Here is a 57,671-nt window from a genome sequence, read left to right on the forward strand (position 1 = left end):
GCTTTATCTCAACAGGGATTTGTACCCGGAGAGTTAAATACAAATGCAATAGTAACATTAGATATGGCAAAAGGAGGCATCGACCGCATAGATCTTGAACTTCAGGCCAGCCAAATCGATGGCATCTCGGAAGAAGCCTTTAAAAAGGAAGCCTTTCTTGCTAAAGAAAATTGTATTATCTCAAAAGCACTTGCAGGTATTCAGATCGAATTAACGGTAAGTTATCTATAAACCCAATATTTGAGTAGCGTATTTTAGCGGTGGCAATGTAATTGTCGCCGCTTTTTTATGGGATCTGTATCGAACCTTTTTTGGATTCTATCAACAACTATTAACAGATTTTAATAGCAAGACAGTTATTTTATTTTTAAATGGGAGGTTAAAATGATACTCCTCCCGAAGTATCATTTTAGAAATGTTTAAAGACTTACCGAAGTAGCTTTAATGGTTTTAAATAGCTTGAATGCAGTTAACAGGAAGTAAAACGCACCGAAAAGAGCATAACCTGCCAAACTTGTAATACCCTGATTAGGGCCATGTGCCATCGCAATAAATACCCCTCCAGCCAGCATGGATTGCCCGCCACTAATTATCATTGACCATTGGCCCCCAAATTGCTTACGTCTGCGCAAACCTAAAACCAGCTGAATAAGCCCTGTTAATATCGCCCAGGCGCCAAAAACAATAATTGTTTGCGGAATCCCGTTTTGCAAAGCCAGCACCACACCAAACGTAGTGAGTACACTAATTACCGCATTTACATACTGAGGTGTTTTATTTACGGTAGCGGGATTTGCCCGGATATCGAAATAAGTTGCCACGACATCCCAGGCAGGATAAATAATAAAAAGAACCGTTGCAAAAGCTGTATTGTTTTTCGCTAAAGCTATTACAAGAACAGCCCAGATAATGGAAAATGCAGCACGTAAAAAGTATAATTTCTGTAATGACCTGGCAGTTTCAGCCGCCTGACCGGAATTGAATTGATTTGTTGATATCATAACCTGATGTTTTTTTATATCCAAAGATCATTGATATTCTGGTTACGGTTTTTAACTTAAGTTAAAACCGGATAGAAAAGATCATATCGTGTAAAAAACAGTAGTAAAGAGATAAAAATTGCCGTAAATCACCATTCATAAACAGCAACCATTCAATAAATATTTGATTGATTCTGCTGTGCAGATAGTTCCAACAGTTAAATTTAACATACTCAGATCATTAAACGCCTGGATTGTTCTCGAGAGGAAAATGGGAGATTACCCTCTTTTTCTTTGGCTGTTTGTTCCTGCCCGTGGGTGCAGTAACATTTACCACACTAACATATTTTGTGGGATCGCCCAACGATTCATGAATAACTACCTCGGCATATTGAGGGTCCCTAAGCACCTCAGGATTGTTTTTGAGCACATCGAAGTTGCGGCTACGAAGCTGGCTTGCCAGCTGATCCCTGTCGGTAACGTAGGGGATAAGCAGGGCTGGTTTACGCGGCTCCATCCAACGATCGTTCAATTCCGAATAAGGGATTTTAACCTGACCTGTGCCAACAACCACAAGTGTACCGCCAACGATCACCGCAAATTCGCCCAGCCAGATGATCCATAACAGGATACCTGAAATATTGTCGCTGCCCTGAATGCGGAATGTACCGATTTCGTTCAGCGAAGCAATCTCTTTGAAAAGTATTCCCGGATGAATAAACAGGAATGCCATATCCGCGGTAAGTTGCTTTATATCAGCCGAATTCAGGTTAAATGTAAAACCTCGCCTGCTGTACATCACTGCATCAAAAAACACCCATTGTACATAGAATGCAAGCAGACCACAAACCGCGGCAATGATTAATGCAGCGTTAAGATTCCGGATCCTGCCTATCCTGACTCCCGTATTGATCATCAATCCAAGTAGCATCCCCAGTAAAAAGGCAAGAATGGCAATAAACCAGATGTTAGGGATGAGCTGGCAGAGGATAATGTAAAATAATGGGAAAATAAGTGAGGCCGCTATGCCGATGGCCAGGGTAGTTAAAATGCTTGATGCTGATGCATGGCCTGCAGGGATGTATTTTTCGTTCATTTGAGTAGGTAATCAGATTTCCTATCAAACAGCGGAAAGAGAAATTTGTTTGAGGGAGTGGTTCTGTATTTTTTTTGCGATGGAACCAGACTTTGCCGGGTGAGAAATCAAGATTTATTTTATTGTTTTTGGTGTGTAATTAAAGGCCCGTCTCTTCTATTGTATCTTTTGTTCTAAAAAGGATGTCGGTGCAAGCGTGATCGTAACTTCTTTTATAATTTATTGAAAACCATCCGCCAGGGATGCCGGTTATTAATTGATCGGAACACATACAGGAAAATAAAATGTCGGAAAAAAATAAATCAACATTACTCCAGGGTAATGCAGCTATAAGTGCCGGTAATCATGAGGGATTTCTCGAACTATGTACAGACGATACCAATTGGGAATTTGTTGGCGACCAAACCATAACTGGTAAACAGTCTGTTCGCCAGTATTTGGCTAAAACCTATATTGAGCCGCCAAAATTTAATGTAAAAGATTTGATCGCTGAAGGTGAATTTGTTATTGCCGTGGGGGAGATTGAGTTAAAAGAAAAGAATGGGGTATGGGTAAAAATATGACTATTGTGATGTTTGGCGGTTCGAGAATAATAAAATGGCTGCATTGCGTGGCTTTGTTATCCCGAAAAGAGAGCCATTTACGGTGTAAATATTTTACATAAGCTTTTCGCACAAATATAATTCAGATATATTTGTGGTATGTTCAATAGCGGCATCTTTATGCCTATTATCATTATTTCAGGTATGGCCTACAGCATTCTGGCAAAAAAGCTGACCATTATGGCCGCTTCCACCGGTGGGATACTGGCGTTGGTTATTTTTATTGCTGCTGGTTATTTGGGCCTTTTGATGATGACTACATTTTTTATCCTGGGTTCTGCTTCAACTTCCTGGCAGCGGCATAAAAAACAGGCTTTTGCTGTAAGGGAAGAAGCGAAAAAAGGCCGTAACGCTATTCAGGTGCTGGCCAATGCTGGGGCTCCGGCAATGGCAGGTATAATAATCATTATTTATCCGCAATTTGATTATCTGATGTTGCCAGCCATGGCGGCAGCTTTTGCCTCAGCCACAGCAGATACCCTGTCTTCGGAACTGGGCATGGTTTATGGAAGACGATTTTTCAATATAATAACCTTCAGGTCTGACCGATGTGGAATGGACGGAGTAATCAGCTTGGAAGGCACAGTGATTGGGATTGCTGGTAGCTGCGTTATTGCTGGTCTTTATGTGCTAGGCCAGGGATGGAACATCATCTTTTACTTTATCGTACTTGCAGGTACCTTGGGTAACCTAACTGATTCTGTATTGGGAGCGGTGCTGGAGCGCAAAGGGATAATCGGGAATGATGTGGTCAATTTTTTAAATACTTTAACGGCAGCGGCGGTGATGGTTGTACTTGAGGTTTATTTTCTTTAGATAAAGAAATTCAAATACATGCCATTGTAAGGTCTTTCACATCGATGTTTTTTTTACGATCTGATGGATAAAGCTGCAATTGATCTTATAATTTTTACACAAGCCCTTTGCAACTTTATTTGACTTATACCGGCACCTCTATTTTTCTAAATACCGGCATTATTTGCCTGATTCTTCCCTGCAATAATCCAAAAGCAACACACATCCTTTGTATAAGACCATCAAGTTATTAGAGTGACTACGAGAAGTATCAGGCAGAAAATTTTCTGCTGCTATTTATCTCGTCACCTTTCCACCGCCAATAGAAAAACTGTAGCCAAGTTGTAACTGGTAAAAAGCATCATTATTACTCTTTGTAATATCATTAAAGGTTTTCAGTCTTAAAAAAATACTTTGTTGTTTTGTTGTCCCCGGATAATAATAAATTTCTGCTTCATTTTTAAAAACCCAGAAATTACCTGCATTCAAAACCCCGGATAGGGTATTAAAACCATTTACATTATACCTTGTAAACTGAGAGGAATAAATAAATCCAAAATTATTGTAACGTTTAAATTCCAGGTTTATTCCACCACCGAAGCCCATTGTTTTATAATTTTGTCCGATACTATCAGTTTTCATTACATCTGTGATCTGATATTGTGTAGCACCGTAAAAATTTATCTCAAAAGGGAATTCTTTCTTGAACTTAAATGAAAACAAACTTAAGTTGAAACCCATTTGAAGATATGATTTCTGTAAAATATCCAAAGGCGTTTTAAAAGTGAAAGAAGATGGCGTCGATTCCTGCAGGGCTATGTTCCTGGTTTTTTGATCAAGTTTTGAAAAATTGACATATGGAGTTACTTTTTTAAACAGGTAAATGGATGTATTTGGAATATTAAATGGGGAGATATAGAAATCAGCTTTGCCCTCTAATTGAACGATTCCATTTGGTGTATCCCCAAAAAGCCCTAAAAAATCGGTGTAAGTTCTCAATTCTACTACGTTTTGAAGGGCATTGTTTTGTTCTATTTTATATTTTACTGCGTTATTTAGATTTAAAGGTTTACCGCCGGAATCGGTTGGAAAATTCAACACAAGATCCTCAGGAACATAATTTTCACCCGGATTGGGAATATAATTGATAACATCTGCAAGATTAATATTGTGATCTTGAAAATAGTTATTTATTAATGGAATGTTCTTGTTTTTGGAAATTGCAGTTTTAAAGAATATATAATTTTTTGGAGCTATTGATGTATATTGTAGGATACTAATTGGGGTACGGTTTTCAAAAAGCATTTCGTTGTTGTCCTCGTCGAGCACCATTATTTTTAAATCATCAATTGCACCTTCCCGTAAATGTATTTTTATTTCCTTAAACTTAACTATCTCATCAGTTTCAGCATGGTTGTTACCATGATAAACTTTAATTTGCTGGTCTTTCTGCGGAATGATAAAATCACCCAGATAGGTTTTACTATCCCTTGAAAGGGTATTCATAAAAATTGAATTTACCGTTTTATTGTTAAAAATGGAATCATTTTCCTGTATCACCATTTTTTCACCGAAGTAGAAATAGGTCTTACTATCATTCTTTTTTAAGGTTAAGCCAACCTCGCTGTCAATCTCAATTTGGTGCGGGAAATATTTATTTAAACTATCTGTTTTTATCCCCTTGTTACCATAGAAAGCTTTATAGTTTTCTGCAATTTTATATACGGAGTCCAATCTTATTTTGGTAACCTTAGCGTTGTGAATTTGTTTTTGCAAATCATTAAAAGCTAAATCTGTTGTATTAATACCTAACTCATCTTTTTTTACTTTTAGGTCATTAAGTTGTTTGTCATAGTCTTTTTTAATGGGAATGAATTTATCCGAAAGGCCTTTTAGATCAGCTTTGGCAGCCGAATCTATTTTTTGAGCATAGCCCGAAACGGACAGAAGAATAATTGGCAGGATTAAATAGATTTTCATAGCGAGTCGTTTGTTAGATTATGAGAAAAAAAATGATTTATGTTTTTGCCGGCTGACCTTACCATTGAAATAATGGAATACACAAACTGCTATTTTAGTTGAGAGTGAGTTTTTTATATTTTATCCGGTATAAATAATATTCCTAAATTAGGTCTCTTTCGGTAATAAAAAATACCTACATATCGGTATTTTTTTATGATATTAAGTTATTTTTATTTCGCTAAAATTACTGTAGCTCAGTTTAATAGGAGGATGTCAGGTTTTCTGCTTTGCAGATTTTCAGTTACTCTCCAATAAGTAATAAAAACTTAAGGTAGCCTTGGTACAGCGGAATTAGTAACTGTATAATTTTCCGTTGCTTTTTCTTTAAAGAATGATATTCTGAACACGCAGCAGGGCAGACTGGCTTTAAATGCAAAAAGCCACACATTTCTGTGAGGCTTTTCGTGATCCCGCTGGGATTCGAACCCAGGACCACTACATTAAAAGTGTAATGCTCTACCAGCTGAGCTACGGAATCATTTCCTTTTGTTTAAGGAGGTGCAAATATAGGGATTTATCCTTTTCTTGCAAACATTTTTAAAAAATGTTTTTGATGTTTTTAGTGGTAATTAAAATTAGTGTTTCTAACTAACTGATTCTAAATTTTGTAGGACTAAAAATTATTTTAAAATAAATTTTAAATCGAATAGCCATTCCACAAAATGGTCTTTATTTACTTGTTTTCGGAATAAAATTTAAAAAAGATTGGAACTGTGCCTTATGTTTGTTTCTATCGAGTTTAAAATAGAAAGCGCCTCTTCTCGAGCTTGACTTATCCTTATCCGTTTGTTTAATCAGCAATCCGCTTGCGGTAATCTTACGGATAAAGTTCCGGTTATCAATTGGCGAATCGTACACCTGTTCGTACAGGGCCTGCAACTGTGGTATGGTAAATCTTTTTGGTAAAAGTTCGAATAAAACCGGGTGCAGGGCTGCCTGATAACGGATTTTATCCATTGCTGCGTTAACCATTGTATTATGGTCGAAAATTAACTTAGGTACTTCTTTTAGCTTAAACCACTCTGCATGGTATTGATCATTGATCTGTTTGCTGTATTTATTAATGTCAATTAAAGCAAAATACACAACAGAAACGGTACGCTCAATAGGGTCACGGTCAGGGCGCCCATAAGCGTGTAATTGCTCCAGGTAAACATCGTGCAGACCTGTTAGTTCCAATAAAATTCTTTTCGCTGCTTCGTCGAGGTCTTCTTGCTCTCCAATAAATCCGCCCATTAAACTCCAGGTATCCTGAACAGGCTCTATGGCCCTTTTAATCACTAAAAGTTTTAGCTGTTCGCCATCATAGCCAAAAATAATGCAGTCAACTGCAACAAGAACAGGTTTTTGATTTAAATATTTTCCCATGTTAAAATAGCGTATTTAGTTTGGTATCGTGATAATCTTTAATATAGCCCAAGATGTTCGGATACACTTCAAATTCTTCGATGGTGTGTGTGGTAGTGAGTACAATGCAAGGCATTCCAGCATTAAGCGCTGATTCTACACCTTTTGGCGCATCTTCAAAAACAATACAATTGGCAGTTGTAACGCTTAGTGCCGCTGCTGCCTTTAAAAAAGTTTCAGGATCTGGTTTGCTGGCCACCACGTCGTCAGCACTTACAATAGCATCCATATAATGGCGGATTTTAAGTCCGTCAACCACGAAATCGATATTAAAAGGTATGGCAGCAGATCCGATTGCCATTTTGATATTTGCTTTTTTCGAACGCGCTAAAAACAGATCTAATCCATCAATTAAAGCCAGATGAGGCATATAACCTTGCTGATAACGTTTTTCTTTGTCGATCGAAAGCCTTTCAATTTCTTCAGCCGTAAATCTATCTATGCCAAAAACACGGGTTAAAACCTCGTGATTTTTACCGTACATTTCCTGCTTTACAGTTTCATAATCGAGCTTAGCGCCTAAATCTTCCGTCATGATGGCGTACCAGGCCAAAGTATGGTATTCCATATCATCGATCATGGTGCCGTTTAAATCAAAAAGAAAGGCCTTTGGCCTGAAATTTAAATCGTACATACAGCTGCTAAATTATGTGATTTTTTTTACTGTTGAGAATCATCGTTAATATTACCTTAACAATAATTATAATCGTTAATATAACGTTAATTATTTTTACTACTTTAGCCTTAACCAAAAATAGATTAAACCAGAGCCAATACCGTTTTCGCCACTTTGTAAAACGTTGTTTTCTCTTCAAATTTTAACCAGATGAAAAAAATATTCTTTAACGTGTTGCCCATTGCCACATTGTGCTTTTCTATTGCTTTTAGTTCATGTAATACAGCATCAAAAAAAGCAGTAGCGGGACAAACCGATTCACTAAAGTATTCAGCAACCATTGATGGAAAAAGTGTTAAACTTTATACTTTAAAAAACAAACAAGGTGCTTCTGTTTCTATTACTAATTATGGTGGGAGGGTGGTTTCGCTTTTGGTGCCTGATAAAAATAATAAGTTAACCGATGTGGTTTTAGGTTACGATAGTGTGGGTGCTTATCGTAAAAAAGGTGAGCCATTTTTTGGAGCGTTAATTGGCAGATACGGAAACCGTATTGGTAAAGGTAAATTTACCCTCGAAGGGAAAGAATATACTTTACAACTTAACGATGGTGTTAATACCTTACATGGTGGTACAGACGGTTTTTTCTCTAAAGTTTGGGATGCTAAACAATTAGATGGACAAAAATTGGAGCTGAGTTATGTTTCAAGCGACGGCGAAGCAGGATATCCTGGTAAACTGGATGTTAAAGTAACTTACACTTTAACGGACGATAATGCCTTACAAATTGATTATTTAGCGACAACTGATAAAACTACTGTTGTGAATTTAACCAATCATGCTTATTTCAACTTAAATGGCGAGGGCAATGAAACGATTTTAGATCACGAATTGACGATTGACGCAAATGCCTACACACCGGTAGATTCTACGCTTATTCCAACGGGTAAATTGCAACCTGTAGCAGGAACAGCTTTCGATTTCAACAAAGCTAAAACAATCGGAAAATCGATCGCGGAAAATAATCAGCAATTAAAATTCGGTAAAGGTTACGACCATAATTTTGTTTTAACACACCACGATGGTAAAACACCGGTAGCAGTGGTTAAAAGTCCGGTTACCGGAATTAGCTTAGAGGTTTATACCACAGAACCAGGAATACAGTTTTACAGCGGTAATTTTTTAACAGGTGTAGATAAGGATGGTAAAGGTGGAAAATCATATCCTCACCGTTCAGCTTTTTGCTTAGAAACACAACATTTTCCTGATGCGCCAAATCATGCAAATTTTGCTTCTACAGTGCTTAAACCAGGCGAAACTTATAAAACAAGTACAACGTACAAGTTTTTGAAAACACCAGTAGTTAAGAAAATTGACTAAGGTCATTTATAAATTTGAAACAAAAAAAGCAAGACTCGAAGTCTTGCTTTTTTTGTTTATTCTACTTGCAAATCCTTCTTTAAGGGTTTAATAACCGATCAGGAAATTGTGTGATTTTCTCAATGGTTAATTGTTGCATAATCTGGTATAAATGAGTTTTAAACATATTGATGGTATGGTCGCCTCCTTCATTATCTAAAGCACCAACTCCATACATAAAAGGCCGGCCCATAAAGTTGAATTCAGATCCAACGGCATGTGCTCTTGCTAAATCAACGCCTGAACGAATGCCACCATCTAACATGATCTTCAATTTTGATTTGTATAGTGGATTGTTCGCCAATTTGATTAGTGAATTGATTGAAGATTCGCCTGCATCAATTTGTCTGCCACCATGATTGGAAACAATCACACCATCAGCGCCAATTTGGATAGCAGCCTGCATATCTTCATCAGTCGCGATTCCCTTCAGCACTAAAGGTCCTTTCCAAAGATCACGAATGGCAGAAACCTTTTCAATATCAACCTTACCGGTAAATGTTTTGTTCATGAATTGCCCCAGTTGCGACATGTCCATTCCTTTTTCCATATAGGGCTTTAAAGTAGCAAATGATGGAATTCCATGTTGCAGGGTTTTAATTCCCCATAGCGGACGGGCAAAAGCCTGCAAGATATTATTGATTGACATTTTTGGTGGAATAGATAAGCCACTCTTAATTTCTTTATATCGTAAGCCAAATGCAGGAACATCTACCAAAACCACTAATACCGGACATTCAACAGCTTTTAAGCGATTTAAGATATCATCTCTCAAGCTATTCTCAGTAGGGTGGTACAGTTGAAACCATGCTTTTCCTTCAGATACTTCTGCAATTCGTTCGATACTACTGGTGGATACAGTGCTTAACGTATAAGGAATATCAGCTTTAGCGGCAGCCTTAGCTAAAATTTCGGGTGCATTAGGCCACATCAAACCTTGCAATCCAATCGGAGATACCCCAAATGGAGCACTGTAACGACGACCAAATAATTCAACCGACATGTCAATATCTCCACCAACACGTAAGTAATTTGGTTTAAGGTAAATATTGTCGAAGTCGCTCTCGTTTCTCGATAAATTAAGTCCTTCATTACAACCACCCTCCAGGTAGTCAAAAGCAAATTTAGGAATCCTTGATTTTGCCTTTTTTCTCAAGTCGGCTACTGAAGGGAATTGAGGATTGTAAGGGAATGTAATCTTTTTACTCATATTTAAATATTGTATTGGTCAGATTCTATTTCAAAAAGCGAAAACTAATATTTTATATTATATTTTCCATCCTGCTCTATCTGCTGTTTTTAATTCTAGTTAAAGGATTTTTGCATAGGGTTTTGATGTGTCATTCTGAACGCAGTGAAGAATCCTTTTCAAATAAATCACCATCAAAAAGATTCTTCATTGCATCCGGGATGATAAATAGGTCAAAATTATGTTGTTAAACTCCGTAAAACGCTGTTGCATTATCAGTGAAAATTAATTTCCTTTCAGCTGCAGAAAATTGCTCGGTGTACTTATAAACTAAATTAAACCATTCTTCGTAAGGCCTGCTGAGGAGCATTACCGGCCAATCGCTGCCATACATCATTCTTTCAGCACCAAAATGTTTAAAAACGACATCAAAACAATTGAATAATTCCTTTTCAGTCCAGTTTTTCCAGTCTGCTTCTGCGAGTAAACCTGATACTTTACAGCTTACATTCGGGTTTGAAGCCAATGTTTTAATATTTGCAGACCACGCAGTTAAATCCTGATTTTTAACATCCGGTTTTCCGCAATGATCGAGCACAAATGGTTGATCGGGAATCTGATCAACCATTTTGATAATATCAGGCAATTGATTGTGGTAGCACAATAAATCGTAAGTATAATGGTGTTTTTTTAACAGCTTAATGCCCGTTATAAACTTGTCATTCAGGATAAAATTGGCATTTTCTGCTTGAAGGATGTGTCGCCAGCCTTTAATCTTTTTAAACTGGCTCCAATAGGTTAGTCGCTCGTTTAAGTTTGTATCAAGCAAATCTACCCAACCCACAATACCTTTAATCATTTCATTTTGATCGGCCAGATTTAAAAGGAAATGATTTTCTTCTTCCGACTGACTGGCTTGTACTGCAATACACCCCGTGATCTGAAGACCATCATACGTAGGTAACAGATCTTTCGGGTGAAAATCCTGCCTGATTATCTTCATATCTTCATTGATCCAGCTATCTCTAACCGGATCAAAATTCCAAAAATGTACGTGCGTATCAACCATAAAATGTATTTAAAGTTTAAAAATCTGGTCCATTAAAATCCATTTTTCACCTGGTTTCGAACCTGGCAGTGCCTGTTGGAATTTCCACATCAAAGTTTCCCATTCCTGTACTTTCGGATTGGCCAGATCAGATTTTCCCTTTTCTTCAAAAGAAAAGTTTTTATTCACCTCCATAATCATAAACAACCGGTTACCAAGTAGATATATTTCAAGGTTTTCAATTCCTGAAGAAGATATACTTTCTTTAATCTCCGGCCAAACCGATTGATGATACTGCTTATACTCTTCTATAAGCTTTTCATCATTTACAAGATCGAGTGTTAAACAGTATCTTCTCATCTTAATTTTCGCTGTATGCTTTAACGGTTTGTTTACTGGTTCCTAAACCATCAATCCCTAATTCTACCACATCGCCTGCTTTTAAATACCACGGTTCAGGTTTCTGGCCTAATCCAACACCCGCTGGCGTTCCTGTTGTAATTACATCGCCAGGTAAAAGCGTCATAAACTGACTGATGTAAGCAATCATAAACGGCACATTAAAAATCAGGTTCGATGTATTTCCATCCTGCATGGTTTTTCCGTTTACGGTTAACCAAAGGCGCAGGCTGTGTACATCTTCAATTTCATCCTGCGTAGCAATAAATGGCCCGATAGGCGCGAAGGTATCGCAGCTTTTTCCTTTTACCCATTGTCCGTTTCTTTCAATCTGGAATTCACGTTCGCTATAATCGTTATGCAAAACATAACCTGCAATATGGTCTAAAGCATTTTCTTCAGCAACATAACTTGCTTTTTTACCAATAACAATACCCAATTCTACTTCCCAATCGGTTTTTTTACTGTTTTTCGGAATAATCAGGTCGTCATTTGGTCCAACTATCGCTGAAGTAGCTTTAAAAAACAAAATCGGCTCTGATGGGATAGGAGCGTTGGTTTCTGCAGCATGGTCTTTATAGTTTAAGCCCACACAGATGATTTTAGAAGGGCGCGCTAATGCAGGCCCTAAGCGTACGCCTTTATCAACCTGTGGTAAATCAGCAGAATCTATTGCTGCTTTTAACTTTTCCAGACCATCGCCACCAAAAAACTCTTCGTTATAATCTTTTACCAATGCAGAAACATCAAAATAATTATCGTTTATAATCACTCCTGGTTTTTCAGCTCCGGCTTCGCCAAATCTTATTAATTTCATTATAATGTATTTAAAATTGTGTTATTAATTATTCAAGGTAGTAAATCCACCATCGATTGGGTAATCGCAACCCGTAATAAAAGAAGCTTCATCGCTGCAAAGGTATAAAGCCAGTGCCCCAATTTCTTCCGGTTTAGCCATACGGCCGATGGGTTGTGTTTTAGAAAGCTTTTCGAACATTTCAGGAATGTTATCCGGATAATTTTTCTGTAGAAAGCCGTCTACAAAAGGAGTATGTACCCTGGCAGGCGAAATCGAATTACACCTGATGTTTTCGCCAATATAATCTTTAGCCACACTCATGGTAATGGCTTTTACGGCACCTTTTGCGGCACTGTAAACAAAACGATCAGGCAGGCCGATTAAAGCCGCAATAGAAGCCATATTGATGATTACACCGCCACCAGCCAAACGGATTTGTGGAATGGCCGCATGTAGACAATTATATACCCCTTTAACATTTACACGCATTACACGGTCAAAATCAGCTTCTTCTGTGGTATCAGCCTTACCAATATGCGCAATACCTGCATTATTGATCAGAATATTAATCTGCCCGATCTGATTAAAAACGTCATGAACAGCCTTATGATCGGAAACATCACAGCCATAACTAAATGCCGATCCGCCGTTTTCCTTTATTTCATCTATAGTGCTTTGTGCCTGCTCAGTTCCCAGTTCGATAATGTGGACTTCAGCGCCTTGTTTAGCCAAAATGGTTGCAATGGCTTTTCCAATGCCACTTCCTCCTCCTGTAACCACGGCTTTTTTGTTTTTTAGTGAAAACATGTATATGGTTATAAATTATAATTGATTAGAATATGAATACAAATAAAATAAATATTGTTGGTTAAAAATTTTATCTTCTTGTCTAAATATTAACAGATATTGTCATACATGGCCAGGAAGATACAGGGTGACTTACCTTGCATAAATTTTACAAACACACAAAGCTAATTTACTTATATTTGAATATTATTTTTATATTTAAATAATATTTAACCAAATATCATATACAACTTTGCCGAAAAGGAAAGTTGTTAGCGCCTAATTGAATGAGAAATTTTCTGACTTTTATTTCCTGCCTTTTTATATCCATACCATTTTCCAATGCCGCTATCCGATTGCAAAAAACTATCGTAATCTCTAGCGAGAATAACGCCAGGGTAAGGTTTGGTGCAGAAAGGATTTCGAAGGCCTTATCTGGATTAAATTATCAGACTAAAATTGAACAGAAAGACAAAATAGGTTCTTTAAATAATGTTATTGCTGTAGGTATATTTTCTGACAGGCTTTTCATCAATAATCTTCCTTTCGAAATTAAAAATAAACTTTCGACCGCTAAAAAAGAAGGTTTTCATATTTATACTACAAAAGCTGGAACAATATATATAATCGGAAACGATGCCTCAGGTGCTTTATATGGATGTATTGAACTGGCCGGTCAAATTAACAGCACTAAGAAGCTGCCTGCGCAACTGGCCATTTCTGATCAACCTGAAATGGTGTTGCGTGGTACTTGTATAGGCCTGCAAAAACCAGATTACCTGCCGGGGCATGATGTTTACGAATATCCTTACACACCCGAAACTTTTCCATGGCTTTACGATAAGGCTTTGTGGATCAAGTACCTTGATATGATGGTCGAGAACCGTTATAACTCGCTTTATTTATGGAACGGGCATCCGTTTTCTTCTTTATTAAGGCTTAAAGATTATTCCTATGCGGTTGAGGTAGATGAGGCCACTTTAAAAAAGAATGAGGAAATTTTCAAGTTTTTAACAAAAGAGGCCGATAAACGTGGCATCTGGGTAATACAGATGTTTTACAATATCATTATCCCGAAGCCTTTTGCCGATAAACATGGCTTAAAAACGCAGGACAGAAACCGGCCGATTATTCCCATAATTGCTGATTATACGCGAAAATCAATCGCTGCATTTGTAGAAAAATATCCAAATGTGGGTTTAATGGTGGCTTTGGGTGAAGCGATGGAAGGCGTTGGTCAGGATGATATAGACTGGTTTACCAAAACCATTATTCCTGGAGTGAAAGATGGATTAAAAGCTGCTGGAATAAAAGAGGAACCACCCATTGTATTGCGTGCGCACGATACCGATGCGCCCAGCGTAATGAAAGCTGCTTTACCGCTTTATAAAAACCTGTATACAGAAAATAAATTTAATGGCGAGGCCTTAACCACTTACACACCACGTGGGGCCTGGGCTGATTTAAACAGAAAACTGGCTGCTATTGGTACCGTAAATATTTCTAATGTACATATTTTGGCTAATCTGGAGCCTTTTAGGTATGGTTCAGCTGATTTTATCCAGAAATCGGTACAGGCTATGAATAAAATTTATGGCGCAAAAGGCCTGCATTTATATCCACAGGCAAGTTACTGGGACTGGCCTTATTCGGCAGATGAAGTAAAAGGAAGATTGTTGGAAGTAGACCGAGATTGGATCTGGTACAAAGAATGGGCAAGATATTCATGGAATTCGCAACGCGACCGCACAAAAGAAATCGACTATTGGGGTAAGGAACTTGCTGTTAAATACGGAACTAATTTAACGAATGGTAAAGCGATTTTGAATGCCTATGAAGAATCAGGTGAGATATCGCCCAAGCTTTTACGCAGGTACGGCATTACCGACGGAAACAGGCAAACCTTAACCCTTGGCATGTTGATGACGCAATTGATTAATCCTTACCGCTACGGACTTTTTACTTTACTGTACGAATCGGAAGCGCCTGAAGGTGAAATGATTATTGATTATGCAGAAAAAGAATGGAAGAAGCAGGGGCACATTGGAGAAACGCCAGTTCAGGTGGCAAAAGAAGTAGTTGACCATGGTAAAAAGGCCATACAGTCGATTAATACAGCTGCAACTGATGTAAAAAAAGATACAGCAGAATTTAGGCGGTTAAAAAACGATATCTATTGTTACGATGCCATGGCCAATTTTTATGCAGAAAAGGTTAAAGCTGCACTTTGGATATTGAGGTATAAATATTCGAACCAGGTAAGCGATCTGGAGCAGGCACTGCCTTTCCTTCAAAAAAGTGTAGATCATTATGCCGCATTGGTTAAGCTAACCAATCATAATTATTTGTATGCCAATAGTATGCAAACCAAACAACGTAAAATACCGATGCGGGGTGTAGATAAAACCTTTATTCACTGGCGGGAGATGTTGCCTGTTTTTACCAAAGAACTTGATCAATTTAAAAGAAGTATCGATTCTTTAAAATCAGTAAAAAATGGATCAGTTACTACCATTATACCTTACAAGGCTGCTGATGTAAAATTATTGAACAAAACTGAAAATTATGTGATTGCTAAAGATGTAGCTGTTTTTGCAGATACTACTGCTTACATTAAAGAAGTTGCAGCTCAGTTAACAGGCTTAAAAGGAATTAAATTTAGCAAAGCAGAACAACTCAAAACAGGCACAGAAATTAAGTTCAGCACCAATATACCCGTAAAGTTACTGGTTGGCTTTTTTAACCAGAAAAATGCTGAATATTTGGCCGCGCCGCAATTAGAAACTGATGCAAGCGCCAATAATTATGGCCAGTCGGAAATTAAAATATCAAATGCTTTGGTACTCAACGGTTTTCCGCCGGTTAATGTACATGCTTACTCATTTCAGGCCGGAACGCATACTTTAAATTTAGGGAAAGGTGCTTGCCTGATATTGGGCTTTATTGATGATAAACAGGAACTGCGCATTTTTAACGCTGGTTTAGATGGCAGGGGAAAAGATATAGATTGGTTATTCGAATAATGAGAAATACAAGAAAATTTATCGCTACAGCAACCTTGTCTATATTGATAATGACTGGCTATACGCAGCAAAAATCTATTCTGGGAACAGAAAAACTGAAGAAATACGTCGAATATTTTAATTCAACAGATACTGAAGCTGTTAAGAATTATATACCAAATAGTGAGGCATTTAAATGGCTTGCTGATCAGGTTCCTTTGTTTGAGTGCCCCGATTCTGTATTGGAGCAAAATTATTATTACCGCTGGTGGACCTACCGTAAACATTTGGTTAAAACCCCAGACGGTTTCATCTTTACTGAATTTATAGAACCGGTTAAACATGCTGGAAAATACAATTCTATTAGTTGTGCTTTAGGTCACCATATTTACGAAGGCAGGTGGCTGAAAGACAATAGCTATCTGAAAGATTATATTAAATTCTGGCTTTACAAAGCCGATATTGGTCAAACGAAACAGCGTTTTCATCAGTTTAGCAGTTGGGTTGATGATGCCGTTTACCAAAATTACCTGGTAAAACCTGATCAGGGATTTTTAAGGGAAATTTTGCCTGCTTTAGATAAAGATTATAGCAAATGGGAATCAGAACGGCAACTTAAAAACGGTTTATTCTGGCAAAATGATGTGAAAGATGGGATGGAAGAATCGATCAGTGGCTCCAGAAAAGACCAAAACCAGCGTCCAACCATAAACAGTTACATGTATGGCAATGCAATCGCATTGGAAAAAATATCGACGCTTTTAGGAGAAGGAGTATTAGCCGAAAAATACAAAAACAAGGCAACTGTATTAAAAAAACTCGTTCAGGACAGTTTATGGAATGCATCATCTTCATTCTTCGAAACCAGGAAAGCCAAAGGTGGTTCGTCTGATGTTAGAGAAGCCATTGGTTTTACGCCATGGGATTTCAATTTACCTGATGATAATGCCAATTATGCAAAGGCATGGGATCAGTTACTTGATACTGCCGGATTTAAAGCGCCCTGGGGTTTAACCACGGCCGAAAGGAGAAACCCAACATTCAGAACCAGAGGAACAGGGCATAGCTGCGAATGGGATGGCGCACTGTGGCCTTTTGCCAGCTCACAAACTTTAAAAGGATTGGCAAACCTGCTCACCAATTATAAAAAACATGGCAAAATGAAACCTGAAGTTTTTTATCAGGAACTCCACCAATTCGCGGCTTCGCATATCAAAAACGGAAAACCATATCTTGGTGAATATCAGGATGAAAAAACCGGAGAATGGTTAAAAGGAGATAATCCACGGAGCAGTTTTTATAATCATTCTACTTTTAATGATCTGATCATCAATGATCTGATTGGCTTAAAACCGCGTCAGGATAATGTTTTAGAACTTTACCCTTTAATCCCTAAAAATCAATGGGATTGGTTTATACTGGATCAAGTATCATATCACGATAAAATTTTGACGGTTTTATGGGACAAAACGGGCAAAAAATACAATCGAGGCAAAGGAATATTGATTTTTATAAATGGCAAGGAGATTTATAAAGGCAAGGATTTAAGGCCGTTGCAGGTTAAGATGGATTAAGTTAGGAGCCTCGGTCTGTGTTCTTACAGACAGATATCAACGTTTAATGGTTCGTGGAGACACGAACCAAGGCAAGATATAAACTACAAAAATAATCCGTCATTGCGAACGGAAGCGTTGGGACGTGTGAGGAGTGAAGCAATCTTTTAAATAGAACAATTAGAAAGATTGTTCCGACCCGATGAAAAATCGGAACTCGCTCAACGTTTAATGGTTCGTGGAGAGACGAACCAAGGCAAGATATAAACTGCAAAAATAATCCGTCATTGCGAACGGAAGCGTTGGGACATGTGAGGAGTGAAGCAATCTTTTAAATAGAACAATTAGAAAGATTGTTCCGACCCGATGAAAAATCGGAATTCGCTCAACGTTTAATGCCTCGTGGAGACACGAACCAAGGAGATAAAAAAAACGATAAAATCGCTGATCTCACTTATTCTCGTTACGAACGAGGACGAGAATTTACGAATAAATCAAATGCCTCGGTTCGTGTCTCCACGAACCGAACTATAACAAAAAAACAATGAAATATATTTTCAAAACCTTATTTTTTATAATTACAATAAGCAATTGCTTAACCGTCAAAGCTCAATCTTATTACAATGTAATTAAATACGGCGCAAAAAACGACAGCAGTAAACTGGCCACTACGGCCATTAAAAATGCGATAGAAGCTGCATCAAAAACAGGAGGTGGTACCATTTACTTTCCTGCTGGAAAATATTTAACAGGTGCCATACATTTAAAAAGCAACATTACCCTTTTAATTGATGCCGGTGCCGAACTGCATTTTAGCGATAATTTTGATGATTATTTGCCTATGGTAAAAAGCCGTTACGAAGGTGTTGATGTAACCAGTTTTTCGCCATTATTTTATGCCTATAAAGCAGAAAACATTTCAATTATTGGTCGTGGAATTATTGATGGCCATGGTAAAAAATGGTGGGATTTTGTAGAAGATTATAAAGAAGGCCAATCACGCACGAAATGGCAAACTACTTTTGATGGTTTGAATAAAGATATTATTCTACCCGACGATCCTAAACAAATGAAAAGGGGATTCCTTCGTCCGCCTTTTATACAAACCATGTTTTGCAAAAACGTATTAATTGACGGAATTACCATCCGCAATTCGCCTTTCTGGACAATAAACCCAGAGTTCTGCGAAAATGTAAAGGTTCATGCGGTAACCATCAATAACCCGCATTCACCAAATACCGATGGTATCAATCCCGAATCCTGTAAAAATGTACACATTTCAGATTGCCACATTAGCGTAGGAGATGATTGCATTACCATTAAATCAGGAAAGGATGCACCGGGAAGAAAAATGGCCATACCAGCACAAAACTATGTAATTACCAATTGTACCATGTTATCTGGTCATGGCGGGGTGGTCATCGGCAGCGAAATGTCAGGAGATGTACGCAAAATAGCCATTTCCAACTGTATTTTCGATGGAACAGACCGGGGCATCCGTATCAAAACAGCCCGTGGCAGGGGCGGTGTGGTTGAAGAAATCAGGGTGAGCAACATCATCATGAAAAACATTAAAGAACAAGCCATTGTGCTGGACATGCAATACGCAAAAACGAATACAGAACCCGTTTCTGAACGTACACCCATTTTTAGGAATATCCATTTCAGTAACATTACGGGTGAGGTTAACCAGGCTGGTTATTTAAACGGACTGGAAGAAATGCCTATCAGCAATATTACTTTTAACGATATTAATATGGAGGCCAAAACAGGTTTTACAATCAATAATTCCAATAACATCGAGTTTCACAATGTAATGGTGAATACAACGTTAGGTTCGTCGTTAAAAGCTTCAAAAGTGAATAATTTAATCATCGATGGATTAAAAAACAATAAACCATTGGCCAATGCAGCAGTGGTTGATCTCACAAACGTATCCGATTTGTTTTTATACAATGCTTTTCCGGTAAAGGAAACAGTTACCTATCTAAAATTAAGCGGGATAGAAACCAACAATATTTTCTTAGGAAACAATAACTTTAGAAGAATGAAGGAAGCTGTGAAAAAAGAAAAAGAAGTAAAAGCTGATATTGAAATTATTTCAGGCGATAAAGGACAATAATATGTGGTTTAAATTTTTATTGGTTATTTCGTTTTTAAGCCTTGTTGCCCAGTTTAGCTATGCACAGGAAAATAACCATACTTTGTGGTATACTAAACCTGCCGAAAAGTGGACAGATGCCTTACCCATTGGAAATGGCAGACTAGGTGCCATGATTTTTGCCGGAACGGCTGTCGATCACATCCAGTTTAACGAAGAAACGGTATGGACAGGTAAGCCAAGGGATTACAACCGAAAAGGCGCTTACAAATACCTTCCCGAAATCAGAAAACTGCTTTTTGAAGGAAAGCAAAAAGAGGCCGAAGCTTTGGCTCAGGAACAGTTTATGGGACTGCAAAGCAGCTCAGGCGACCGAAAGGTGTGGGTAAACGAAATGAAGTCAGGCAAAGGTATTCAGGGAAATCCAGCGTTAAGCAATTTTGACGATAAACTTTGGAAAAGCATAAAAGTACCATCTTATGAAGGTTGGGAAGCCGTTGGTCTTGCCAATTTAGATGGGGCAGTTTGGTTTAGAACAACATTCGAAGTACCAGAAAACTGGCTGGGAAAAGATTTTACGCTTGATCTAAACCGGATCCGCGATCAGGATTTTACTTACATTAACGGACAGTTGGTTGGGAATACCGATAATGCCGAACCCAGAAAATATACCATTCCATCAAAATTGATTAAAAAAGGTAAAAATGTAATTGCCATCCAGGTGCTCAATTATTTCGATAAAGGCGGATTGGCGGGTTATAAGGATACCACAAAAAAAATAGGCATTTATCCTGCTGGAACCAATGTAGATCAGGGGATTTCGCTGGTTAAAGAATGGAAATACAAAATCCAGGATGAAGATCCACCTGCTGTTCCGCAATACCAGGCTAGTTATCAACCCTTTGGCGATTTAAATTTATACTTCAGGCAAACCAAATCCATTGTTTCCAATTACAAAAGATCTTTAGATCTCAACACAGCCGTTGCAAAAACAAACTATACTTTAAACGGTGTAAACTATCAGCGAGAGTATTTTGCAAGTCAGCCCAATCAGGCCATAGTAATCCATTTAAGTGCTGATAAAAAAGCATCTATTAGTTTTGATGCCGAACTTTCAAGTGTTCACCGGAAATCGCTGGTTAAAACTCTGGCCAGTAATGTAATTGCTTTAACGATTCAGGTAAAAGATGGTGCAATTAAGGGAGAAAGCAGGTTAACAGCTTTAATTAAAAATGGATCGGTGAAGGTAATTAATGGTAAAATCAGCATTAATCGTGCTGATGAAGTAACCCTTTATTTAACAGGCGGCACCAATTTTATCAATGCACAGGATGTTTCAGGAAATCCGGCAACGGCCAATATTAAAGCATTAAACGGATTAAAAGGCAAAACTTATGCTGAAATCAAACAGCGCCATATTAAGGAATACCAAAGTTACTATAACACTTTTAGTATTGATTTAGGTCAATCGGATAACGAAAACCTGCCTACAGATGAAAGGCTAACGAAATTTGCAACGGCAAATGATCCGGCTTTTGCAGCACTCTATGTTCAATATGGACGGTATTTGTTAATCTCCAGCTCCCGCCCGGGTACACAGCCTGCTAATTTACAGGGGATTTGGAATGATTTGCTTACACCGCCATGGGGAAGCAAATACACCACAAACATTAACCTCGAAATGAATTACTGGCCCACTGAAATCCTAAATTTATCTCCTTTAAATGATCCTTTGTTCAGGAAAATTGAAGGTTTATCTAAAACGGGTGCCGAAACGGCAAAAGCATATTATAATGCCCGTGGCTGGGTTTTGCACCATAATACCGATTTATGGAATGGTACAGCACCCATTAATGCTTCCAACCATGGTATTTGGGTGAGCGGGGGCGGCTGGTTAAGTCAGCATTTGTGGGAACATTATCAATTTAGTCAAGATCGCAAATTTCTGGAAACCGAAGCTTATCCTTTAATGAAACAGGCTGCTATGTTTTTTGAAGATTTTTTAGTGAAAGATCCAAAAACGGGTTGGTTGATCAGTACACCTTCCAATTCGCCAGAAAATGGTGGTTTAGTAGCTGGCCCAACGATGGATCACCAGATTATCCGGTCGCTTTTTAAAAATTGCATTGCAGCAACTGAGGTACTGCATGTAGATGAAGATTTCCGGAAATCGTTAATAGAAAAGGTTAAACAAATGGCACCTAATCAAATTGGCAAATACGGACAGTTACAGGAATGGCTGGAAGATAAAGACGATACCACCAATAAACACCGCCATGTTTCCCATTTGTGGGGTGTTTATCCGGGGAACGATATTACCTGGGATAGCAATGAAAAGATGATGCAGGCGGCAAAACAGTCTTTATTATATCGTGGTGATGATGCTACGGGCTGGAGTTTAGCCTGGAAAATTAATTTCTGGGCAAGGTTTAAAGATGGCGATCATGCGATGAAGCTGGTAAAAATGTTAATGAAACCGGCCAATAACGGGGCTGGCTCTTATGTTAATCTTTTTGATGCACATCCACCATTCCAGATTGACGGAAACTTTGGCGGTGCAGCTGGAATTGCCGAAATGATGGTGCAAAGCCACCAGGGCTATATTGATATTTTACCCGCATTGCCAAACGCTATTCCCGATGGAAGGATTAAAGGATTACGGGCACGTGGTGGATTTGAATTGGATTTAACCTGGGCAAATGGAAAATTAACATCACTCACAGTTAAATCAAAAACCGGTGGAAACTGTAAAGTCCATTATAAAAACAACAGTATAAGTTTTGAAACTAAAGCCGGCGAAAGTTATAAACTAAACGAAGATTTGAAAACGCAATGAATCCACTAACAAAATTTAATAGGAATCAGCGAAGCAAGATTTCGTCATTAATACAATGGTTTAAGACTTCCGAAGCTTGCCCGCCCACTGCCTTATCAAACTTCGGAAGAAATTATTTGTTTTTTTTATCGATACTTTTGAACATCATGAGGTCTGTGAAGACACGTACCTCGGCCGGAGAAAATATGGAATTAAAAAAATCCACGTACCTTGGTCCATATCTCCACAAACCATTGTTACGACGTAAACTCCTATTTTCACTTTGTGCAATTTTCTTACTAGGGATAAATTTTGTTCATGCGCAAAGTACAACCCGAAAAGATATTTCCTTCAATTCTGATTGGCTTACCATCGCTGATGAGCACAAAAGTGCTTTTGATGGTTTCCAGCAGCCTAATTATAAAACCATAAACTGGAAAAACGTAAATGTTCCGCATAACTGGGATCAGTACGAGGGTTACCAGCGTAAACTTCATGGTAACAAACATGGTTTTGCCTGGTATAGAAAAACCTTCAAAATCATCGAAATTAAGGCCTATAAAAGATTTTTCCTCTATTTTGAAGGTGTAGGATCTTATGCCACTGTTTGGCTTAACGGTAAAAATGTGGGCCATCACGCAGGTGGAAGAACTACTTTTACTTTAGATGTTACTTCAGCCATTAAAATCAACAATCAGGAAAATGTGTTGGCTGTCCGGGCCGATCATCCTGCCAATATTCAGGATTTACCCTGGGTTGACGGAGGCTGCTCAACCGAGCGTGGTTTTTCTGAAGGTTCGCAACCCATGGGCATTTTTCGTCCGGTACATTTAATTGTGACCAATGATATCCGCATTGAACCCTTTGGTATCCACATCTGGAATGATAATAAAATTTCAGAGAAAGTTGCAATTTTGAATTTAAGTAGCACCATAAAAAACTATGGATTAAAGGTTAAAAACGTAACGCTTATTAACCGCTTGCTGGATGCAGGCGGAAAACAGGTGAAAGAACTCAAAAAAACAGTTTCAGTTCCCGCTGGAAAAGAAATCCAGATTGGCCAACAGACGGATAAAATCATCAATCCAAAACTCTGGTCTTTAAAAAATCCATACCTCTATACGTTACAAACCACAATTGTAGAGAACGGAAAAGTAGCAGATGAAATCAAAACACCTTACGGCATCCGTTGGATCAGCTGGCCATCCGATAGTGATCAAATTGGTAATCAAACTAGTCAAAAACAGTTTTTATTAAATGGAAAACCCGTTTTTATTAATGGGATTGCAGAATACGAGCATTTAATCGGTCAGAGTCATGCTTTTAGTAACGAACAGATCAGATCAAGAGTGATGCAGGTAAAAGCTGCAGGGTTTAATGCGTTCCGCGATGCACACCAACCGCATAATTTACTATATGGTGATTACTGGGATAAGGAAGGAATTTTGTGCTGGACACAAATGGCCGCCCATATTTGGTACGACAACCCCGAATTCAGAAAGAACTTTAAAACACTTTTAACTGATTGGGTAAAAGAACGCAGAAATAGTCCGGCAGTGGTATTGTGGGGTTTGGAGAACGAAAGTACTTTGCCCGAAGATTTCGCAAAAGAATGTACCGAACTGATCCGTAAACTGGATCCGACAGCATCCTCACAAAGAAAAGTAACCACCTGTAATGGGGGTAAAGGAACCGATTGGGATGTGCCCCAAAACTGGACCGGCACTTATGGAGGTAATCCTTTAACTTATGGTGAAGACCTGAAAAAACAGGTTTTAGTAGGCGAGTATGGTGCCTGGAGAACCATCGACCTGCACAATACTGATGAGAACGGTAAAGGTTATACTGAAAATAAAATGACCGATTTAATGGAAACAAAGGTACGCCTGGCCGAATCGGTGAAAGATCAATCCGCCGGACATTTTTTCTGGTTATACAGTTCCCACGATAACCCGGGAAGGGTACAGGGAGGAGAGGGTTTAAGAGATCTTGACCGGATTGGACCTGTAAATTATAAAGGTATGTTTACCCCCTGGGAAGAACCTACCGATGTTTTTTACATGTTCAGGGCAAATTACTCCCCAAAAGCCACTGAACCGATGGTATATATTGTATCGCATACCTGGCCAAACCGCTGGACCAAACCTGGAATAAAAGATAGTGTTGTGGTATATTCGAATTGTGATGAGGTTGAACTTTTTAATGATATCAACGGGCAATCTTTAGGTAAACAAAAACGAGGTGCAATTGGCACTCATTTCAAGTGGAATAAGCCCGAAATTAAATACAATGTACTTTATGCTGTAGGTTATATTAACGGGAAAGCAGTTGCCAAAGATCAAATGGTGATGCAGAATTTACCACAAAGTCCAAATTTTACTACTTTAATTACTGATAAAAAATTAATTACCTCAACACCAAACTACCATTATGTGTACCGCATAAACTGTGGCGGGGGTGATTGTACCGATGTAAATGGAAATAAATGGTCAGCCGACCGGAATTTATCTTCATCTGAAAATTTTGGCTCTACCTCATGGACAGGAGATTTTCCTGGTGTACCTAATTTTTTTGCCAGTCAGCGCCGCACTTTTCAGCCCATTGGAGGCACTGCAGATTGGAAACTTTTTCAAACCTTTAGGTATGGAAGGGATCAGCTCAAATATCATTTTCCTTTGCCAGATGGAGAATACCTTGTCGAACTTTATTTTGTAGAACCCTGGCTGGGAATAGGTGGTGGTTTTGATGCCAAAGCCATGCGTTTATTTGATGTGGCATTTAATGGTAAAACCGTAATAAAAGATTTAGATATCTGGAGTGAAGGCGGAAGCAACGCTTTATTAAAAAAAACAATCAAAACAACCATTAGAGGCGGTTTTTTAAACATCAATTTTCCAGAAATAAAAGTTGGTCAGGCCGTTATTTCAGCCATCGCTATTGCAAGTTTAAAGCAAAATATCCAAGCTGCAGCAGCAAGCAAATCACTTTTAACAAAGATAAAAAATGCAGAACTGAACAGCTGGCTGGATATTGGGGATGAACAGTTTAAAGGCGAAAATGCAACTTTCACCAACCTGCCGTCCAATTTATATGGCGGGGAGTGGTTAAAGGCATCGCGCGGCCAGGAAAGTATAGAATTCACCGCTACAGATACGGTTGATACTTTTATCGCGTTGAATAATAACAGCAGTATCCCTCTGGATTTTGAGGATACTAAAACCGCATTCAGTAACAGTAAGGATGAAAAGTTTAATCTCTATCGGAAAAGGCTTAACCCTAATAAAAGAATCATTTTCGACAGCAGAACGGCTACCGTTTTTGTATTGCCCATTACTCATTTGCAACCCGCTTATGATTTAAAAACAACCAAAACGTACAAAGCGATTGATGGCATTTTAACAGGTGTGGTAAAAACAAATCTGATGGATAAAGAAAGGGTTGTTTTTAAGGCGGCTGATCAAGGGAATTTAACCTGGAACATTTCAGTTGGCGTTGCCGATACCTATTCGTTAACCATTAAATACCATAACCCAACAAATCAATCGTTAAAAGCTAAACTGGCGTTCTTATCTGCCGATGGAACTTTAATGAAGACTGAAATAGTCGAATTCGCACCCACAAAAGAAGGAAAATGGAATTACCTGAGCACCAATACGGGCAGCATGATTAATGCTGGAAGCTATAAAGTCTCCTTAATAGCTTCTGAAACGAAAGGATTGGCGATAGATGCTTTAGATGTACAATAAGATAAGATGGTACAATATGTAGCCAAAATCTTATATGAATAGAGATACTTAGTGATGCATATTTGTTTTAACCAAATTAATAAACGAGCCCACAAATAATGAAAGGTCTACCTGTATTCGATCTTGCGATTATCTTCATTTATCTTGTTGGGATGATATTAGTTGGGGTTTATTTTTCGCGAAAGAATAAAAACTCCGAGCAATTTACAAAAGCTTCGGGCCTGATCCCCGGATGGGCGATAGGTTTGTCAATTTATGCGACATTTTTAAGCAGCAATACCTTTTTAGGCGTACCTGGCAAATCTTTTGGCGGTAATTGGAATGCATTTGTATTTAGTATTTCCATGCCGCTGGCAGCATGGGTGGCTTCAAAATATTTTGTGCCATTTTACCGTAGTACAGGTGAAATTTCAGCCTATACCCATTTAGAAAAACGTTTTGGTGCCTGGGCCAGGGTTTACGCAGTGGTTTGTTTCCTGCTTACACAATTGGCCAGGATGGGATCAATATTTTTCGGAATAGCTTTAAGTTTGCAAGCCCTTACGGGTTATTCCATGCAGGTAATTATGATTGTAATGGGTATTTGTATTATTTTCTATACCGTTTTAGGAGGGATTGAAGCGGTAATATGGACAGAAGTAGTACAGGCCATAGTAAAAACGCTTGGTGCACTGCTTATCCTGTATCTTATTATCACGAACATGCCGGGAGGCGTTTCGAAGATTGTAGAAATCGGAAAATCTGCCAATAAGTTTAGCCTGGGTAGTTTTAAGTTCGATTTTGTGGGATCATCATTCTGGGTAGTGTTACTTTATGGCTTTTTCATTAACCTGAACAACTTTGGGATGGACCAGAATTATATTCAGCGTTACCACACCGCATCATCAGGCAAGGCGGCTTCAAAATCGATCTGGCTGTGCGTTTGCTTATATATTCCAGCTTCGCTATTGTTTTTTATTATAGGATCTTGCCTGTATGCTTATTATGAAATTAACCCGGAACTGGTACAGTCAATTAAACACCAGGTAGCTATTGAACGCTTGCCTTTACATGCTTCTGCAGCAGCGGTATTAAAGGTGCAAAATGCGTTGCTGCCATCTGATTATGGCGATAAAATTATGCCGCACTTTATGGTGACGAAAATTCCTGCAGGTTTGGTTGGTTTGATTGTTTCAGCGATTCTATCTGCAGCAATGAGTACCATTAGTTCTGGAATGAATGCTTCGGCAACGGTATTTTCGGTGGATATTTATAAAAGATATTTCAAACCCGATATTACCGAAAAACAGCATTTATCGCTGTTACATTTAGCTACGGTAGGTTTTGGTTTACTGGGCATGATTTCCGGAATTGCCATGATTGGCGTGAAAAGCATTTTAGACGTCTGGTGGGAATTGTCAGGTATTTTTGCAGCCGGGATGCTCGGTTTGTTCCTCCTTGGCATCATCAGCAGGCAAAGTAAAAATCACGAAGCCGTCACCGCAACCATTATCGGTATCGCTGTAATTATATGGATGACATTTTCTTCGCTTCTTCCTCCGGAATATGAAGTTTTTAGAAATCCTTTACATAAAAACATGATTATTGTAATTGGTACCCTAACCATTTTTTTAACAGGGCTTTTCCTGACCAAAATTAAAAACAAAAGAACAAAAACAGCTCAATAAGATCATGCTGAGCTATTAATTTAAAAACATTTATTCTGAAAAATATAATGGAAAACTCACAAAAAGGGTTCATCCCGGTTATGCTCACGCCTTTTTTGAGCAATGGAAACATCGATTACCCTGCTTTAACCCAACTTACTGAAATTTACCTCCAGGCAGGAGCTTCTGGTTTATTTGCCAATTGCCTTTCCAGTGAAATGTTCGAACTGAGTGGTAAAGAAAGGATCCAGGCGATAAAACATGTGATCAAAGTAGTAAACGGTGCCGTACCTGTTGTAGCCACGGGGACATTTGGCGGTGAAATTGCGAACCAGGCAGACTTTGTAAAAGAGGTAAGTGATACAGGTGTTGAAGCTGTAATTGCCATTACCAGTTTGCTGGCAGGTGAAAATGAAGCTGACGAAATATTTAACGAACGTGTATTCGACCTGTTCCATCAAACGGATGATATTCCAATTGGCTTTTACGAATGTCCAGTGCCTTATAAAAGGGTGTTAAAGCCACAACAACTGGCTGATTTTGCATCCACTGGCAGGGTAATTTATCATAAAGACACCAGTTTGGACCTGGATCAAATTAAAGAGAAACTTAAACTGACCGATGGTTATGCTTTTGGCTTGTACGATGCCTACATGGTTCATGCGGTAGAATCGTTAAAAGCAGGTTCTGCTGGCTTATCTTGTATCCAGGGTAATTATTTTCCTGAACTGATTGTTTGGCTTTGCGACCATTATAATGATGAAATACTTAAAGATGAGGTACAGGTAGTACAACAGTTTTTAATCGACAATATGGAGGTAATGCACAACGTTTATCCTGTTGTATCGAAGTATTTTTTGCAAAAACGGGGTTTAAACATATCCACCTTTACCCGCAGAAATGTAGGTTCGTTTACGCCTAAAGTAGTTAAAGCGGTTGAAATGCTTTTTGATGATTATACTTCATTGCGTAATAATCTGAATATTAAGGTTTTTATATAAAATATTTTTTTTAAACCTCGCAGGTTTTTAAAACCTGCGACTTGAGTTTGGCTATTTACTATTCAAGAAAAAAAAGTGGCCGTAAATTTGTTTTTACAGCCATTTTTTTTGATTTTTATATCTAGTTACACAACTAGATATGGGATATCCAACCAAAGTACAGGTTATAAAAAGAAAGACAAGCGAGCAGTGGTATGTTAATTTCCCCTCAGCTGTCGCCCAGGCAATCGAGTTCAAGCAGGGCGAGGTTGTGGAGTGGATTATTGATGACAACCAGCGACTGATCCTTCAGAGAAGCGATGAGTCCGTTGAGGACCTTAAAAAAAAACTCCCCAAGAAACCCTGATCGGATGCTTCAGATCGATTTTCGAAGGCTGCCTGCCAGCCTTCAAGCAGTCCAGAACCTTTGATCGTGCAAGGTCATTGGCCTTGGGTGTGTTGGGATGCCTTGGCCGGTGTACCATTACCGGCATGCTCTCGGCCAATGGTAGCCAGTTCAAGGACTGGTCTGCGGCGTATCGATTGTTTAAGGATGATAGAATGAACCTTGATTGTATCTTTGGGGCTGTAAGAAGACGTATCCCGTATCCAGAAACTTAATTTTTCTTTTAACGACACGAATATTTATGTCCACATGGACGACACCCTGTTTCGTAAAAAAGCGGGGAAGTTATTCCCCGCTTTCTACACTATTGTTTTTTTGATAGCGCATTATTCGCTAAGAAAGTTGGAGTTTTATCAGCTATAAAATCTTTAAATTCATCTACATCTCCATCGAATTCATATCTGCAAACTAAGCTTCCAGACGTGCCGCAACTTGGTGTCGAACCATCAACTTCCTCCCAATTTGCAATATTACGCACATCAGTTGCAGAAGACGAACTGCTCATGTATTGATACTGCGGTAACGTTTTTTGAATGCTTTTAAAAGCATTAAGCGTAACCAGTGAGCCGAACCCAATTAGGGCTACAAGGCCAAACATTAATTTTCTATTTTTCATAGATCAGAACTGTTTTATTGCATTTGAAAAAACAGCTAAAAAAGTTGGTTAAGGTATTGTTGATTATATTTTTGATAAGCGTTGGCATCATGTTTAGTGCAATAGGTAATGTAGATTGTCAATTGTCCACCGATTTTGATTTTATCGTTGATCTCAAATAATGCTGTAAAGTTGTTCTCTAACCGGATGAGCTTACTGCTAAGTGCTTGATTTATTGGTTTTATTGGTTTGATTAATGTGATTGGTAAACGGTTGATTATAGCTATGTTCACTTGAGAACCTAAAAACCTGATCATCTTTAAATCCTGAATGTCTATACAGTTTAGCTGGCTATTGTTTAAAACAAAATTGTCTGTCACCCATTTTTTAAAGTTTGTAGAAACAAAATTTGCCTGAATTTTTAACAAGGAATCGGGTAACCGATAAAGTTGTTTCTGTAAGCTTTGGAAACCTTCGTTTGAAAAAGAATATTTTTTCATAATGATGATACAAAAAATGACAGTTAGCCTCTTTGGCTTATTTCAAAACAAACATAATATGGATTGCTATAAACAAAATTGTAAGATTTAGATTTTGTACCCCAACGATAGCATTTTTTGAGATGAATGATACATTAATGTATTTTTGGATAGTATTTTGATGTATGTTTATCAGATACTAAATTCAACTATTTTGCTTAGCAGCTTTTAGATCTGTTAAATTAAACGCTATGGTTTTAAATACTAATCGGATCATTTATCCAAAAATTTATTACCGGATACTTATTTACCTGTTTTCGGCCCATTTTATCGTATCATACGGCGAACCTGAAAATTTTATTGAGCTTTTAAAACTGTCGTATTATTATTTGGCGCTGGTTTGTAGTTTTATTATTGCTGCAATTATTGGAGAATACATATTAAAAGTAACCAGGCATCTGGATGCATCCTATTTAAGCTTGCCAAAATTTAATAAACGTATCTCGTATCAGGTTTTATGGGGTGTAATTGCCACAGTTTTAATTGCCTTATTACTGGCTGCATTATATTTTTGGCTTAGGGGTACAAATATTATTGCAGCAGGATATTTTCGTTATGATTTTACGATTGTGTTATGTTACATCTTATTACTTAATGCACTTTATCTCATTATAGCGCTTACGCAACAACGTATTTACCGATATAAAATAAATATCCCGAACAAAGAATATTCAAAAGAAAATGTTAAACAACACACTGATATTCTTGCGATTTACCCTGTTGAAGGCGGGTTTGTTGCCATGTTAAAAAATGGTGAATCCATCATCTGGACCAAAACAATTGAAGAAACTATACAGGAATTACCCGAAAGCGAATACTTTTTAATCAATAGGTCAGATATTGTACACCGAGAAATCATTGAAGGGTACCAGCCAGGTGCTTCGAGGAGGTTGCTATTGATTTTAAAAGTAACGCTTACTTCAAATAAGGAGTTTTATGTAAGTCAGCGTAAAGTAGTAGGGTTTAAACACTGGTATAAAGAAGGAATGAAAAATGTGAAAAAAGAAACGTGAGACAATTAAAATATTTTTTAAAAAATCTTATATTTATAAAGGTATTTGAGGCAGCGTAATACTCTGGTTAGCTTTAAAAAGCACAACAAAATTCTGGCCGGCCTTATATGATAAACTCCTTAATTGGGAATTTATTTATCTTTATATTTTAGCCTGGTATTTTGCATGTCTGATGATCTCACTTATTTTTATAAACCTTAGCGATTTCGATAATATATAATCATTTTTTTACTAAAATTAAGCTTATGTCAGAAAAAGTAGATAATAGAAATTTAGGGATAATTTCCAGTGCTTTATCTGGTACAACAGGCGGTGCGCTAATCGGTTCTTCATTTGGTATTATTGGTAATGTAATTGGTGTTATCATTGGAGGATTTGTTACAGATTATTCAGGGTATAAAGATGAAGCGGGTAGAGTGGTAATTGAGGGAAATAAAAAAACGAAAGTTTAATTTTATATTTAAACCTGATCTATAATCATTGTTATTTGTGATACCTCATCCAATGAATTTTAATAAACCTTTGCGATTTTGATAATATATAATCATTTTTATGGCTAAACATAAGTTTCTATGCCATTGAAAAAGGTGATTTGTATTAAAATAATATCAGGTTGTTAATATGGCTGAAGAGGAAACCTATTTTTCGGCAAATTACCCGGTTAAAATTTATGGATTAAGCGAACAATCGCTCACCATTGAGTTCGGAACGCTTATTAATAAAAATTTACTAGCCCTTGTTACTGGTTTTAACAAACTTTTACTTCAAAATCCTTTTCCGGGCTTTACCACTACCGTACCTGCCTACAGCACTTTAACTGTTATTTATAATCCGTTAATTGTTTCAGCATCCGATCTTGCAGGCGAAACCTGTTACGATAAAGTTTCTAATTACCTTAAAAACCTCGGACAGGTTAAAAAAGAACAATCTGTTGTTATGGCCGATAAAGTGGTAATTCCGGTTTGTTATGGGGGAGATTTTGGTCCCGATATTTTAACCGTTGCACAAAGCAACAAACTTACCGTAAACGAAGTAATCGAAATACATACCGCAGGTTTGTATACCGTGTTTATGATTGGTTTTGTACCTGGTTTTGCCTATATGGGTGGCATGGATGACAATTTAGCTACACCACGAAAAGCTATACCAGATGCTAAAATACCTGCAGGCGCAGTAGGTATTGCAGGTACACAAACGGGTATTTACCCCATGCAAACTCCTGGTGGCTGGCAGATTATCGGGCGTACCCCATTAAAAATGTTTGATATTAACCGTTTGCAACCCTCGTTGTTAAAAGGGGGCGATCAGGTTACTTTTAAGGCTATTGAAATAACAATATTTAATGAAATGATGCAGCATGAATATGAAAATCAGCATCATTAAACCTGGTTTATTAAGTACGGTTCAGGATTTGGGCCGGTATCAGTATTTATCGCAGGCTGTTCCGCTTTCAGGAGCAATGGACCAGCTGGCGCATCGTTTAGCCAATAAAGCGGTTGGTAATGACGATGATGTAGCTACGGTAGAATTTACCTATGCAGGGGCTTCATTCAAAACCGAAAGCGATGTTTTAATGGCTTACTCCGGCGATGGGGCATTTTTGGTTTATAACGATGAGTTAATGCCTGCTGAAAAGCCATTGTTTTTTCGGGCTGGCTCCATTATACAATTAATAACCAATCCAATTGGTGTACGTACATATCTGGCCATAGCTGGAGGTTGGAATGTACCCGACGTAATGGGAAGTAAAAGCACTTTCCTTACGGGTGGTTTTGGCGGCTTAGCAGGCAGGGTGTTACAAAAAGAAGATATTTTAACAAATAATAATGCGCTAAGTCAAATTTCTACCGGGATATTGGATCAATTGATTAAAAAAGGCTTGATTTACCCAAACTGGCGCATTTCACGGGAAAGTTTGCTGCCAGCATACAGGCAAACTGTTCGTGTTGTGCTGGCCAATGAGATTAGCTGGTTTGATGCAACTTCGATTATTTCGTTTTTAACCAAAAGTTATACCATTGATAGGAGGAGCAACCGCATGGGGTATCATCTATCTGGAAAGCCATTGGTTCGGAAAGTTAAAAAAGAATTGCTGAGTACGGCCGTAACGCCCGGGGTGATTCAGGTAACGGGGAGTGGAGATTTGGTAATATTGATGGCTGATTGCCAAACAACTGGTGGCTATCCGCGGATTGCCCATGTTGCCGCGGTTGATTTACCAGTTTGTGCCCAGTTAAAACCTGGCGATGAGATCCGTTTTTCCGAAATTTCAGGAGATGAAGCTGAAGAACTTTATCTTCAGCGTGAGCATGATTTGGCCTTGATTACCACGGCAATAAGCCTTAAATATATTTAAATGATGAAAACGATCGATCTTAATTGCGACATGGGCGAAGCATTTGGAAATTATACCATGCCCAATGATGATCTGCTGATGGATTATATCTCTTCGGCTAACATTGCATGCGGTTTTCATGCCGGCGATCCAGGTGTAATGCAACAAACCGTTGCCCTGGCTATTAAAAAGGGCGTAGCCATTGGTGCGCATCCGGGTTTACCCGATCTGCAGGGTTTTGGTCGGAGAGAAATGAAGATCACCGCAAATGAGGCCTATCAGCTTACTTTATATCAAATTGGCGCTTTAAGCGGTTTTGTAAAAGCTGCAGGAAGCAAATTAAAGCATGTTAAAGCACATGGTGCGCTTTATAATATGGCAGCAAAGGATACAGATTTGGCAAAAGCCATTGTACAGGCGGTATATGATTTTGATCCGGGTTTGATTTTGTATGGATTGGCTGGAAGTAAAATGATTGCCGAAGCACACGAAAAAGGCATTTTAACAGCTTCAGAGGTTTTTGCCGACCGCAGTTATCAGGATGATGGCACACTCACGCCTCGTTCTATGATTAATGCTATGATAAGTAAAGAAGAAGATGCCATTAACCAGGTGCTCAATTTTGCTTTAAAACAAGAGGTAACGAGTGTAAACGGAAACTGTATTGCAGTTACAGCCGAAACCATTTGCTTGCATGGCGATGGGGAACATGCGGTTGCATTTGCCAAACTCATTTCGGAAAGATTGAAAAAGGAAGGCATTTCTGTTAAAGCACCTGCACGATGAAACCAAAATACAATTGGAGTATACTTTTAGGAGCCGCTTTTTTAATGGCATCATCGGCTATTGGTCCGGGATTTTTAACGCAGACAGCAGTTTTTACCCAGCAATTGGGTGCGAGTTTCGCGTTTGTCATCCTGTTATCGATTATTCTGGATGCCATTGCACAGCTCAACATCTGGCGGATTATTGCCGTGGCCGATAAACCTGCGCAGGATATTGCCAATAAGGTATTTCCAGGTTTAGGTTATTTTATTTCCTTTCTGGTATTTCTGGGTGGTTTGGCTTTTAATATTGGGAACATTGCAGGCGCAGGTTTAGGATTAAATGTACTTTTTGGCATCAGTGTAGGGCAGGGTGCCGTAATCAGCGCCATTATGGCCATCGGCATTTTTATCTATAAAGAAGCAGGTAAAGCCATGGATGTTTTTGCCAAAACTATGGGGTTAATTAAAATTGTACTGGCTTTAATAATCGCCTATACCAGTTCGCCACCATTGGCAGAGGCTGCATTACGTGCCGTAAATCCAACACAATTTAGTTTTACGGCAGTTTTAACCATAGTTGGCGGCACAGTAGGTGGTTACATTACCTTTTCGGGCGCACACCGTTTATTGGATGCGCGGCAAACCGGAATCCAAAACCTTGGGGCCGTAAATAAAGGTGCCTTAAGCGCTATCGGTTTAGCTTCTATTATGCGTGTGTTGTTGTTTATCGCCGCTTTAGGGGTAGTAAGTAAAGGTTTAACTTTAGATCCGGCTAATCCGGCAGCATCGGTTTTTAAACTGGCCAGTGGCCAAATCGGTTATAAAATCTTCGGTGTAGTAATCTGGGCAGCAGGTATATCTTCTGTTGTAGGTTCTGCCTATACTTCAATTTCTTTTATCAAAAGTTTCCATCCAATGATTTTAAAATTTAACAGGGAAATCATTATTGCTTTTATATCCATTTCCTGTGTTATTTTTATCCTGATTGGTAAACCCGTTAAAATATTACTTACTGTTGGCGTCATTAACGGCTTTATCTTGCCTATTGCCTTAGGCATTATGCTTATTGCGGCCTATAGAACCAAAATTATTGCGAATTATAAACAACCACTCTGGTTAACGTTAACGGGGCTAGCTGTGGTAATCACCATGGTTTGGATGAGTTATGGTACCATTATACAAATGATTAACGGAGAATAAAAATGACCACAATGAGCAGAATCACAAAATATTTCTTTCTTTTATTTCTTTTAAGTTCAACCAGCTTCGCACAACAAGGTGGACAGGAAATTGCAGTTGAACCGGGCGTTTCGCTGGCGCTGGCAACCTTCAGGAGTGCCAATATCAGCAATATTCAATATCAGCTTCATTTTAATATTCCTGCTGAGCAATCGGCTTTGATTCAATCAACAGAACTTATTGATTTTAAGTTGGTTAAGTTGACTGATCTGCAAATAGACTTTAAGCAAAATGCAGATCATTTAAAAACGGTTTCTGTTAACGGAAAGATGGTTAATATCGATTTTAACAATGAGCATATCCTCATTAATCAGCAGCATTTAAAATTGGGTAATAACCATATCGAAATCGCTTTTATTGCAGGTAACGAATCGTTGAACAGGAATAAGGATTTTCTTTATGCACTTTTAGTTCCCGATCATGCGAGGACGGTATTTCCTTGCTTCGATCAGCCTGATTTAAAAGCTAATTTTTTACTTTCATTAACCGTTCCAAATCATTGGAAAATAATGGCTAATGCTATTTTAAAAGATTCGTTAATAAAGGGCGGTGTGGTTACTTATCACTTTAAAAACTCTGATAAATTACCCACTTATCTTTTTTCATTTACGGCAGGAGCATACACTTTTATCAAAAAGAAAATGAAAAATCGGGACATGGAATTTCTGCACCGTGAAACCGATTCTGCCAAAATTAAACTCAGTGTCGATTCTGTTTTTGTAGCGCATAGTGATGCGATTAATTTTTTAGAGAACTGGACGGCAATAAAATTTCCCTTTCAAAAAGTTGGTTTTGTCGCAATTCCTGATTTTCAGTTTGGCGGTATGGAACATCCGGGTGAGGTACAGTATAAAGCTTCCGCCTTGTTTCTGGATCAGGGTGCCACCAAAGATCAGTTTATTTCGCGTTCTAATCTTATTTCGCACGAAACAGCGCACATGTGGTTTGGCGACCTGGTAACCATGAAATGGTTTAATGATGTGTGGATGAAAGAGGTGTTTGCCAATTTTATGGCCGATAAAGTGACTGAAAAACTAATGGGAAAAAGCACTTTCGACCTTAAATTCCTCCAGGATCATTACCCGGCTGCTTATGGTGTAGACCGGACTTTAGGTGCTAATCCCATTCGTCAGCAATTGGATAACCTGCAGGAAGCTGGTTCGATGTATGGTAATATCATTTACCACAAAGCACCGGTGATGATGCGCCAGCTCGAACTCTTAATGGGGAAAGAGAATTTTCAGAAGGGGATAAGGGAATACCTTAAAAAATATGCCTATAGTAATGCTACCTGGAACGATTTGATTGCAATTTTAAGCAAATACACCAAAAGTGACCTGTACAGCTGGAATAAGGTTTGGGTAAACGAGCCGGGCAGACCGTTTTTTAATTATGAAATTAAATACGATGGTGATAAAATCAATGATTTAAGCTTTAATCAAACCAGTGAGGTTGGCTCGCAAAGGGTTTGGCCACAATCCTTTACAATAAAATTGGTTTATCTTACCAACAGCAAAATATTAACAGTTAATGCAATGGGGGCCAACACGGTCATAAATGAAGCAAAAGGTCTTCCGAAACCTCAATACATCTTATTTAATGCCAATGGTGCGGGTTATGGCCTTTTTCCAGTCGACAAAAATATGATTGCTGATGTTTACAATATTACAGATCCTTTAGAGCGTGCCTCAGCCTACATCAATACTTACGAAAATATGCTTTCGGGCAAAAGTTTTAAACCTTATGAGCTCCTGGTGATTTTGCTTAAAGGTATTACCGTAGAAAAAAATGAAATGAACCTGCGCTTGCTCACCGGTTATATGACCAACATTTACTGGACATTCCTTACGGCAGAAAAACGGGAATCTATTAATAGTTTAATGGAGAAAACCATTTGGAATGCAATAGAAGAGCAGCAACTGGCTAACAATAAGAAAATTCTGTTTAATGCTTATCAGAATGTTTACCAAAGTGCTGAAGCAGGCAAACGTTTGTACGATATCTGGTTAAAACAATCAGCTCCTGATGGGATTAAACTTCAAGAGGATGATTACAGCTCTTTAGCTTTAACTTTAGCGCTTAAAACCGATACGGTTAATACGATTTTAAAGGAGCAATCGGCGCGGACAAAAAATGAAGACCGCAAAAATCGCCTGGTTTATTTAATGCCAGCACTTTCTTTAAACGTAAAAGAACGGGATGATTTTTTCAATAGTTTGAAAGACCGCAAAAACCGGCAGAAAGAAGCCTGGGTAACAACTGCTTTAGCTTATCTGCATCATCCGATCAGGCAGGCTACGTCAATTAAATATCTTGGTGAGAGTTTAGATTTATTGGCAGAGATACAGAAAACAGGGGATATATTTTTTCCGCAATCGTGGTTAGCCGCTATATTTTCTAGTTATAATAGTGAAAAAGCTTACCGTGTTGTGCAGGATTTTATAAAATCACACCCTGATTACAACCCGAAATTAAAAGATAAGATTTTGCAAACCACTGATAACCTTCGTAGAGCACAGCAGATCAATCGTTAAATTAACTTTTGTATCTGAATTTGTTACATACAGGTTTGGGAAGAATTTTTACATTTGTTGCGAGAGCGTTAATTTAGATTGAAAGGGGTAAACATGTATTTGTTTGCCCTTTTCTTTTTTATGTCTATCCAGTTTTTTACGACTCAATTTGGAAGTTACCGTCATCTCGACTGAAACGTAGTGGAATGGAGAGATCTATCTAAACGGATTTCTCGATTGCGTTGCACTCCGCTCAAAATGACGGCATTGCGAAGATTCGGTCAAATAATAGTATTAGGAAAGACCACGCCTAATTAAAAGATTCTGTCTGGCTATTTAAATCATCTAATAAACTGGTTAAAACCATTTCTCTTTTATCTTCAATAGAAAGATCATCCTGGATATAAACGGTAAGATTTGTGTTGTCTGCTGTTTGAGTGTGCATGGAATAAAGGGATTATGTTTGTCAATTTAATGTCTATAATTATCTAACGTCGTTTTTTGAATATGGTTTGTAACTTTTTTATTTGAACTTTAATAATATAATCTGTCTGAGAATAAATCATGTTATGTCAAACATTGATCTGCTTATTCAGGTTATAATGACAACAAAACAAATCCTATCGATGAAACATTACGACGCCATTATTATCGGAGCGGGGCAGGCCGGTACTCCACTTGCCAAAAAACTTGCAGAAGCGGGAAAGAAAACAGCTGTTATAGAGAAAAGATTGGTCGGTGGTACTTGTATCAATGATGGTTGTACGCCTACAAAAGCCATGGTTGCTTCTGCGAGGGCGGTTTATCAGGCTAAAAAAGCGGCTGAACTTGGTGTGGAAATCGGAACGGTAAAAATTAATTTCAAAAAGATAAAACAGCGCAAAGATGATATTGTAAAACAGTTTCGGGAGTCTTCCGAAAAAGGGATCAACAATACTAAAGACCTTGAGCTCATCTTCGGAACGGCTAAATTTAGTGGCAAAAAAGAACTAATCATTGCACTTAACGATGGTGGCGAAGAAAAAATAACCGCTGATTTGATTTTTATTAATACCGGTGCAAATACTGCCATACCCGATATTGAAGGCTTAGATGAAATTGAGTATCTTACATCGACAACAATTTTAGATCTTGAAACTATTCCAGAGCATTTGGTGGTGATCGGCGGCAATTATATCGGACTGGAGTTCGGACAGATGTTTAATCGCTTTGGCAGTAAAGTAACCATTTTGGAGAAATCATCAAGCATATTGGCTAAAGAAGATCAGGACATTTCATCAGCCCTTAGCGAAATCTTAAGCGATGAAAAGATCAAACTCTTTACAGATGTGAAAATCAACAGCATTAAAAATGATAAAAAGCACATCCAGATTTCATTTGAATCTGGTAAAACAAAGAAAAACATTACTGCCAGTCATGTACTCATCGCGGTGGGGCGTACACCGCAAACGGCGGATTTAGGCCTCGAAAATTGTGGTGTCAAACTCGATGATAAAGGCCATGTCCTCGTAAATGAAAAGCTGGAGACGAATATCAAAGGAATTTATGCATTGGGTGATGTAAAAGGCGGCCCGGCATTTACCCATATTGCTTATAACGATTATACCATTGTATACCGTAACCTGGTTGAAGGCACAAATTATTCCATTCACGATCGGCCGGTACCATATTGCATGTTCACCGATCCGCAACTTGGAAGAATAGGGATTTCAGAAAAAGAAGCAAAAGAAAAAAAATTGAATTATAAAGTTGCTGTTTTACCTATGGCCTATGTTGCCCGTGGTATCGAAACCAATGAAACTTTGGGTTTGATGAAAGCGGTTGTAGATGCAGATACAAAGAAAATATTGGGGGCAGCTATTCTGGCTTCAGAAGGAGGAGAGATCATGTCTGTTTTGCAGATGGCAATGGAAGGCGATATTACTTATGATAGGATCAGGTATTGCGTTTTTGCACATCCTACCTATTCAGAATCGCTGAATAACCTGTTTATGAAAATCGATAATTAAATATGATCGAATTAAAAGGGATAAGCAAGATATTTGGGAATACCCGGGCGGTAAATCAAGTCTCTTTTAAGGTAGCCGAAAAGGAAACACTGGTATTACTCGGTACCAGCGGCTGTGGCAAAACCACTACCTTAAAAATGATTAACCGCTTAATTGAACCTGATGCCGGGCAAATTCTGATCAATGGTGAAGATATTACCAGCCATGACCCCGATGTATTACGCAAAGGAATCGGGTATGTAATGCAGAATATCGGGCTTTTTCCGCATTATACCATTGCAGAAAACATTGCCCTTATACCCAGGCTTTTAAAGTGGAATAAGGAAAAAATTAAAATCCGAACACAGGAACTGATCCAAAAACTTCATCTTCCGGAAAATACCCTATCCATGTATCCTCATGAATTAAGTGGTGGACAGCAGCAACGTGTGGGGCTTGCCCGTGCGCTGGTTACCGATCCTTCGGTATTATTGATGGATGAACCCTTTGGTGCCTTAGATAATGTTACCCGCACCAGCATTCAGAAAGAGTTTAAGGCGCTCGAGGAATTGAAAAGAAAAACCATTGTAATGGTTACACATGATGTGCAGGAAGCTTTCGAACTGGCAGATCGGATCTGTTTAATGGATAAAGGAGAGGTGGTTCAAATTGGTACACCTAAAGAATTACTTTACCAGCCTGTAAATGATTTTGCAAAGGAATTTTTAGCAGGCCAAAGGCTTGCTTTAGAATTTAAAGTAGTTAATATACAGGATATTTGGCCTTATTTATCTAAAGAAATAATGCAGGGTAAAGGAGGGCAATCTGCTGATCTTAGTGTATGGGAAGCCATGGAATTATTAAGAAGTAATAATCGGTCTGAATTATTGATTACTGGTCATAATAAAGAAAGTAAGGTAATCAATTTCGATCAATTGACAAGCGGATTCAACGAGTTTCAAAACGCGCAGGTATATGAATGAGCAACAGCAAACCTTATGGCAGTTTATGTCCGGGCAATATGATAAATTGCTCAGCCAAACCTTGCAACATGTAGGTTTAACCTTTATCTCCTTACTTTTTGCCATAGCTATTGGTTTACCATTGGGCATATTGATTGCCAGAAAAAGAAAACTTTCAGGAGCGGTTTTAGGGATTGCAGGTGTGTTGCAAACCATACCAAGTATTGCTTTATTGGGTTTTATGATTCCCGTTTTAGGAATCGGAGCCAAACCAGCCATCGTAGCCTTGCTTATTTATGCATTATTACCGATTATCCGGAATACTTACACAGGTATTATTGGCGTCGATTTGCATGTTAGGGAGGCAGCCAGGGCAATGGGAATGAGCAAAAGTCAGGTTTTATTTAAAGTAGAACTGCCACTGGCTATGCCGGTTATTCTGGCTGGTATCCGTACCGCAACGGTAATTAATGTTGGAGTAGCTACTTTGGCCTCATTTATTGCCGCAGGCGGTTTAGGCGAATTTATTTTTGGCGGTATTTCGCTCAATAACAGCAATATGATTCTGGCAGGTGCAATTCCTGCAGCACTGTTAGCAATTATACTCGATGCCTTGCTGTCTTTCATTCAAAAAATGGATTTTAAGAAGTTAAAAAGGGTATTGTATGTTTTTCCTGTTGTGATTTTAATTTTAGGCGGTTTTTATGCTTTGCCAACGGCTTACGGCTCTACTTTAACGGCCGGATTTACCCCCGAATTTATGGGCAGACAGGATGGCGACCTCGGATTAAAATCAACTTATGGCTTAAAAATCCATACGATCGTAATCAGCGATGCGGTAATGTATAAAGCCGCTTTTGCAAAAGAACTTGATGTGATTAGCGGTTATTCTACTGATGGACGATTAAAAGCTTTCGACCTGAAAATATTAAAAGACGATAAACATATTTTTCCGCCTTATTATGCAGCGCCAATTGTTAGGCATGATGCGTTGAAGAAATTTCCTGATCTGGAAAAAACCTTGAATTTACTGTCCGGAAAAATTACAGATTCAGTGATGACCGATCTGAATTACCGAACTGATTACCTGCACCAGCAACCAGAAAGGGTGGCCAAAGATTTCCTGATTAGCAATGGTTTATATAAAGCATCTAAAAACGGACATAATGGTAGTGTAAGGATTGGTTCTAAAATTTTTGGCGAACAATACATTCTTGCCGAAATGTACAGCATGTTGATTAAAGGCAATACAGATTATGATGTGGCTACAAAAACAGGTTTGGGTGGAACAAAAATCTGTTTTGACGCGCTCATGAACGATCAGATCGATTTTTACCCCGAATATACGGGAACTGGATTATTGGTATTGCTACAGCCAAACCCAAAAATTGCCAGAGAAATGGCATACAATAAAGAGAAAACTTACCATTATGTAAGTGCCGAATTTGAGAAAAAGTTTAAAATCAAGTGGCTTAAACCAATTGGTTTTAACAATTCTTATGCTTTAATGATGCGGCAAAAACAAACAAAAGAACTGAATGTTAATAGCATCACAGACCTTAAAAACTATCTAGATAAAAATAAATGACACTGGTAGAAGAATACTTACAGATCAGGAAATATTCCGGGCAAATTTGTGAACCCCTGCAAACTGAAGATTATGTGGTGCAGCCTGTTTTGGATGTGAGTCCGCCTAAATGGCACCTGGGGCATACCACCTGGTTCTTTGAAACCTTTATATTACGCCCGTTTTCTGTTAATTATCAGGTATATAATGATGATTATAATTTCGTTTTTAACAGTTATTATGAAACTGTTGGCAACCGCGTAATCCGCACAGATCGGGGCAATTTAAGCCGTCCGAGTGTGAACGAAATCTATCAATACAGGGCCTACGTGGATGAGGCCATGGTGAAATTTTTGGCTTCACCCTTAAAGGACGAAGTAAAAGAGTTACTGATTTTGGGTTTTAACCACGAACAGCAGCACCAGGAGTTATTATTAACCGATATTAAATACATTTTGGGTAATAATCCGCTTTTTCCGGCTTACGCTAAAGAGAAAAAAGAAGTTTTAGCAATTACGGATAATGACGCTGGTTTTGTTCATATTTCGGAAGGAATTTATGAAATTGGTTACGATGGGGCTGGTTTCAGCTTTGATAATGAATTAAACAGGCATAAAATTTACTTACACGATTTTTCTATCAGTAAAATGTTAGTCAACAATGCCGGATTTTTGGAGTTTATCAATGCCGGCGGTTATGGAAACTTCAACTACTGGCATGCCGAAGGATGGGATTGGGTAAAGAGTAATCACATTACATCGCCAATGTATTGGCATTTAATTGACGGTGCATGGTTTTATTACACTTTGGGTGGACTTCTACCCCTTGATTTAAATGCGCCGGTGAGCCACATCAGTTATTACGAAGCTTATGCTTTTGCCTGCTGGAAAGGCATGCGTTTACCAACCGAATTTGAATGGGAAGTGGCCGCTAAAAACTTTAATTGGGGCGAAAGGTGGGAGTGGACCGAAAGCGCCTACCTTCCTTATCCCGGTTTTAGCAAGGCACCCGGTGCCATTGGCGAATATAACGGCAAGTTTATGGTTAATCAAAAGGTATTACGCGGTGCATCAATAGCAACCCCCGAAAATCACTCGCGTATTACTTACAGGAATTTTTTTCACCCACATTTAAGATGGCAATATACGGGCATCCGCCTGGTAAAATAAGATCAATATGAGTACCACCACCATTGAAACAACAACAGACAACAAAACACAATTTCTCGAGGAAACCTTAACAGGATTGCGTGCTGAGCCGAAATTTATGCGCTCCAAGTATTTTTACGATGCTACCGGTGACCGTATTTTTCAACAGATTATGGAAATGGAGGAATATTACCTAACCAATGCAGAAATGGAAATTCTCCAGTATCAGTCTGCACAGCTTTCGCAGGCCATTTCTGCTGACGGATCTGCTTTTGATCTAATCGAACTGGGTGCGGGTGATGCCACAAAATCTATCCATCTCTTAAAGTCGCTATTGGAAGCCCAGCTTGAGTTTAGTTATGTTCCTATCGATATTTCAGATCACGTGATCTCAGATCTGGAAGAAAATTTACCAAAAAAACTGCCTGCCCTGGATATAAAAGGGTTAATTGGCGATTATTTCGATATGCTGAAAAAAGCGACAGAACTATCTGATCGTAGAAAAGTGGTGTTGTTTATGGGAGCAAATATTGGCAATATGACCATTAGCGATGCCGAAAACTTCTGCGCTTCATTAAAACAGTTACTCTCTCCTAACGACCTGCTGATTATTGGTTTCGACTTGAAAAAAAATCCACAACAAATCCTTGCCGCATACAATGATAAAGGAGGCATTACCCGGTCGTTTAACCTCAATCTGCTTCATCGCATCAATAAAGAGCTCGATGGCGATTTCAATGTTGATCAATTTGAGCACTACGCCAGTTATGATCCGGCATCTGGCGCCTGCAAAAGTTACCTCATCAGCTTAAAAAACCAGATTGTAAATATTGGTCAACATGCGATTCATTTTGTTGAAAATGAACATGTTTTTATGGAAATCTCACAGAAATATTCCTTAAATGATATTGATCAGCTTGCGGAAAAAACAGGATTTAGACCGCTGCAACGCTTTTTTGATCAACATCAGTATTTTGTAGATGCGATTTGGAAGGTTGATTAAGCTTTTCCATCCAAAACATGCAATAGTTTATCTAAATCCTCAGCCGTATTGTAAAAATGAAAGGAAATTCTGGTGCCGCTTCCTCTTGGCGAGCAGAGTATTTTCGCTGTAGCAAGTTGATCAACTGTTTTTTGCTCCAGTGGCATACTCATAATGGTCGACTGGTATTTTCGATCCAGCATCCACTCCGGAATCAGTCCTCTTGAACCGAGTTCAAGCCTTGCCTGGTTACACAATGTCTGGTTGGTTTTTTCAATCCAGTCGAAGCCAATGGCGCCGAGGTAATTTAGGCTTTCATTTAAGGTGCCAAAATTAAAACTATCCAGATGGCCCGGTTCGAAACACATTGATAAATGATCTTTACCTTTTAAAAAAGGTGCTGTAGGTAATTCAGCTAACTTATTTTTACTGTAAATGGTGTTTTTCATCTGGTCGGATAGAAAAACATAACCATTTCCGTATCCACCCAACAGCCACTTATAGCCACTGCCAATTAAAGCATCCAGCTCTGAATTTTCGAAACTGAAATCAGTTGTACCTGTAAACTGGGTACCATCAGCAACCAACAACAGGTCGGGGTAAGTAGTTTTTAATTTTCGGATGAAATCTTCGTCTATTCTTAATCCACTGATGTATTGTATCATACTAAAAGCAAAAATGGTAGGTTTAAACGTATCAATCGCTTTAATGATGTTTTCCTCCAGGTTTTTATCAATGGCAATAATATGATGATCAAAACCCATGCTAACAACGGGATAACTTACAGAAGGATATTCTTCTTCCAGCAGCAAAAAGCGTTGCTTATGGTTCAGGCCACCCAATAAAGTATTAAAGCCGACTGAAAAATTCTGTACCAGGTAGGTGTTTTCGGGAGCTGAACCAAAAAGTTTAGCGATGTTGTTTCTTAGTTCATTGATAACCGGCAGGTTTTCTGCTCTGAAAATACTTCCTTCAGCCATAAAAGCCTCATCATGCTGGATTCTCCATGTAGCTAAATTGCTTGATAATATGCCCGAGTTAGCGGTGTTGAGGTAAGTGTATTTTTTAAGGATCGGAAAGGATAGGTTCATATCCAAAATTAAAAGAAATATACCTTAAAAGTGAATGCATCTGTTTAAAATTGAATTTTATACAAACCTATGAGAATCAGATTTGTTAAGTTTATACAATCCCTTAAATTATGGAAAATCAAACATCAATACTGGTTACAGCGCTTAAAAAACTGTTAAATGGAGGTGGGGCACATGTGGGCCTAAAAGATGCTGTTGCCAGCCTGCCGTTTCATCTTTTAGGCGAAAAACCGCACGATTTGCCTTACAGTATCTGGCAGTTAACGGAGCATATTAAAATTGCCCAATGGGATATGCTCGAGTTTAGCAAAGATGGGGCGCATCAATCGCCGAAATGGCCTGATGAATATTGGCCTAAAGAAGTTGCTCCCAAAGATGAGGCAACCTGGAATAATACCTTAAAACAGATAGAAAGCGATTTGAAAGAATTTATAGCCTTGTTGGATAAAGTAGATTTGTTTGCGCAAATTCCGCATGGCGACGGACAAAGCGTTTTACGTGAAGCTTTGCAAATTGCAGACCATAATGCCTACCACATTGCTGAAATTGTAGTCATCAGGCGTTTATTGGGTGCCTGGAAAAGTTAAGTATTTTAGCTGCCGATAAACACAAATAAACAAGGATAAATGATTAATAATATTGTCTCGTTTGGGTGCATCATTTGCCGCTTAAGCAACCCGTCGAAGTAGCATTATTCACCTAAATTTAACTTTCCGTTCTCATAAATTGATTTAAAAAACAAGGTTATGTTAGAAAATTCAAAAGCGTTCAGCTCGTTTTCTGTAGATGATATACAGAAAGCCAAAGATTTTTATCAGGGTATTTTAGGTCTGGAAGTTAAAGATAACCCAATGGGAGTGATAGAAGTAGTAGTTTCTGGATCATCACCCATATTACTTTATCCAAAACCAAATCATGTTCCGGCTACTTTTACTGTTCTTAATTTTCCTGTTGAAAATATAGAACAGGCTGTTGATGAGTTGATTGCCAAAGGAGTAAAATTCGAAATATATAATCAGGAGTCGATTAAAACAGATGAAAAGGGCATTTCAAGAGGTAATGGCGGACCAAATATTGCCTGGTTTAGAGATTCTGCAGGAAACATTTTATCTGTTTTGGAAACAGCTTAGGCTCATACTTCCGAAGTTTGTACCAGTGCCTTTGCGCTTTGCCAACTTCGGAAGTCTTTTTAGCTAGTTTAAAATTGCATAACACTGGTGCGCTATCTCGTATTCTTCATTGGTTGGAATAACCAAAACCTTAACCTTTGAGCTTTTCGTGTTTATCTCTTTCAATTCCCCCTCGTATGCTGTATTTTGATTTGGATCGAGTTCAATGCCGAGATAATCCAGTTCCGCACATACTGCCTCGCGCATATAGCCGTCGTTTTCGCCAACACCTGCGGTAAATACAATGGCATCTATTCCGTTGAGGATGGCTGCATAGGCGCCAATAAATTTTTTGATCCGGTAAGCATATAATTTTAATGCTAAAACAGCTGCAGCATTTCCTTCGCTCACCAGTTTTCTGATATCCCGCATATCGCTTGAGCCGCCCACCCCCAATAAACCCGATTGTTTATTAACCAAAGTGCTCAGTTGTTCTAAGGTATAGCCAGCATGTTCCATTAAATGGAAAATAACCGATGGATCAATATCTCCGGATCGGGTGCCCATCATTAAGCCGCTTAAAGGACCAAAACCCATGCTGGTGTCAATCGATTTTCCATTTTTAATTGCTGCCATACTGCAACCGTTACCTAAGTGGATACTGATGATTTTGGTGTCTTTTTTGTTTAACCAATTAATGGCCTGTTCGCTCACATATTTATGGCTGGTACCATGAAATCCATATACCCTGATGCCATGTTCTTTATAATACCATTCGGGGATGGCGTAACGGTAAGCCTGCTCAGGTAAAGTTTGGTGAAATGCGGTATCAAATACGGCAATCTGTTTGGCATTTGTAAAAGTCTGTTCTGCAACCTCTATACATTTATAATTCACCGGATTATGCAATGGTGCCAGCGAAAACAGCTTTTTGATCTGCTTTTTTACTTCGTCGGTAATAAGCGTTGCGTCCTTAAAGTGCTCACCACCGTGTACCACCCGGTGGCCAACAGCAGTAATATCATCCGGACTGGCAATTACCGCATATTCACCCTGTGTTAATAAAGCTAAAACCTGTTTTAATCCTTCTCCATGATTGGATATAAAACCCGATTCTTCAATGGTATATTTTTCTTCCCTGTTATAAACCGTATGTTTTATAAATGATCCTTCGATGCCGATGCGTTCTACCAAACCACTGCATACAGGGGCTTTTGCGGGCATTTTAAAAAGTTGGTATTTTAAGGAGCTACTCCCTGAATTGATGACTAAAATGTTCATATTAAATATCCTGGCATTGAATCGCTGTAATTACAACGGTGTTAAAAATATCATCTACGGTACAACCACGGCTCAAATCGTTAATCGGTTTGTTTAAACCCTGTAACATTGGACCGATGGCCAATGCACCGGTTTCGCGCTGCACCGCTTTATAAGTGTTGTTTCCGGTATTTAAATCAGGAAAAATGAGTACGCTTGCCCTTCCGGCCACTTCTGATCCTGGTAATTTTTGTTTCCCTACCAGTGGATCTACAGCAGCATCATATTGTATTGGACCTTCTATTTTTAATTCAGGGTGCCTTTCTTTTACAATTGCTGTAGCTTCTCTAACGCGTTCTACATCTTCACCTTCGCCAGATGTTCCTGAAGAGTAAGAAAGCATCGCTATGCGAGGCTCAATACCAAATTTGGCACTACTTTCTGCTGATGAAATGGCAATTTCGGCCAGTTGCTGGGCGGTAGGGTTGGGGTTAACGGCGCAATCGCCAAATATGGCTACACGCTCTGGCAGGCACATAAAAAAGATAGAAGATACTACTGATACACCCGGCTTGGTTTTAACAAACTGTAAGGCAGGCCTGATGGTGTGTTGAGTAGTATGCACTGCACCCGAAACCATACCATCTGCATCACCTTTATACACCATCATGGTACCGAAATAAGAAACATCGGTCATCATATCCCTTGCCATTTCGAGGTTTACATTTTTCGCTTTGCGCAATTCGTGCAGGGTATCCACATAGTCGTTGTAATGGGTAGATTGTGCCGGGTCGTGTATTCTTAAAGTGTTTACATCTAAATTTAAACCCAGTCGTTTTACGCTGTTGATGATTTCGGCAGGATCACCTAAAAGGGTAATATCAACAATATCCTGGGCAATTAATTTTTCAACGGCTTTTAAAATACGTTCGTCGTTTCCTTCGGGTAATACAATGTGTTTTTTATCCCGCTTGGCCCATTTTACCAGTTGGTATTGAAACATGTGTGGTGTAATACCCTGATAACTAAAGGTAATGATTTTATCATCAAGCGCTTTGATGTCGACATATTTCTCGAAAAGCTCTATTGCCAATGCAATTTTCTTCTTGTTTTCGATGGTGATCTTCGAATGAATGCCGCCAATGGTTGTTGTAGTTTCGAAAGTTCCTTTTTGTACCGCAATAATCGGGATGATGGTCTGCAAACCTTCAATCAGTTTAATTATCGGCTCATCCGGCAAACTTCCTGCGGTTAGTACAATCCCGGCTATTTTGGGGTAATTGGCCGATAAATTGGCTTGTAAAGCACCAATGATAATATCGCCACGGTCGCCTGGGGTAACAATAAGCAGGTTATCTTTAATGTGTCTTAAAAAATTGGGCAGCATCATAGCACCGGTTACAAAATTATCTACCTGGTTATCCATCAGTTCGGCCCCGAAAAGCACTTCACCGCCCAATGCCAGGGTAATTTCTTTCATGGTTGGGCTTTGCAGACCTGTTTCTGTCGGAATCACAGCAATTAACAGTTCGGGCGGTAATTGGTTAGTTAAAGCCTGTTTAATCCGCTCCGCTTCTTCAGGATTTACCATGTTGGCCACAACGCCCAGCACCTGCACATCACGCAACAGGAAATTGCGGTAAATATTAATGGCTGTTTTAAAAAGCTGACTGGCAGTTTTATTTTTTCCTGATACCACGATCAACACCGGAGCACCCAGGTTTTTGGCCATTAAGGCGTTCGATTCGAACTCGAAAGCCATACCTTCGCCTAAAAAATCGCTGCCTTCAATTACCGTAAAATCGTAATTATCTTCCAGTTTTTTATACTTACTGATGATGGTATTGATAATGTCGCCGCTATCTTCTGATTGATGAAGCATTTCCTGACGGGTAAAAGCAAAAGCATCTTCATATTTAACCGGAAGCGAGAAATAATCCAGCATGGCTTCTACATGTTCATCTTTCTGATTCGGATCGTCTTGCGCAATAATGGGTTTAAAATAACCTACTTTCTGGGTTTTGGCCAGCAGCATATTGATCATTCCAAAAGCAATAACTGATTTTCCGGTATAGGGCTCGGCCGAAGCGATGTATATATTCTTTGTCATAAAATAGGGAACAATTAAAGCAATAACCAATAACGCCCAATATAGTTGGAAATATTTATTTTAAAAATTTAAGCAGCTTAAGTTTTTAACTGTTATAAAAATAATTTAAAATATTTTTGCGAAACCGAATGGTTGCATTTATATTTGCAATCAAACGGTTGCTAATTGTTCGTTTATGAGAAGAGATGTATTTCAGGCTATTGCCGACCCAACGCGTAGGGCGATTTTGAGTTTATTGGCTTTGCAAGCGATGACGCCAAATGCCCTTGCTGATCATTTTGATAGCAGCAGACAGGCCATATCCAAACACATTAAAATCCTGACCGAGTGCCAGCTTTTAAAGCAGGAGCAGAGTGGCAGGGAAATTCATTATCATTTTAATGCACAAAAAATGCAGGAAGTAGATATTTGGATGGAACAGTTCCGTAAAACCTGGGAGACCCGTTTTAACCAGTTAGATAACCTATTAAAGAACCAAAAAAATACAGAATTATGAGTAGTAAAAATGAAGCCGTCTTTACAAAAGACGAAGCAAACAAAAAACTAAAGGTAAAAAGAGCTTTTGACGCATCTTTGGCCAGTGTTTGGAAAGCCTGGACCGATAGCGAAATTTTAGACCAATGGTGGGCACCAAAGCCCTATCGCGCGGTAACCAAAACAATGGATTTCAGGGAAGGTGGTTTTTGGTTGTATCAAATGCTTGGACCAGAAGGAGATGGGTCATGGTGCAAAGAAAACTTTAAAACCATCGAGCCACAACTGCGCATTACCAATGCGGTTTCATTTTGTGATGAAGCAGGTAACGAAAATGTTGATTTCCCGACGATGTACTGGAAAAAAGAATTCGCTGCAACTGGCGAAATCACGGTAGTTGATATTGAAATAACTTTCGATAAAGCCGAGGATATGAATACCATAATCCAGATGGGTTTCAAAGAAGGTTTTACTGCCGGTTTGGATAACCTGGATCAATATTTCGAGAGTAATAAATAGTAAATAATTTTCCAGTCAACTAATTTGTCATTCTGAACGCAGTGAAGAATCCTTAACTATAGCATTCTGTAGTCAAATTTCTTTTTATAGAACCTTCCGTTTCATTCAGGATGACAAATCAATTGATTCAAATAAAAACGTCGTCCGCGACCGGAGCAAAGCGGAGTAGAAAGCGCTATTTTGACAGATTTTGCGCAAAACCTTCGGGTGCTCGATTGCGTTGTACTCCGCTCAAAATGATGGTGGCCCGAGGGGATTTTTACACCTACATTAATTGCATTGATTTTTATAGAATAAAATTATCTCTCGGAATGACAAATTGGTCGACTTTGATATGATGGATTGATTGTAAAATCGTACCTTCTATATTCATATGCTATTGCCATAGCACTTAATTGATTTAATTCTTCGTTTTCTGCAGTGCTGATGCTGTTTTTTGCAGAAAGCACTGCAATACGGTTAATTACCAATTTATATTCAGCGTCAGTTAGAATGGTCTCCATATGTTGTTGTTAAAATTTGTGTGGGATCAAAAATCAACAAGAAAACATTTCTTTAGGAAAGAAAGTTTTAAACCGATGTGGAAATTTTTTTCTAAACGAGGAATTACAAAAATTAAGCGTTCGATTCTATCAGAAGCTTTAGCATTTTTAATCGATGGATAATCGGAATAGTCACTTTTGCTTCCGGATTCGCCTTTAATGGTGTTATATGACTTTCTAAAAAGTGTTCATAATCGGTGATCACTGTAGCTTCGTTAAGATAAATGGGTACTTGTTGTTTTCCGGCCTTGGTAAAAAAATCTTCTAACTGCTGTATTTCTGGGATGGTCATGCTGCAAAGTTAGTAATTTAGTCCTTAGTCAAAAGTCTTTAGCCTATGGTCGGGTGTCTAAGGACCGAAGTCAGAAGATGAAGCTTGGAAAAAATAACCCGCCAGCTCTGTGTACTCTGCGCCTTTCCTCTGCTCTGCGGTTGAAAATGAGGTGATTTAGCTTATAGCCGGGAGTCTGAGGTCAAAAAGATAAAGTTTTTAAAAAAATAGCATACTAAAATTCTTTGCGTACGCCGTAACGCTAAAACGCATTACGCCAAACGCTTGCCATACTAAAATAATTAGCTTAAATTTGCTTTCCCTATTGAATGATTTTTATATGCTTACCGCATAGGATGGATAACAGTGAAATAAAAAAAAATATTCTACCTGCTGATATAGTCCCTGATATTCAGCCCCCTAAAAAAGAATATTACCGTAAAGAAACTGCGTGGCACCGCGATTGGAAGCTGGCATTTCCGCCATCATTTAGAGAGGTTGCCTTTTATGATGCCGCCAATACAGACATTCACCGTGCTGATGTATTTACACCTGCAGGTTATACCATTGAATTTCAGAATTCACCAATTACCGTAGCCGAACTCAATAGCAGGGAAGCCTTTTACCCCAATCTGATCTGGGTATTAAACGGCAAAAAATTTAAAGGCTTTAAAATCCTGAAACACCTGCCTGATGTAGATGACCCCAAACTTGCAAATTACGAATTTTGCCATTCCGATCACCTTTCTATGGTGCGTAAGGCAGAGTTAATGCAGGGAATAGCCAATCCTAAAATACTTAATTTTTATCATCCTGAGCTTAAAGATATTAAACTGACTTCTAATCTATACTCTTTTTGCTGGAAACAACCTCATAGTGTATGGTATTTAGCTACCGCAAAAATAATTGTAGACTTAGGAGGACATTTTTTATATGAGCTGAAACAGCGGGCACAATTAAATGGAAATTATCCTTACTTAAAAATGATTAGCCGGAAAACCTTTATTGACTGGCACACTCCGCCTGAATTTTAGACCTCAAAATAAAGCAAAACTGCGGTAGAATAATATCATACAGTGATGTACGCTAATGATTACATTTAATGCTGTAGGTGAACTACTTTGTTTAATTTAAAACATTTTTGATTTAAATCAAGAATATTCTTAAACAGCAAGGGGTTATGAATATGTTTTTTTGTAATAGATTAAGTATTAGGCATATTTTTGGCAATACTATCTAAAAATTAAATAATGCAACCATTTAATACCGCTCAACTCAAATGTGTAATTATCGACGATGATCAACTCAGTATCGATATTTTAAGCAATTTTATTGCACGTAAAGAAGAACTAACCACCCTTGCGACCTATACCGATCCAATTGAAGGTATTCTGGCTGTTAAAGAAATAAAAGACCTGGATTTTCTGTTTCTGGATATTGGAATGGAGGTTTCGGGCCTCGATGTAGCCAAAGTGCTGCGGGATCATGTCCGTTACCTTATTTTTGTAACTGGCCACGAAAAATATGCATTGGATGCCTTTGCGGTTTATTGCGATAAATTTATCGTTAAACCCATTACATACGACAAAATGAATGCGGCAATAACCGATATAATCTGGAAGGAAAAACGGTAGTCAATAACGCATTAAATCTCTTACTTTTAAGTGAGAGATTTAATGCGTAGGATTGCAATTATTTCATGCTATCATGAATCTTATTGATCATGACTAAATGACTTTGAACTGTAGGCGCAGTTTTAGTTGCAAATGCTTTTAAATCTGCATCTTTTCCATCTCTTGACTCGTCTTCCATTAATTTTAATGTTGATTTATGGCCATCAACCATCGCATTAACATAAGCTTTATCAAAATCGGCGCCTGTTTTTTTGCTTAGGTCGTCCATTTTTTTCTTGTGCTCATCATCAACTGTACTTGGAAGGGTAATGTTTTTCTGTTTTGCAATAACCATAAGCTCTGCATTGGCCATGCCATGGTCTTTTACCATCATGGTTGCAAATTCTTTTACCTGTGCATTGCTGCTTTTTTCTAATGCCATTTTGCCTAATTCTACTTCTGCCATGCCACCAACGGCAGCTTGCGTGGTAAATTTGGCATCTGCATCATCTACCGCTATTCCTCCGGTGGCTGCAACGTTCGTTGTGGTATCTTTTGCCATATTTAAACTGTCGGCACTTTCTTTGGCATCTTTATTTCCTCCATTGCAAGCCTGAAAGGCCAGGGCAGAAATGGCCATTACATAAATTAACTTTTTCATATACATTGGGTTTTGTTGTAGATAGATAACAGGTAGAGCAGCAAAAGAGTTTTAACCTTTTTTTATTAAGGAGGGCTGTTCTAATGCCCAGTTATTCAAGGCGGTTAAAGATTTGAATGGATATTAATCTATATGACGATCAATTCTTATTTGGACTTGATCTAAATAGAGGCTATATTTGCCGTTGATAAGAAAGCCACACGGTTCGGACCCGTGTGGCAAAAACCGGAATCCGGCTCACCTTTAATCTCTATTAAAAGCCATGCAAATTAAGAAAATTTTGCTATTGGGCATACTATGTGCCTGCGTAATTTTTACCTCTGCCCAAAATCGACTCTCCAGTATTTCGGGTCAAATTAAAAGTAGTTCTGGCGAACCCATTCCAGGGGCCACCATTAAAATTCACAAAACCAATTATGGTACGATAACCGATCAGCAAGGGAATTTTAAATTCCTGAATATCCCGGTTGGTCATTATACTTTGCAGGTATCTGCTATTGGGTTTAAAACACAGAAAAAAGAAATCAATATGGTCGACGGACAGGCTACCCTTTCCAGCTTCAACCTGGAAGAATCAGCTGAGCAGATGGAAACACTGAATGTTATCGGCCGGACAGCTAACCAGGAGGTAAACCGGCAGGCATTTAATGTTACCTCCATCGATGCCAAGAAACTGCACAACAGTACGCTCGATATTTCTCATGCTTTAGACCGTGTTTCTGGCGTAAGGGTTAGAGAGGCTGGTGGTTTAGGTTCGAGAATGGACTTTTCGTTAAACGGTTTTACCGGGAAACAGGTGAAATTTTTTATAGATGGGGTACCCATGGATAATTTTGGTTCTTCCTTTCAAATCAATAACATCCCGATTAACCTTGCCCAGCGTGTTGAAGTTTATAAGGGCGTGGTTCCGGTTTGGCTGGGCTCGGATGCTTTGGGTGGTGCAATTAATATTGTAACCGATAATACCATGAAAAGTTATATAGATGCCTCTTATTCTTATGGCTCTTTTAATACACATAAAACGGCCATCAATGCTGGTTATACTGCTCCATCAGGTTTTAAAGTGCAAATCAATGCTTTTCAGAACTACTCTGATAATGATTATAAAGTTACCACTGATGTTGCTGCCTTTAACGGACAGTATTTCAGGAACCAGGTGGTTAAACGATTTAACGATACTTACCATAATGAAACCCTAATTGCCAGCGCGGGTGTGGTGAATAAATCATTTGCCGATCAGTTGATGTTTGGTTTAACGGTTGGACAAAACTATTCGGAAATACAGACGGGGGCAAGAATGGTAAGTGTATTTGGCGACTGGCATAGAAAAGGCAGTATTTTAATGCCTACAGTTAAATATGCTAAAAAAGATTTATTTACTAAAGGTCTGGATCTTCGTGTAAACGGAAATTTTAATTTTGGTACCGAGCAGAATATCGATACCGTTTATCGACGTTATAACTGGTTTCAGGATTACAAGGAGTACCCGGGTGCCGGTAGTGAGCGGGAACGTTCGATGTATAAATTCCGCAATAATAACGGACTGGCTACTGCCAATTTAAGTTATACCATTGATGATAACCATTCATTATCGCTAAACAATGTATTTAACAGCTTTAACAGAAAAGGTTCTGATGAACTTTATCCTGATGCAGAAAAATATGAACAACCACGCATTAACAATAAAAATGTACTGGGCTTGGGTTATAAATACAGCGCTTCTGAAAAATGGAATACTTCTGCATTTGTTAAACAATTTTATCAATCCAATAAATATTCTCAAAGTTACAATCCAAGCGGTAACTGGGGCGATGTGGCCTATTTAAGTCAACAAAACAGTTATAGTAAAACCGGATATGGTATCGCATCTACTTATTTTATTGTTCCAAACTTACAGGTTAAGGCATCATACGAAAAAAGTTACCGTTTGCCGGAAACCGACGAACTTTTTGGCGATTTATTAAACCTTGAGGGTAATATCGATTTAAAACCAGAACATAGCAATAACTACAATTTAGGTTTTAGCTACCAGGCACAATTAAACAAAATCCATCGTTTCAGTTTTGATGGTAATGTAATGTACCGCGATGCAAAAGATTTTATCAGGCCATCTTTAAATAATAACCAAACCAAGCAGGTAATGGGCAATCTGGCGGATGTAACCAACCTGGGGTTCGAATCAGAAATAAGGTACTCGTTCAAACAGTTATTTACCGCCGGAGTAAATGTAACCTATCAAAATTTAAGGAATAATACCCGTTTTGAGCAAGGGCAAACGATGCAAAGTCCTTTGTTTAGAGATCGTATTCCTAATATGCCATATCTTTTTGGTAATGCCGATGCCTCTCTTTTCTTTAACAACTTTGGTAAAAAAGGCAACACCCTAACATTGGGTTATAATGTACTTTATGTTCATGCCTATTATTTATCATGGCCAAGTCAGGGTACTTCCGAAACCAAATACGATATTCCAAGACAATGGATGCAGGATGCAAACATTGTTTACACTTTAGGCGGAGGCAGGTACAATATCGGGTTGGAATGTAAAAACCTGTTGGATAACCGCATTTACGATAACTTCTCGCTGCAGAAACCGGGCAGGGCATTTTATGCCAAAGTAAGGTACTTTTTTAGTAATAACAGATAATCATCACTTCAAAATATTTTAATATGAAAACTAAATATATACTTCCTTTTTTAAGTTTATCATTCATCATTCTATCTTCCGGCTGCGATAAGGAGCTGGATTCATCTGAAGTAATCGATGTAGATATCGAACTTACCGGAGCAACCAAATTTGTAATTTCTGCCACCCCAATTGGTACATCAGGCATTGCCGATTACCTGTTAACAGCCAACTCATTAGAAACAGGCATGATTACTACAAAAGGCAACGGGATAGAGCAGGATGGATCGTACCGCTATTACCTTACCCATAAAAATCGCTTTTTTAGTTTGTTGTATGG

The 57,671-nt window shown here is 38.5% G+C and carries 51 protein-coding genes and 1 tRNA gene (1 of these 52 running past the window's edge); 32 read left to right on the forward strand and 20 right to left on the reverse strand.

Features of this window, described 5'->3' with window-relative positions; all coding sequences use genetic code 11:
• Positions 1-231, forward strand: a 231-nt coding sequence (locus tag R2R28_RS07150) for an OsmC family protein (protein ID WP_410479161.1), incomplete at its 5' end; no start/stop codon positions are given.
• A gap of 188 nt (positions 232-419) precedes the next feature.
• Here the strand turns inward: R2R28_RS07150 and R2R28_RS07155 are convergent.
• Positions 420-1,001: a hypothetical protein gene (locus tag R2R28_RS07155; protein WP_316825007.1), complete on the reverse strand. Its 582-nt coding sequence runs from the start codon at positions 999-1,001 to the stop codon at positions 420-422.
• A gap of 220 nt (positions 1,002-1,221) precedes the next feature.
• On the reverse strand, positions 1,222-2,076 hold the full coding sequence (locus R2R28_RS07160; protein ID WP_316825008.1) for a hypothetical protein: 855 nt from the start codon (positions 2,074-2,076) through the stop codon (positions 1,222-1,224).
• Positions 2,077-2,360: 284 nt separating this feature from the next.
• On the opposite strand from R2R28_RS07160, the gene R2R28_RS07165 reads away from it, so the two are divergent.
• Positions 2,361-2,639: a nuclear transport factor 2 family protein gene (locus tag R2R28_RS07165; protein WP_316825009.1), complete on the forward strand. Its 279-nt coding sequence runs from the start codon at positions 2,361-2,363 to the stop codon at positions 2,637-2,639.
• 159 nt (positions 2,640-2,798) lie between these two features.
• Positions 2,799-3,494 (forward strand): DUF92 domain-containing protein, encoded by a 696-nt coding sequence (locus R2R28_RS07170; protein WP_316825010.1) that lies wholly within the window; start codon positions 2,799-2,801, stop codon positions 3,492-3,494.
• 276 nt (positions 3,495-3,770) lie between these two features.
• Here the strand turns inward: R2R28_RS07170 and R2R28_RS07175 are convergent, their stop codons facing one another.
• From R2R28_RS07175 to R2R28_RS07190, 4 genes are all read right to left on the reverse strand, one after another.
• Entirely contained in the window at positions 3,771-5,453 is a 1,683-nt protein-coding gene (locus tag R2R28_RS07175) for a hypothetical protein (protein WP_316825011.1), read from the reverse strand.
• A 447-nt stretch (positions 5,454-5,900) separates the two neighbouring features.
• Positions 5,901-5,973: transfer RNA gene (locus R2R28_RS07180), tRNA-Lys, on the reverse strand.
• Between the two features lie 191 nt (positions 5,974-6,164).
• Complete coding sequence (locus R2R28_RS07185; RefSeq protein ID WP_316825012.1) at positions 6,165-6,863, reverse strand: NUDIX hydrolase; 699 nt, start codon at positions 6,861-6,863, stop codon at positions 6,165-6,167.
• A gap of 1 nt (position 6,864) precedes the next feature.
• Positions 6,865-7,536 (reverse strand): HAD family phosphatase, encoded by a 672-nt coding sequence (locus R2R28_RS07190; protein WP_316825013.1) that lies wholly within the window; start codon positions 7,534-7,536, stop codon positions 6,865-6,867.
• 192 nt (positions 7,537-7,728) lie between these two features.
• Between R2R28_RS07190 and R2R28_RS07195 the strand changes: the two genes are divergently transcribed.
• Positions 7,729-8,898: an aldose epimerase family protein gene (locus R2R28_RS07195; RefSeq protein ID WP_316825014.1), complete on the forward strand. Its 1,170-nt coding sequence runs from the start codon at positions 7,729-7,731 to the stop codon at positions 8,896-8,898.
• A gap of 79 nt (positions 8,899-8,977) precedes the next feature.
• On the opposite strand, the gene R2R28_RS07200 is transcribed toward R2R28_RS07195, so the two are convergent.
• The 5 genes from R2R28_RS07200 to R2R28_RS07220 all read right to left on the reverse strand — a co-directional run bounded on the left by R2R28_RS07200 (position 8,978) and on the right by R2R28_RS07220 (position 13,179).
• Positions 8,978-10,147 carry an alpha-hydroxy acid oxidase gene (locus R2R28_RS07200; RefSeq protein WP_316825015.1) on the reverse strand — a complete coding sequence of 390 codons (1,170 nt, stop codon included), beginning with the start codon at positions 10,145-10,147 and terminating at the stop codon, positions 8,978-8,980.
• Positions 10,148-10,373: 226 nt separating this feature from the next.
• On the reverse strand, positions 10,374-11,195 hold the full coding sequence (locus R2R28_RS07205) for an amidohydrolase family protein (protein ID WP_316825016.1): 822 nt from the start codon (positions 11,193-11,195) through the stop codon (positions 10,374-10,376).
• Positions 11,196-11,204: 9 nt separating this feature from the next.
• Positions 11,205-11,534 carry an L-rhamnose mutarotase gene (locus tag R2R28_RS07210; protein ID WP_316825017.1) on the reverse strand — a complete coding sequence of 110 codons (330 nt, stop codon included), beginning with the start codon at positions 11,532-11,534 and terminating at the stop codon, positions 11,205-11,207.
• 1 nt (position 11,535) lies between these two features.
• Positions 11,536-12,390, reverse strand: coding sequence for a fumarylacetoacetate hydrolase family protein (locus R2R28_RS07215; protein ID WP_316825018.1), 855 nt, complete (start codon positions 12,388-12,390; stop codon positions 11,536-11,538).
• 24 nt (positions 12,391-12,414) lie between these two features.
• The gene (locus R2R28_RS07220; RefSeq protein ID WP_316825019.1) at positions 12,415-13,179 is read right to left on the reverse strand and encodes an SDR family oxidoreductase; all 765 of its coding nucleotides are present in this window, start codon (positions 13,177-13,179) and stop codon (positions 12,415-12,417) included.
• A 335-nt stretch (positions 13,180-13,514) separates the two neighbouring features.
• On the opposite strand from R2R28_RS07220, the gene R2R28_RS07225 reads away from it, so the two are divergent.
• The 8 genes from R2R28_RS07225 (at position 13,515) to R2R28_RS07260 (ending at position 29,368) form a co-directional block, all read left to right on the forward strand.
• Positions 13,515-16,181 (forward strand): hypothetical protein, encoded by a 2,667-nt coding sequence (locus tag R2R28_RS07225; RefSeq protein ID WP_316825020.1) that lies wholly within the window; start codon positions 13,515-13,517, stop codon positions 16,179-16,181.
• Positions 16,181-17,734 (forward strand): MGH1-like glycoside hydrolase domain-containing protein, encoded by a 1,554-nt coding sequence (locus R2R28_RS07230; protein WP_316825021.1) that lies wholly within the window; start codon positions 16,181-16,183, stop codon positions 17,732-17,734. The genes R2R28_RS07225 and R2R28_RS07230 overlap by 1 nt, the downstream gene beginning before the upstream one ends.
• A gap of 523 nt (positions 17,735-18,257) precedes the next feature.
• A complete protein-coding gene (locus R2R28_RS07235) occupies positions 18,258-19,835 on the forward strand; it encodes a glycoside hydrolase family 28 protein (protein ID WP_316825022.1) in 1,578 nt (525 codons plus the stop codon).
• Between the two features lies 1 nt (position 19,836).
• Positions 19,837-22,650 carry a glycosyl hydrolase family 95 catalytic domain-containing protein gene (locus R2R28_RS07240; protein ID WP_316825023.1) on the forward strand — a complete coding sequence of 938 codons (2,814 nt, stop codon included), beginning with the start codon at positions 19,837-19,839 and terminating at the stop codon, positions 22,648-22,650.
• 185 nt (positions 22,651-22,835) lie between these two features.
• Positions 22,836-26,375, forward strand: coding sequence for a malectin domain-containing carbohydrate-binding protein (locus tag R2R28_RS07245; RefSeq protein ID WP_316825024.1), 3,540 nt, complete (start codon positions 22,836-22,838; stop codon positions 26,373-26,375).
• A gap of 98 nt (positions 26,376-26,473) precedes the next feature.
• Positions 26,474-28,042 (forward strand): sodium:solute symporter, encoded by a 1,569-nt coding sequence (locus R2R28_RS07250; protein WP_316825025.1) that lies wholly within the window; start codon positions 26,474-26,476, stop codon positions 28,040-28,042.
• A 47-nt stretch (positions 28,043-28,089) separates the two neighbouring features.
• Complete coding sequence (locus R2R28_RS07255; protein WP_316825026.1) at positions 28,090-29,022, forward strand: dihydrodipicolinate synthase family protein; 933 nt, start codon at positions 28,090-28,092, stop codon at positions 29,020-29,022.
• 139 nt (positions 29,023-29,161) lie between these two features.
• Positions 29,162-29,368, forward strand: coding sequence for a hypothetical protein (locus R2R28_RS07260; protein ID WP_066759258.1), 207 nt, complete (start codon positions 29,162-29,164; stop codon positions 29,366-29,368).
• A 343-nt stretch (positions 29,369-29,711) separates the two neighbouring features.
• Here the strand turns inward: R2R28_RS07260 and R2R28_RS07265 are convergent, their stop codons facing one another.
• Together R2R28_RS07265 and R2R28_RS07270 are read right to left on the reverse strand one after the other, a co-directional pair.
• On the reverse strand, positions 29,712-30,023 hold the full coding sequence (locus R2R28_RS07265; protein ID WP_316825027.1) for a hypothetical protein: 312 nt from the start codon (positions 30,021-30,023) through the stop codon (positions 29,712-29,714).
• Positions 30,024-30,058: 35 nt separating this feature from the next.
• Entirely contained in the window at positions 30,059-30,502 is a 444-nt protein-coding gene (locus R2R28_RS07270) for a hypothetical protein (protein ID WP_316825028.1), read from the reverse strand.
• Between the two features lie 230 nt (positions 30,503-30,732).
• Here R2R28_RS07270 and R2R28_RS07275 point away from each other — a divergent pair, with 230 nt between their 5' ends.
• From R2R28_RS07275 to R2R28_RS07305, 7 genes are all read left to right on the forward strand, one after another.
• Positions 30,733-31,554, forward strand: a complete 822-nt coding sequence (locus R2R28_RS07275) for a LytTR family transcriptional regulator DNA-binding domain-containing protein (RefSeq protein ID WP_316825029.1) — start codon at positions 30,733-30,735, stop codon at positions 31,552-31,554.
• 245 nt (positions 31,555-31,799) lie between these two features.
• Positions 31,800-32,006 (forward strand): hypothetical protein, encoded by a 207-nt coding sequence (locus R2R28_RS07280; protein ID WP_316825030.1) that lies wholly within the window; start codon positions 31,800-31,802, stop codon positions 32,004-32,006.
• A 169-nt stretch (positions 32,007-32,175) separates the two neighbouring features.
• On the forward strand, positions 32,176-32,937 hold the full coding sequence (pxpB, locus tag R2R28_RS07285; RefSeq protein ID WP_316825031.1) for a 5-oxoprolinase subunit PxpB: 762 nt from the start codon (positions 32,176-32,178) through the stop codon (positions 32,935-32,937).
• Positions 32,912-33,910, forward strand: coding sequence for a biotin-dependent carboxyltransferase family protein (locus tag R2R28_RS07290; RefSeq protein ID WP_316825032.1), 999 nt, complete (start codon positions 32,912-32,914; stop codon positions 33,908-33,910). Before pxpB ends, R2R28_RS07290 begins: the two co-directional genes overlap by 26 nt.
• Positions 33,911-34,675: a 5-oxoprolinase subunit PxpA gene (locus R2R28_RS07295; protein ID WP_316825033.1), complete on the forward strand. Its 765-nt coding sequence runs from the start codon at positions 33,911-33,913 to the stop codon at positions 34,673-34,675.
• On the forward strand, positions 34,672-35,856 hold the full coding sequence (locus R2R28_RS07300; RefSeq protein WP_316825034.1) for an NRAMP family divalent metal transporter: 1,185 nt from the start codon (positions 34,672-34,674) through the stop codon (positions 35,854-35,856). The genes R2R28_RS07295 and R2R28_RS07300 overlap by 4 nt, the downstream gene beginning before the upstream one ends.
• Positions 35,857-35,867: 11 nt before the next feature.
• Complete coding sequence (locus R2R28_RS07305; protein ID WP_316825035.1) at positions 35,868-38,429, forward strand: M1 family aminopeptidase; 2,562 nt, start codon at positions 35,868-35,870, stop codon at positions 38,427-38,429.
• Between the two features lie 289 nt (positions 38,430-38,718).
• Here R2R28_RS07305 and R2R28_RS07310 read toward each other — a convergent pair whose 3' ends face one another.
• On the reverse strand, positions 38,719-38,853 hold the full coding sequence (locus tag R2R28_RS07310; RefSeq protein WP_316825036.1) for a hypothetical protein: 135 nt from the start codon (positions 38,851-38,853) through the stop codon (positions 38,719-38,721).
• 157 nt (positions 38,854-39,010) lie between these two features.
• On the opposite strand from R2R28_RS07310, the gene R2R28_RS07315 reads away from it, so the two are divergent.
• Genes R2R28_RS07315 through R2R28_RS07335 form a run of 5 tightly spaced genes read left to right on the forward strand, consistent with a single transcriptional unit; the run spans position 39,011 to position 45,076 of the window.
• Positions 39,011-40,417 (forward strand): mercuric reductase, encoded by a 1,407-nt coding sequence (locus tag R2R28_RS07315; protein ID WP_316825037.1) that lies wholly within the window; start codon positions 39,011-39,013, stop codon positions 40,415-40,417.
• 2 nt (positions 40,418-40,419) lie between these two features.
• Positions 40,420-41,379 (forward strand): betaine/proline/choline family ABC transporter ATP-binding protein, encoded by a 960-nt coding sequence (locus R2R28_RS07320; RefSeq protein ID WP_316825038.1) that lies wholly within the window; start codon positions 40,420-40,422, stop codon positions 41,377-41,379.
• Entirely contained in the window at positions 41,372-42,946 is a 1,575-nt protein-coding gene (locus tag R2R28_RS07325) for an ABC transporter permease/substrate-binding protein (RefSeq protein ID WP_316825039.1), read from the forward strand. Before R2R28_RS07320 ends, R2R28_RS07325 begins: the two co-directional genes overlap by 8 nt.
• Positions 42,943-44,094, forward strand: a complete 1,152-nt coding sequence (gene egtB / locus R2R28_RS07330; RefSeq protein ID WP_316825040.1) for an ergothioneine biosynthesis protein EgtB — start codon at positions 42,943-42,945, stop codon at positions 44,092-44,094. The genes R2R28_RS07325 and egtB overlap by 4 nt, the downstream gene beginning before the upstream one ends.
• Before the next feature lie 7 nt (positions 44,095-44,101).
• Positions 44,102-45,076 (forward strand): L-histidine N(alpha)-methyltransferase, encoded by a 975-nt coding sequence (locus R2R28_RS07335; protein WP_316825041.1) that lies wholly within the window; start codon positions 44,102-44,104, stop codon positions 45,074-45,076.
• On the opposite strand, the gene R2R28_RS07340 is transcribed toward R2R28_RS07335, so the two are convergent.
• Positions 45,073-46,146 carry an aminotransferase class V-fold PLP-dependent enzyme gene (locus R2R28_RS07340; RefSeq protein WP_316825042.1) on the reverse strand — a complete coding sequence of 358 codons (1,074 nt, stop codon included), beginning with the start codon at positions 46,144-46,146 and terminating at the stop codon, positions 45,073-45,075. The genes R2R28_RS07335 and R2R28_RS07340 overlap by 4 nt on opposite strands.
• A 110-nt stretch (positions 46,147-46,256) precedes the next feature.
• On the opposite strand from R2R28_RS07340, the gene R2R28_RS07345 reads away from it, so the two are divergent.
• The gene (locus R2R28_RS07345) at positions 46,257-46,733 is read left to right on the forward strand and encodes a DinB family protein (protein ID WP_316825043.1); all 477 of its coding nucleotides are present in this window, start codon (positions 46,257-46,259) and stop codon (positions 46,731-46,733) included.
• A gap of 159 nt (positions 46,734-46,892) precedes the next feature.
• Entirely contained in the window at positions 46,893-47,276 is a 384-nt protein-coding gene (locus R2R28_RS07350) for a VOC family protein (protein ID WP_316825044.1), read from the forward strand.
• Positions 47,277-47,339: 63 nt separating this feature from the next.
• Here the strand turns inward: R2R28_RS07350 and R2R28_RS07355 are convergent, their stop codons facing one another.
• A complete protein-coding gene (locus R2R28_RS07355; RefSeq protein ID WP_316825045.1) occupies positions 47,340-48,536 on the reverse strand; it encodes an acetate kinase in 1,197 nt (398 codons plus the stop codon).
• Position 48,537: 1 nt separating this feature from the next.
• Positions 48,538-50,625: a phosphate acetyltransferase gene (pta, locus tag R2R28_RS07360; RefSeq protein ID WP_316825046.1), complete on the reverse strand. Its 2,088-nt coding sequence runs from the start codon at positions 50,623-50,625 to the stop codon at positions 48,538-48,540.
• Positions 50,626-50,800: 175 nt separating this feature from the next.
• On the opposite strand from pta, the gene R2R28_RS07365 reads away from it, so the two are divergent.
• Entirely contained in the window at positions 50,801-51,121 is a 321-nt protein-coding gene (locus R2R28_RS07365) for a metalloregulator ArsR/SmtB family transcription factor (protein WP_316825047.1), read from the forward strand.
• Positions 51,118-51,618 (forward strand): SRPBCC domain-containing protein, encoded by a 501-nt coding sequence (locus R2R28_RS07370; protein ID WP_316825048.1) that lies wholly within the window; start codon positions 51,118-51,120, stop codon positions 51,616-51,618. The genes R2R28_RS07365 and R2R28_RS07370 overlap by 4 nt, the downstream gene beginning before the upstream one ends.
• Positions 51,619-51,917: 299 nt before the next feature.
• Here the strand turns inward: R2R28_RS07370 and R2R28_RS07375 are convergent, their stop codons facing one another.
• Positions 51,918-52,121 carry a hypothetical protein gene (locus tag R2R28_RS07375; protein WP_316825049.1) on the reverse strand — a complete coding sequence of 68 codons (204 nt, stop codon included), beginning with the start codon at positions 52,119-52,121 and terminating at the stop codon, positions 51,918-51,920.
• Positions 52,122-52,233: 112 nt separating this feature from the next.
• Positions 52,234-52,452 (reverse strand): DUF6965 family protein, encoded by a 219-nt coding sequence (locus tag R2R28_RS07380; RefSeq protein WP_316825050.1) that lies wholly within the window; start codon positions 52,450-52,452, stop codon positions 52,234-52,236.
• Between the two features lie 335 nt (positions 52,453-52,787).
• Between R2R28_RS07380 and R2R28_RS07385 the strand changes: the two genes are divergently transcribed.
• Positions 52,788-53,465 (forward strand): competence protein, encoded by a 678-nt coding sequence (locus tag R2R28_RS07385; RefSeq protein ID WP_316825051.1) that lies wholly within the window; start codon positions 52,788-52,790, stop codon positions 53,463-53,465.
• A 216-nt stretch (positions 53,466-53,681) separates the two neighbouring features.
• Entirely contained in the window at positions 53,682-54,065 is a 384-nt protein-coding gene (locus R2R28_RS07390; protein WP_316825052.1) for a LytR/AlgR family response regulator transcription factor, read from the forward strand.
• 58 nt (positions 54,066-54,123) lie between these two features.
• Here R2R28_RS07390 and R2R28_RS07395 read toward each other — a convergent pair whose 3' ends face one another.
• Complete coding sequence (locus R2R28_RS07395) at positions 54,124-54,705, reverse strand: DUF4142 domain-containing protein (RefSeq protein ID WP_316825053.1); 582 nt, start codon at positions 54,703-54,705, stop codon at positions 54,124-54,126.
• A 262-nt stretch (positions 54,706-54,967) separates the two neighbouring features.
• Between R2R28_RS07395 and R2R28_RS07400 the strand changes: the two genes are divergently transcribed.
• Both R2R28_RS07400 and R2R28_RS07405 read left to right on the forward strand, forming a co-directional pair.
• Positions 54,968-57,352, forward strand: coding sequence for a TonB-dependent receptor (locus R2R28_RS07400; protein ID WP_316825054.1), 2,385 nt, complete (start codon positions 54,968-54,970; stop codon positions 57,350-57,352).
• A 23-nt stretch (positions 57,353-57,375) separates the two neighbouring features.
• Positions 57,376-57,671 carry the 5' end (the start) of a DUF4374 domain-containing protein gene (locus tag R2R28_RS07405; RefSeq protein ID WP_316825055.1) on the forward strand. 946 nt of this gene lie beyond the right edge of the window, so only the first 296 of its 1,242 coding nucleotides appear in the window; the start codon lies at positions 57,376-57,378; the stop codon falls past the right edge of the window.

The sequence above is a fragment of the Pedobacter miscanthi genome, assembly GCF_032678605.1.
In the GTDB taxonomy this organism is placed as follows: domain Bacteria; phylum Bacteroidota; class Bacteroidia; order Sphingobacteriales; family Sphingobacteriaceae; genus Pedobacter; species Pedobacter miscanthi_A.

Bases quoted from the DNA above. Each gene is read 5' to 3' on its own strand.
- R2R28_RS07155 (WP_316825007.1), bottom strand. From the start codon at position 1,001: ATGATATCAACAAATCAATTCAATTCCGGTCAGGCGGCTGAAACTGCC.
- R2R28_RS07160 (WP_316825008.1), bottom strand. From the start codon at position 2,076: ATGAACGAAAAATACATCCCTGCAGGCCATGCATCAGCATCAAGCATT.
- R2R28_RS07165 (WP_316825009.1), top strand. From the start codon at position 2,361: ATGTCGGAAAAAAATAAATCAACATTACTCCAGGGTAATGCAGCTATA.
- R2R28_RS07170 (WP_316825010.1), top strand. From the start codon at position 2,799: ATGCCTATTATCATTATTTCAGGTATGGCCTACAGCATTCTGGCAAAA.
- R2R28_RS07175 (WP_316825011.1), bottom strand. From the start codon at position 5,453: ATGAAAATCTATTTAATCCTGCCAATTATTCTTCTGTCCGTTTCGGGC.
- R2R28_RS07185 (WP_316825012.1), bottom strand. From the start codon at position 6,863: ATGGGAAAATATTTAAATCAAAAACCTGTTCTTGTTGCAGTTGACTGC.
- R2R28_RS07190 (WP_316825013.1), bottom strand. From the start codon at position 7,536: ATGTACGATTTAAATTTCAGGCCAAAGGCCTTTCTTTTTGATTTAAAC.
- R2R28_RS07195 (WP_316825014.1), top strand. From the start codon at position 7,729: ATGAAAAAAATATTCTTTAACGTGTTGCCCATTGCCACATTGTGCTTT.
- R2R28_RS07200 (WP_316825015.1), bottom strand. From the start codon at position 10,147: ATGAGTAAAAAGATTACATTCCCTTACAATCCTCAATTCCCTTCAGTA.
- R2R28_RS07205 (WP_316825016.1), bottom strand. From the start codon at position 11,195: ATGGTTGATACGCACGTACATTTTTGGAATTTTGATCCGGTTAGAGAT.
- R2R28_RS07210 (WP_316825017.1), bottom strand. From the start codon at position 11,534: ATGAGAAGATACTGTTTAACACTCGATCTTGTAAATGATGAAAAGCTT.
- R2R28_RS07215 (WP_316825018.1), bottom strand. From the start codon at position 12,390: ATGAAATTAATAAGATTTGGCGAAGCCGGAGCTGAAAAACCAGGAGTG.
- R2R28_RS07220 (WP_316825019.1), bottom strand. From the start codon at position 13,179: ATGTTTTCACTAAAAAACAAAAAAGCCGTGGTTACAGGAGGAGGAAGT.
- R2R28_RS07230 (WP_316825021.1), top strand. From the start codon at position 16,181: ATGAGAAATACAAGAAAATTTATCGCTACAGCAACCTTGTCTATATTG.
- R2R28_RS07235 (WP_316825022.1), top strand. From the start codon at position 18,258: ATGAAATATATTTTCAAAACCTTATTTTTTATAATTACAATAAGCAAT.
- R2R28_RS07240 (WP_316825023.1), top strand. From the start codon at position 19,837: ATGTGGTTTAAATTTTTATTGGTTATTTCGTTTTTAAGCCTTGTTGCC.
- R2R28_RS07245 (WP_316825024.1), top strand. From the start codon at position 22,836: ATGGAATTAAAAAAATCCACGTACCTTGGTCCATATCTCCACAAACCA.
- R2R28_RS07250 (WP_316825025.1), top strand. From the start codon at position 26,474: ATGAAAGGTCTACCTGTATTCGATCTTGCGATTATCTTCATTTATCTT.
- R2R28_RS07255 (WP_316825026.1), top strand. From the start codon at position 28,090: ATGGAAAACTCACAAAAAGGGTTCATCCCGGTTATGCTCACGCCTTTT.
- R2R28_RS07260 (WP_066759258.1), top strand. From the start codon at position 29,162: ATGGGATATCCAACCAAAGTACAGGTTATAAAAAGAAAGACAAGCGAG.
- R2R28_RS07265 (WP_316825027.1), bottom strand. From the start codon at position 30,023: ATGAAAAATAGAAAATTAATGTTTGGCCTTGTAGCCCTAATTGGGTTC.
- R2R28_RS07270 (WP_316825028.1), bottom strand. From the start codon at position 30,502: ATGAAAAAATATTCTTTTTCAAACGAAGGTTTCCAAAGCTTACAGAAA.
- R2R28_RS07275 (WP_316825029.1), top strand. From the start codon at position 30,733: ATGGTTTTAAATACTAATCGGATCATTTATCCAAAAATTTATTACCGG.
- R2R28_RS07280 (WP_316825030.1), top strand. From the start codon at position 31,800: ATGTCAGAAAAAGTAGATAATAGAAATTTAGGGATAATTTCCAGTGCT.
- pxpB (WP_316825031.1), top strand. From the start codon at position 32,176: ATGGCTGAAGAGGAAACCTATTTTTCGGCAAATTACCCGGTTAAAATT.
- R2R28_RS07290 (WP_316825032.1), top strand. From the start codon at position 32,912: ATGAATATGAAAATCAGCATCATTAAACCTGGTTTATTAAGTACGGTT.
- R2R28_RS07295 (WP_316825033.1), top strand. From the start codon at position 33,911: ATGATGAAAACGATCGATCTTAATTGCGACATGGGCGAAGCATTTGGA.
- R2R28_RS07300 (WP_316825034.1), top strand. From the start codon at position 34,672: ATGAAACCAAAATACAATTGGAGTATACTTTTAGGAGCCGCTTTTTTA.
- R2R28_RS07305 (WP_316825035.1), top strand. From the start codon at position 35,868: ATGAGCAGAATCACAAAATATTTCTTTCTTTTATTTCTTTTAAGTTCA.
- R2R28_RS07310 (WP_316825036.1), bottom strand. From the start codon at position 38,853: ATGCACACTCAAACAGCAGACAACACAAATCTTACCGTTTATATCCAG.
- R2R28_RS07315 (WP_316825037.1), top strand. From the start codon at position 39,011: ATGACAACAAAACAAATCCTATCGATGAAACATTACGACGCCATTATT.
- R2R28_RS07320 (WP_316825038.1), top strand. From the start codon at position 40,420: ATGATCGAATTAAAAGGGATAAGCAAGATATTTGGGAATACCCGGGCG.
- R2R28_RS07325 (WP_316825039.1), top strand. From the start codon at position 41,372: ATGAATGAGCAACAGCAAACCTTATGGCAGTTTATGTCCGGGCAATAT.
- egtB (WP_316825040.1), top strand. From the start codon at position 42,943: ATGACACTGGTAGAAGAATACTTACAGATCAGGAAATATTCCGGGCAA.
- R2R28_RS07335 (WP_316825041.1), top strand. From the start codon at position 44,102: ATGAGTACCACCACCATTGAAACAACAACAGACAACAAAACACAATTT.
- R2R28_RS07340 (WP_316825042.1), bottom strand. From the start codon at position 46,146: ATGAACCTATCCTTTCCGATCCTTAAAAAATACACTTACCTCAACACC.
- R2R28_RS07345 (WP_316825043.1), top strand. From the start codon at position 46,257: ATGGAAAATCAAACATCAATACTGGTTACAGCGCTTAAAAAACTGTTA.
- R2R28_RS07350 (WP_316825044.1), top strand. From the start codon at position 46,893: ATGTTAGAAAATTCAAAAGCGTTCAGCTCGTTTTCTGTAGATGATATA.
- R2R28_RS07355 (WP_316825045.1), bottom strand. From the start codon at position 48,536: ATGAACATTTTAGTCATCAATTCAGGGAGTAGCTCCTTAAAATACCAA.
- pta (WP_316825046.1), bottom strand. From the start codon at position 50,625: ATGACAAAGAATATATACATCGCTTCGGCCGAGCCCTATACCGGAAAA.
- R2R28_RS07365 (WP_316825047.1), top strand. From the start codon at position 50,801: ATGAGAAGAGATGTATTTCAGGCTATTGCCGACCCAACGCGTAGGGCG.
- R2R28_RS07370 (WP_316825048.1), top strand. From the start codon at position 51,118: ATGAGTAGTAAAAATGAAGCCGTCTTTACAAAAGACGAAGCAAACAAA.
- R2R28_RS07375 (WP_316825049.1), bottom strand. From the start codon at position 52,121: ATGGAGACCATTCTAACTGACGCTGAATATAAATTGGTAATTAACCGT.
- R2R28_RS07380 (WP_316825050.1), bottom strand. From the start codon at position 52,452: ATGACCATCCCAGAAATACAGCAGTTAGAAGATTTTTTTACCAAGGCC.
- R2R28_RS07385 (WP_316825051.1), top strand. From the start codon at position 52,788: ATGGATAACAGTGAAATAAAAAAAAATATTCTACCTGCTGATATAGTC.
- R2R28_RS07390 (WP_316825052.1), top strand. From the start codon at position 53,682: ATGCAACCATTTAATACCGCTCAACTCAAATGTGTAATTATCGACGAT.
- R2R28_RS07395 (WP_316825053.1), bottom strand. From the start codon at position 54,705: ATGAAAAAGTTAATTTATGTAATGGCCATTTCTGCCCTGGCCTTTCAG.
- R2R28_RS07400 (WP_316825054.1), top strand. From the start codon at position 54,968: ATGCAAATTAAGAAAATTTTGCTATTGGGCATACTATGTGCCTGCGTA.